Annotated in this window: 52 protein-coding genes (1 of these 52 cut by a window edge); 22 read left to right on the forward strand and 30 right to left on the reverse strand. The window is 66.8% G+C overall.

Annotation, left to right across the window (positions count from 1 at the left end; translation table 11 throughout):
• The 3 genes from tcuB to KHY18_RS05100 all read right to left on the reverse strand — a co-directional run.
• Window positions 1–1,018, reverse strand: a 1,018-nt coding sequence (tcuB, locus tag KHY18_RS05090) for a tricarballylate utilization 4Fe-4S protein TcuB (RefSeq protein ID WP_213295041.1), incomplete at its 3' end; no start/stop codon positions are given.
• A 9-nt stretch (window positions 1,019–1,027) separates the two neighbouring features.
• A complete protein-coding gene (gene tcuA / locus KHY18_RS05095; RefSeq protein ID WP_213295044.1) occupies window positions 1,028–2,446 on the reverse strand; it encodes an FAD-dependent tricarballylate dehydrogenase TcuA in 1,419 nt (472 codons plus the stop codon).
• Between the two features lie 88 nt (window positions 2,447–2,534).
• Entirely contained in the window at window positions 2,535–3,509 is a 975-nt protein-coding gene (locus KHY18_RS05100) for a LysR family transcriptional regulator (protein ID WP_213295047.1), read from the reverse strand.
• A gap of 64 nt (window positions 3,510–3,573) precedes the next feature.
• On the opposite strand from KHY18_RS05100, the gene mnmA reads away from it, so the two are divergent.
• Entirely contained in the window at window positions 3,574–4,701 is a 1,128-nt protein-coding gene (gene mnmA / locus KHY18_RS05105; protein WP_213295050.1) for a tRNA 2-thiouridine(34) synthase MnmA, read from the forward strand.
• Here the strand turns inward: mnmA and KHY18_RS05110 are convergent.
• Window positions 4,698–5,975 (reverse strand): T3SS effector SopD family protein, encoded by a 1,278-nt coding sequence (locus KHY18_RS05110; protein WP_213295053.1) that lies wholly within the window; start codon window positions 5,973–5,975, stop codon window positions 4,698–4,700. The genes mnmA and KHY18_RS05110 overlap by 4 nt on opposite strands.
• Before the next feature lie 231 nt (window positions 5,976–6,206).
• Here KHY18_RS05110 and KHY18_RS05115 point away from each other — a divergent pair, with 231 nt between their 5' ends.
• From KHY18_RS05115 to KHY18_RS05130, 4 genes are all read left to right on the forward strand, one after another.
• Window positions 6,207–7,832 (forward strand): ABC transporter substrate-binding protein, encoded by a 1,626-nt coding sequence (locus KHY18_RS05115; protein WP_213295056.1) that lies wholly within the window; start codon window positions 6,207–6,209, stop codon window positions 7,830–7,832.
• A gap of 71 nt (window positions 7,833–7,903) precedes the next feature.
• Window positions 7,904–8,869, forward strand: a complete 966-nt coding sequence (locus KHY18_RS05120) for an ABC transporter permease (protein WP_213295059.1) — start codon at window positions 7,904–7,906, stop codon at window positions 8,867–8,869.
• A gap of 17 nt (window positions 8,870–8,886) precedes the next feature.
• The gene (locus KHY18_RS05125; RefSeq protein WP_213295061.1) at window positions 8,887–9,831 is read left to right on the forward strand and encodes an ABC transporter permease; all 945 of its coding nucleotides are present in this window, start codon (window positions 8,887–8,889) and stop codon (window positions 9,829–9,831) included.
• The gene (locus KHY18_RS05130) at window positions 9,828–11,591 is read left to right on the forward strand and encodes a dipeptide ABC transporter ATP-binding protein (protein ID WP_213295063.1); all 1,764 of its coding nucleotides are present in this window, start codon (window positions 9,828–9,830) and stop codon (window positions 11,589–11,591) included. The genes KHY18_RS05125 and KHY18_RS05130 overlap by 4 nt, the downstream gene beginning before the upstream one ends.
• A gap of 15 nt (window positions 11,592–11,606) precedes the next feature.
• Here KHY18_RS05130 and KHY18_RS05135 read toward each other — a convergent pair whose 3' ends face one another.
• The gene (locus KHY18_RS05135) at window positions 11,607–12,491 is read right to left on the reverse strand and encodes a LysR family transcriptional regulator (protein ID WP_213295064.1); all 885 of its coding nucleotides are present in this window, start codon (window positions 12,489–12,491) and stop codon (window positions 11,607–11,609) included.
• A gap of 214 nt (window positions 12,492–12,705) precedes the next feature.
• Here KHY18_RS05135 and KHY18_RS05140 point away from each other — a divergent pair, with 214 nt between their 5' ends.
• From KHY18_RS05140 to KHY18_RS05155, 4 genes are all read left to right on the forward strand, one after another.
• Window positions 12,706–13,626: an ornithine cyclodeaminase family protein gene (locus KHY18_RS05140; protein WP_213295066.1), complete on the forward strand. Its 921-nt coding sequence runs from the start codon at window positions 12,706–12,708 to the stop codon at window positions 13,624–13,626.
• A 264-nt stretch (window positions 13,627–13,890) separates the two neighbouring features.
• Entirely contained in the window at window positions 13,891–14,856 is a 966-nt protein-coding gene (locus KHY18_RS05145) for a Bug family tripartite tricarboxylate transporter substrate binding protein (RefSeq protein ID WP_213295067.1), read from the forward strand.
• A gap of 8 nt (window positions 14,857–14,864) precedes the next feature.
• Complete coding sequence (locus KHY18_RS05150) at window positions 14,865–16,151, forward strand: D-amino acid dehydrogenase (RefSeq protein WP_249728927.1); 1,287 nt, start codon at window positions 14,865–14,867, stop codon at window positions 16,149–16,151.
• A 16-nt stretch (window positions 16,152–16,167) separates the two neighbouring features.
• Window positions 16,168–17,628, forward strand: a complete 1,461-nt coding sequence (locus KHY18_RS05155; protein ID WP_213295068.1) for an N-acyl-D-amino-acid deacylase family protein — start codon at window positions 16,168–16,170, stop codon at window positions 17,626–17,628.
• 30 nt (window positions 17,629–17,658) lie between these two features.
• On the opposite strand, the gene KHY18_RS05160 is transcribed toward KHY18_RS05155, so the two are convergent.
• The 5 genes from KHY18_RS05160 to KHY18_RS05180 form a co-directional block, all read right to left on the reverse strand.
• Complete coding sequence (locus KHY18_RS05160; protein WP_213295069.1) at window positions 17,659–18,741, reverse strand: porin; 1,083 nt, start codon at window positions 18,739–18,741, stop codon at window positions 17,659–17,661.
• A gap of 148 nt (window positions 18,742–18,889) precedes the next feature.
• Window positions 18,890–20,485, reverse strand: coding sequence for an ABC transporter substrate-binding protein (locus KHY18_RS05165; RefSeq protein ID WP_213295071.1), 1,596 nt, complete (start codon window positions 20,483–20,485; stop codon window positions 18,890–18,892).
• Window positions 20,486–20,519: 34 nt separating this feature from the next.
• Entirely contained in the window at window positions 20,520–21,983 is a 1,464-nt protein-coding gene (locus KHY18_RS05170; RefSeq protein WP_213295073.1) for an amidase, read from the reverse strand.
• 4 nt (window positions 21,984–21,987) lie between these two features.
• A complete protein-coding gene (locus KHY18_RS05175; protein WP_213295076.1) occupies window positions 21,988–22,806 on the reverse strand; it encodes an ABC transporter permease in 819 nt (272 codons plus the stop codon).
• A 3-nt stretch (window positions 22,807–22,809) separates the two neighbouring features.
• On the reverse strand, window positions 22,810–23,799 hold the full coding sequence (locus KHY18_RS05180) for an ABC transporter permease (RefSeq protein ID WP_213295078.1): 990 nt from the start codon (window positions 23,797–23,799) through the stop codon (window positions 22,810–22,812).
• Window positions 23,800–24,026: 227 nt separating this feature from the next.
• Between KHY18_RS05180 and KHY18_RS05185 the strand changes: the two genes are divergently transcribed.
• From KHY18_RS05185 to KHY18_RS05200, 4 genes are all read left to right on the forward strand, one after another.
• Complete coding sequence (locus KHY18_RS05185) at window positions 24,027–25,010, forward strand: LysR family transcriptional regulator (RefSeq protein ID WP_213295080.1); 984 nt, start codon at window positions 24,027–24,029, stop codon at window positions 25,008–25,010.
• Window positions 25,011–25,118: 108 nt separating this feature from the next.
• On the forward strand, window positions 25,119–25,550 hold the full coding sequence (locus tag KHY18_RS05190) for a RidA family protein (RefSeq protein WP_213295081.1): 432 nt from the start codon (window positions 25,119–25,121) through the stop codon (window positions 25,548–25,550).
• A gap of 43 nt (window positions 25,551–25,593) precedes the next feature.
• Window positions 25,594–26,583 (forward strand): Bug family tripartite tricarboxylate transporter substrate binding protein, encoded by a 990-nt coding sequence (locus KHY18_RS05195; protein ID WP_213295083.1) that lies wholly within the window; start codon window positions 25,594–25,596, stop codon window positions 26,581–26,583.
• 34 nt (window positions 26,584–26,617) lie between these two features.
• Window positions 26,618–27,496 carry an alpha/beta fold hydrolase gene (locus tag KHY18_RS05200; protein ID WP_213295086.1) on the forward strand — a complete coding sequence of 293 codons (879 nt, stop codon included), beginning with the start codon at window positions 26,618–26,620 and terminating at the stop codon, window positions 27,494–27,496.
• A gap of 48 nt (window positions 27,497–27,544) precedes the next feature.
• On the opposite strand, the gene KHY18_RS05205 is transcribed toward KHY18_RS05200, so the two are convergent.
• A complete protein-coding gene (locus KHY18_RS05205) occupies window positions 27,545–27,898 on the reverse strand; it encodes a DUF1428 domain-containing protein (RefSeq protein WP_213295088.1) in 354 nt (117 codons plus the stop codon).
• A gap of 91 nt (window positions 27,899–27,989) precedes the next feature.
• On the reverse strand, window positions 27,990–28,400 hold the full coding sequence (locus tag KHY18_RS05210; RefSeq protein WP_213295090.1) for a MarR family winged helix-turn-helix transcriptional regulator: 411 nt from the start codon (window positions 28,398–28,400) through the stop codon (window positions 27,990–27,992).
• A 155-nt stretch (window positions 28,401–28,555) separates the two neighbouring features.
• Here KHY18_RS05210 and KHY18_RS05215 point away from each other — a divergent pair, with 155 nt between their 5' ends.
• The 5 genes from KHY18_RS05215 to KHY18_RS05235 all read left to right on the forward strand — a co-directional run bounded on the left by KHY18_RS05215 (window position 28,556) and on the right by KHY18_RS05235 (window position 34,870).
• Window positions 28,556–29,026: a tripartite tricarboxylate transporter TctB family protein gene (locus KHY18_RS05215; RefSeq protein WP_213295093.1), complete on the forward strand. Its 471-nt coding sequence runs from the start codon at window positions 28,556–28,558 to the stop codon at window positions 29,024–29,026.
• Between the two features lie 11 nt (window positions 29,027–29,037).
• Window positions 29,038–30,540 carry a tripartite tricarboxylate transporter permease gene (locus KHY18_RS05220; RefSeq protein ID WP_213295096.1) on the forward strand — a complete coding sequence of 501 codons (1,503 nt, stop codon included), beginning with the start codon at window positions 29,038–29,040 and terminating at the stop codon, window positions 30,538–30,540.
• Between the two features lie 216 nt (window positions 30,541–30,756).
• Complete coding sequence (locus KHY18_RS05225) at window positions 30,757–31,281, forward strand: sigma-70 family RNA polymerase sigma factor (protein WP_213295098.1); 525 nt, start codon at window positions 30,757–30,759, stop codon at window positions 31,279–31,281.
• Between the two features lie 2 nt (window positions 31,282–31,283).
• Window positions 31,284–32,300, forward strand: coding sequence for a FecR domain-containing protein (locus KHY18_RS05230; protein WP_213295101.1), 1,017 nt, complete (start codon window positions 31,284–31,286; stop codon window positions 32,298–32,300).
• Window positions 32,301–32,506: 206 nt separating this feature from the next.
• Entirely contained in the window at window positions 32,507–34,870 is a 2,364-nt protein-coding gene (locus KHY18_RS05235) for a TonB-dependent siderophore receptor (protein ID WP_213295104.1), read from the forward strand.
• Between the two features lie 119 nt (window positions 34,871–34,989).
• Here KHY18_RS05235 and KHY18_RS05240 read toward each other — a convergent pair whose 3' ends face one another.
• From KHY18_RS05240 to KHY18_RS05255, 4 genes are all read right to left on the reverse strand, one after another.
• Window positions 34,990–37,455: a TonB-dependent siderophore receptor gene (locus tag KHY18_RS05240; protein WP_213295106.1), complete on the reverse strand. Its 2,466-nt coding sequence runs from the start codon at window positions 37,453–37,455 to the stop codon at window positions 34,990–34,992.
• A gap of 91 nt (window positions 37,456–37,546) precedes the next feature.
• Entirely contained in the window at window positions 37,547–38,512 is a 966-nt protein-coding gene (locus KHY18_RS05245) for a FecR domain-containing protein (RefSeq protein ID WP_213295108.1), read from the reverse strand.
• Complete coding sequence (locus KHY18_RS05250; RefSeq protein WP_213295110.1) at window positions 38,509–39,036, reverse strand: sigma-70 family RNA polymerase sigma factor; 528 nt, start codon at window positions 39,034–39,036, stop codon at window positions 38,509–38,511. The genes KHY18_RS05245 and KHY18_RS05250 overlap by 4 nt, the downstream gene beginning before the upstream one ends.
• 154 nt (window positions 39,037–39,190) lie before the next feature.
• The gene (locus KHY18_RS05255) at window positions 39,191–40,096 is read right to left on the reverse strand and encodes a TRAP transporter substrate-binding protein (protein ID WP_249728931.1); all 906 of its coding nucleotides are present in this window, start codon (window positions 40,094–40,096) and stop codon (window positions 39,191–39,193) included.
• Between KHY18_RS05255 and KHY18_RS26985 the strand changes: the two genes are divergently transcribed.
• Window positions 39,993–40,211 carry a hypothetical protein gene (locus tag KHY18_RS26985; RefSeq protein WP_249728938.1) on the forward strand — a complete coding sequence of 73 codons (219 nt, stop codon included), beginning with the start codon at window positions 39,993–39,995 and terminating at the stop codon, window positions 40,209–40,211. The genes KHY18_RS05255 and KHY18_RS26985 overlap by 104 nt on opposite strands.
• Window positions 40,212–40,635: 424 nt before the next feature.
• Here KHY18_RS26985 and KHY18_RS05260 read toward each other — a convergent pair whose 3' ends face one another.
• From KHY18_RS05260 to KHY18_RS05275, 4 genes are all read right to left on the reverse strand, one after another.
• Window positions 40,636–40,878 carry a hypothetical protein gene (locus KHY18_RS05260; RefSeq protein WP_213295114.1) on the reverse strand — a complete coding sequence of 81 codons (243 nt, stop codon included), beginning with the start codon at window positions 40,876–40,878 and terminating at the stop codon, window positions 40,636–40,638.
• 22 nt (window positions 40,879–40,900) lie between these two features.
• The gene (locus KHY18_RS05265; RefSeq protein ID WP_213295115.1) at window positions 40,901–41,368 is read right to left on the reverse strand and encodes a type III secretion system chaperone; all 468 of its coding nucleotides are present in this window, start codon (window positions 41,366–41,368) and stop codon (window positions 40,901–40,903) included.
• A 150-nt stretch (window positions 41,369–41,518) separates the two neighbouring features.
• On the reverse strand, window positions 41,519–42,106 hold the full coding sequence (gene ssb, locus KHY18_RS05270; RefSeq protein ID WP_213295118.1) for a single-stranded DNA-binding protein: 588 nt from the start codon (window positions 42,104–42,106) through the stop codon (window positions 41,519–41,521).
• Between the two features lie 156 nt (window positions 42,107–42,262).
• On the reverse strand, window positions 42,263–43,444 hold the full coding sequence (locus tag KHY18_RS05275) for an MFS transporter (protein ID WP_213295121.1): 1,182 nt from the start codon (window positions 43,442–43,444) through the stop codon (window positions 42,263–42,265).
• A 198-nt stretch (window positions 43,445–43,642) separates the two neighbouring features.
• Here KHY18_RS05275 and uvrA point away from each other — a divergent pair, with 198 nt between their 5' ends.
• Window positions 43,643–46,720, forward strand: a complete 3,078-nt coding sequence (uvrA, locus tag KHY18_RS05280; protein ID WP_213295124.1) for an excinuclease ABC subunit UvrA — start codon at window positions 43,643–43,645, stop codon at window positions 46,718–46,720.
• 302 nt (window positions 46,721–47,022) lie between these two features.
• On the opposite strand, the gene KHY18_RS05285 is transcribed toward uvrA, so the two are convergent.
• From KHY18_RS05285 to def, 10 genes are all read right to left on the reverse strand, one after another.
• Window positions 47,023–47,991, reverse strand: coding sequence for a M14 family metallopeptidase (locus KHY18_RS05285; protein WP_213295127.1), 969 nt, complete (start codon window positions 47,989–47,991; stop codon window positions 47,023–47,025).
• 3 nt (window positions 47,992–47,994) lie between these two features.
• Window positions 47,995–48,972, reverse strand: coding sequence for a Bug family tripartite tricarboxylate transporter substrate binding protein (locus KHY18_RS05290; RefSeq protein ID WP_213295129.1), 978 nt, complete (start codon window positions 48,970–48,972; stop codon window positions 47,995–47,997).
• Between the two features lie 104 nt (window positions 48,973–49,076).
• On the reverse strand, window positions 49,077–49,970 hold the full coding sequence (locus KHY18_RS05295; RefSeq protein WP_213295131.1) for a LysR family transcriptional regulator: 894 nt from the start codon (window positions 49,968–49,970) through the stop codon (window positions 49,077–49,079).
• 14 nt (window positions 49,971–49,984) lie between these two features.
• The gene (pyrF, locus tag KHY18_RS05300) at window positions 49,985–50,821 is read right to left on the reverse strand and encodes an orotidine-5'-phosphate decarboxylase (RefSeq protein WP_213295134.1); all 837 of its coding nucleotides are present in this window, start codon (window positions 50,819–50,821) and stop codon (window positions 49,985–49,987) included.
• A 74-nt stretch (window positions 50,822–50,895) separates the two neighbouring features.
• On the reverse strand, window positions 50,896–52,089 hold the full coding sequence (locus tag KHY18_RS05305; RefSeq protein WP_213295138.1) for a phosphoglycerate kinase: 1,194 nt from the start codon (window positions 52,087–52,089) through the stop codon (window positions 50,896–50,898).
• 204 nt (window positions 52,090–52,293) lie between these two features.
• A complete protein-coding gene (locus tag KHY18_RS05310) occupies window positions 52,294–52,629 on the reverse strand; it encodes an AzlD domain-containing protein (protein ID WP_213295141.1) in 336 nt (111 codons plus the stop codon).
• Window positions 52,626–53,471 carry an AzlC family ABC transporter permease gene (locus KHY18_RS05315; protein WP_213295144.1) on the reverse strand — a complete coding sequence of 282 codons (846 nt, stop codon included), beginning with the start codon at window positions 53,469–53,471 and terminating at the stop codon, window positions 52,626–52,628. The genes KHY18_RS05310 and KHY18_RS05315 overlap by 4 nt, the downstream gene beginning before the upstream one ends.
• Window positions 53,468–54,430, reverse strand: coding sequence for a methionyl-tRNA formyltransferase (gene fmt / locus KHY18_RS05320; protein WP_213295148.1), 963 nt, complete (start codon window positions 54,428–54,430; stop codon window positions 53,468–53,470). Before fmt ends, KHY18_RS05315 begins: the two co-directional genes overlap by 4 nt.
• Before the next feature lie 30 nt (window positions 54,431–54,460).
• Window positions 54,461–54,970: a hypothetical protein gene (locus KHY18_RS05325; protein ID WP_213295151.1), complete on the reverse strand. Its 510-nt coding sequence runs from the start codon at window positions 54,968–54,970 to the stop codon at window positions 54,461–54,463.
• Window positions 54,967–55,476, reverse strand: coding sequence for a peptide deformylase (gene def / locus KHY18_RS05330; protein ID WP_213295154.1), 510 nt, complete (start codon window positions 55,474–55,476; stop codon window positions 54,967–54,969). Before def ends, KHY18_RS05325 begins: the two co-directional genes overlap by 4 nt.
• Here def and KHY18_RS05335 point away from each other — a divergent pair.
• Window positions 55,475–55,681, forward strand: coding sequence for a hypothetical protein (locus KHY18_RS05335; protein WP_213295158.1), 207 nt, complete (start codon window positions 55,475–55,477; stop codon window positions 55,679–55,681). The genes def and KHY18_RS05335 overlap by 2 nt on opposite strands.
• Window positions 55,678–55,738: the 5' portion of a LysM peptidoglycan-binding domain-containing protein gene (locus KHY18_RS05340; protein ID WP_213295160.1), read on the forward strand. The gene runs 1,136 nt beyond the window's last position; only the first 61 of its 1,197 coding nucleotides appear in the window; its start codon is at window positions 55,678–55,680; its stop codon lies off the right edge, out of view. The genes KHY18_RS05335 and KHY18_RS05340 overlap by 4 nt, the downstream gene beginning before the upstream one ends.

Consider the following 55,738-nt stretch of genomic DNA (forward strand, 5'->3'; position numbering starts at 1 on the left):
CGCTGACCACGAACAGCAGCGCGATGAAGCCCAGGTCCATGGGTTTTTGCCTGGCGTCGCCATGCTGGGGATGGCGCTTGAAGTTCAGCCGCCACAGGCCGGCCGTGCCCAGCATCAGGCTCACGCCGCCGACCGCGCCCAGGATCTTGGGCAGGCTGGGAAGGTCGTAGGGCGCGACCCAGCCGAACACATAGTGGTAGACCGTGGCCAGGCCGGTCGCGGCAAAGCACAGCATGAAGCCGTAGAAGGTCAGGTGGTGGCAGCGGCGGCGCTGCTGGGTATAGGCGTCGTCCTCGTTGTTGCAGCCCTGGCCGTGGCCGCCGTCGAGGTATTTGAGGCGCAGCACGTCCGAGGTCGCCTCGGCGGCCGCGGCGCTGCCGACATCGGCGCCGCTGGTCGCGGGCTTGACCTCTTTCCAGAAGCGGCGCACGCCCATGAACAGCGCGAACACCACGAACAGGAACACCGGCGCGAACATGCCCACCAGCAGGTTGTGTGGGAACAGGCGGTAGAAATTGCCGCCCAGGTCGGCGCCCCAGAGCGCGGCCAGGCCATTGCCCTGCAGCACCACGGCCAGCACCAGGAACAGCGTCAGCGCCGCGACCAGGGCCAGCGACAGCGTCAATCCGTTGCGCTGGTACAAGCTGCCCAGCGCGGGCGGCCAGGCGTAGTCGGCATAGGTCTTGCCGCGCACTTCGGCCATGGCCTTGGGGATGTTGACCGCGAACTCGTGCGGCGGCGCGTACTGGCAGGCGTGCAGGCAGGCGCCGCAGTTGTGGCACAGGTTGGCGAGGTAGTGCACGTCGGCCGTGCCGAACTCGAGCCGGCGCGTCATCGCCGGAAATACCGCGCAGAAACCTTCGCAGTAGCGGCAGGCATTGCAGATCTGCAGCGCGCGCGCGACTTCGGCTTCGGCGGAGATCAACTGGATGGGAATGACCTTGGCGGGCGACTTGGCGGCGGCCAGGCCGTTGGCCAGCGCCTTGGCGTCTTCGGTCAGGGATTGCAGGGTTTGCATGGCGGTTTCCTAGTCGGTGACGGCGCCAGCGACGGCTGGCAGGCCTTGTGCGGCCAGGGCCGCGTTGCGTCCGGCGATGCGGCCGAAGGCCGTGCCTATGGACATGCCCACGCCGGCCGTGTAGCCCTTGCCCAGCACGTTGCCGGCCATCATTTCCCCGGCGACGAACAGGTTGCTGCTCGGCTGACCCGCGAAGCGCACGGCCGCGGTGTCGTCGACCTTGAGGCCCAGGTAGGTGAAGGTCACGCCCGGGCGCAGCGCGTAGCCGTAGAACGGCGCGGTGTCTATGGGCCTGGCCCAGTGGGTCTTGGCGGGCGCCACGCCTTCGGTGTGGCAGTCGTCGAGCGCCGTGTGGTCGAACCGGCCCACGCGGCAGGCCGCGTTGTAGGTGTCCAGCGTGCGGATGAACGTCGCGGCGTCCAGGCCCAGCTTCTCGGCGAGTTCGGGCAGGCTGTTGGCGGTGATGCCCGGGAACACCGGCGGCATGAAGCGGCCAATGGCCTTGGCGTCGATGATCGAATAGGCGACCTGGCCCGGCTGCTGGGCCACGAGCCGGCCCCAGATCGCATAGCGCTTGGGCCAGAAGTCTTCGCCTTCGTCGTAGAAGCGTTCGGCGTCGCGGTTGACGACCACGCCCAGCGAGACGCAGTCGATGCGCGTGCAGATGCCTCCGTCATAGAGCGGCGCGCGCGCGTCTATCGCCACCATGTGGGCCTGCGTGGGGTCGCCTATGCGGTCGGCCTGCTGCTCGTCGAGCAGGTGGCGCAGCAGCACGCCCTTGTTGTAGGCCGTGCCGCGAATCAGGAAGTTGTCCGAAGGCCATTCGCCGCGCGCGTTCTGGCCCCAGGCCTCGCGCAGCCATTCGCGGTTGGACTCGAAGCCGCCGGCCGCGAGCACGCAGCTTTTGGCGGTGATGCGCTGGCCGTTGCACCAGGCGGCGACGAAGCGGCCGTTGTCGATTTCCAGCCTGTCCACGGGCGCTTCGTAGCGGATCTCCACGCCCAGCGCCTCGGCGCTGCGGAAGTAGGCGTTGACCAGGGCCTTGCCGCCGCCCATGAAGAAGGCGTTGGTGCGCGCGACATGCAGCGCGCCTGACAGCGGGGGCTGGAAATGCACGCCATGGCGGCGCATCCAGTCGCGGCAGGTCGACGAGGCGCGTATCACCAGGCGCGCGAGGTGTTCGTCGGTGATGCCGCCCGTGACCTTGAGCAGGTCCTGCCAGAACTCTTCTTCGGGGTAGGCTTCGACGAGCACGTCCTGCGGCGCGTCGTGCATGCAGCGCAGATTGCGCGTGTGGGCGGAGTTGCCGCCGCGCCATTCGCGGGGTGCGGACTCCAGCAGCAGCACGCGCGCACCCGCTTCGCGCGCCATCAGGGCGGCGCAAAGGGCGGCGTTGCCACCACCGATGACCAGAACATCGGTGTCCATGGGAATTCTCCTTGCAGTCTCTCTCGTGGGGAGCTCAACTGTAGGAATCAACCCGCCCCCGGTGCAGGGGCCTCAGTGCATGGGGGTATCAGTTATCGTGATGGATAGGCGAGATGCCGCTCCAGGCGCCCGACTGCACCAGTTCGCGCACGCAGTCGACCAGCACCACGCGCGCGGCCAGCGCGGCCGGCGACAGTTCGTCTTCGGACAGGCTGCACAGCAGGTTGGTGCGCTGCGCGTCCTTGTCGGTGATCAGCGCCGATTCGAAGCGCTGGGCTGCGTCCTCGAAGCGGCCCATCGCTGCCCAGGGCTGCAGCGACGAGCCCAGGCCAGCGTCCACGGCCGCCATCACCATCGACAGCGAATCGACTTCGAGCACCACATGCGGCGTGAAACGCGCCTGGGCGAACGCGGTGTCGAGCGTGCTGCGCAGGCCGTGCTGGCCCGTGGGCAGAATCAATGGCTCGTGCGCGAGATCGGCCAGCGCCATGGACGCGGACAGCGCGCTGGCGTGCGGGTGGCGGCGCGAGCGGATCAGGAACAGCCGTTCCTCGATCAGCGGGTGCACCTGCCAGCGCCGCCCGCCGGGCCGGGCCTGGCCGGCCTCGCTGCCGTGCAGGCGCGTGTCGAACAGCACCGCCATGTCGAGCGCGCGCGCATTGAGCATTTCGGCCAGATGGCCCGACATGCTTTCGACCATGTGCAGGCGCACGTCGGGGTAGCGCGTGCGCATGGCCTGCATCAGCGGCAGCGCCAGAATGGTGGCGGTGGTCGGCGCCAGGCCCAGACTCACCGAGCCCGACAGCCGCGACTGCTGGGCGCTGCGCACGGCCTGGTCGGCGTGGCGCAGCGCGAGCTGGGCTTCGCGAAAGAACGCGACGCCGGCCTCGGTGGGCACGACGCCGCGCGGCGTGCGCTGCAGCAGGCGCACGGCGAGCTCGCTCTCGAGCCGCGTGATCTGCTGGCTCAGCGCCGACTGCACGACATCGAGTTCGCGCGCCGCGCGGTTCATCGACCCCATTTCCACGATGCGCACAAAGTAGCGCAGCTGCCGCAATTCCATCGCTTGTCCTGTATTTGTCCCCACCACACCGTTGTGGGTGACGGGCTGGGATAATCGCACACCTATGACAAAGCATCGGGTGGTGGTGGGCCTTTCAGGCGGCGTGGATTCGGCGGTGACCGCCTATTTGCTCAAGCAGCAAGGCCATGACGTGGTCGGCATCTTCATGAAAAATTGGGAAGATGACGACGACAGCGAATTCTGTTCGTCGAACGTCGACTTCGTCGACGCCGCGGCCGTGGCCGACGTGATCGGCATCGAGATCGAGCATGTGAACTTCGCGGCCGAGTACAAGGACCGGGTGTTCGCCGAGTTCCTGCGCGAGTACCAGGCCGGGCGCACGCCCAACCCCGACGTGCTGTGCAACGCCGAAATCAAGTTCAAGGCCTTTCTCGACCATGCGATGCGCCTGGGCGCCGAGAAGATCGCCACCGGCCACTACGCGCGCGTGCGCCAGAACCTGCAGACGCAGCGCTTCGAGCTGCTCAAGGGCCTGGACCCGGCCAAGGACCAGAGCTATTTCCTGCACCGCCTCAACCAGGCCCAGCTGTCGAAGACGCTGTTCCCCGTGGGCGAGCTGCACAAGACCGAAGTGCGGCGCATCGCCGAGGAAATCGGCCTGCCCAACGCGAAGAAGAAAGACTCGACCGGCATCTGCTTCATCGGCGAGCGGCCGTTTCGCGATTTTCTGAACCGCTACATCAACAAGGAACCGGGCTGGATCCTCGATGATCGCGACCGCAAGCTGGGCCGCCATCAAGGCCTGTCGTTCTACACGCTGGGCCAGCGCCAGGGTCTGGGCATTGGCGGCATCAAGGAAAAAGGCGCGCAGCGCGGCGGCGGTGAACACCACCCCTGGTTCGTCGCGCGCAAGGAGCTGGACCGCAACGTGCTGCGCGTGGTGCAAGGCCATGACCATCCGTGGCTGCTGTCGCCGCAGCTCGACGCCGACAACGCCAGCTGGGTCGCGGGCGAGCCGCCGGCCGCGGGCACCTATGGCTCCAAGACGCGCTATCGCCAGCCCGATTCGCCGGCGGTCCTCAGTCAGGCCGTGGGCGAGACTTTCCGCCTCGACTTTCCCGAACCGCAATGGGCGGTCACGCCGGGCCAGTCGGCCGTGCTGTATGACGGCGATGTGTGCCTGGGCGGCGGCATGATTTCGGCCGTGGCCGGTTACGCGCAAGCCGCCTAGGCAAAGCGAATCCCCTCGGTCTGGGCTTGCAGCTGGGCAAAGCTCAGCTGCAAGGCCTGCGAGGCCTTGTGAAAAGCTGCGTCCACCAGGGCCTCGTCGGTACCCGCATGCTGCAGATCTGACTTGAGATGCGCGCCTATGCGCGACAGCACCGGGTCCAGCGCAATGCCCTTGTCGTTGAACTGCGCGCAGAGCTTGTGGATCGGATAGTGCTTCCTGTCGACTTCCGAGCCTGCGGGTGCCAGGTAGTTGCGGCCTATGGTTTCGAGCAGCGTGGCGCCCTGCTTGCCGAACAGGTAGTCGATGTCCTCGAACTTCCTGGCCTCGAAATCTTCGCCCATGGCCAGGCGGCCGAAATCGATGGCCTTGAGGTGCACGCTGCCGCTGTCCTTGATCTCATGTACGACCAGGTTGTGCATGTGCAGGTCGCGGTGGGCGACCTGGTTCTTGTAGAGCACGCGCGCCATGTCGACGATCTGCGGCAGCAGGCTTTTGGCCTGGTCGCGTGACAGCTTGTCGATGCAGTTGTCCATCTCCGTGCTGGCCACATGTTCAGGGTCATAGATGTCGACCACGGCATAGGCGTGCGCGCGGCTGAGTTCGGGGTGCAGGGTGGCGGGATCGGTGACTTTCTTCTGCGTGGAGATGTAGCTGGCCAGCTCGGGCTTGTCCTTGGCATATTGCGCCAGCGCGAGTTCGCGCTCGAAGTCCTCTTCGCCGGTCTGGGTGTCGGCGCGCAGCAGGCCGCTCCTGGCGTCGAATTTCTTGTTGACGCCGCCGCCCGAGAAGTCGGCGTCACGCACCTGGGCAACGCGCTCCTGGGTGTCGAGCCGGTGCTGGTCGATGGTGGTGACCTGCTCCTGAAGCATGTCCGTGTCCTGGGGCTTGCCCATATGCAGGCAGATCAAATCCTTTTCATGCGTGTCGATGGTGTCGGTCTTGATGGGCTGTCCGTTGATGTAGTACTCCACCGTGTATTGGTCCGGGACATTGGGGTGGGCCGTGATGTCCAGCGTGAAAAGCGACTGGCTGTCGGGCGAGGCGAGCTGCGACAGCAAGTCGAAGCGGGCGAAATTGCTGGTGCCGCCGTCGTGCAGCATGGCGTGCAGGTTCTGCAGTGCCAGCGCCTTGCTGTGGGGCCGGAAGAGATCGACGATGCTATCGAAAAAGTTGAGCTGGGTCGCTTGTTTGACGTCGCTGTCCATGAGCTTGGCGATGCGCGCGCTGCTCAGCGACAGCTGGGAGTTGGCCGTCAAGGGAATGGTGGTGCTCACGAAGGCCTCCTGTGGTTGGGCGAAGCAAAGGATTGGTAACCAGGGTGCATTGCGGGTTCCCTGGTCGGCGTGGTGGCGCCTGGCGGCGGCGCGGCGGTTTTCCGGGCGGAAAAGCGCATTTGGTTATGCGGATTCCTGCGTTGTGCGCGGGCGCGGGGCTGCCGAGAATCGGCTGCTCACCGCGTGCCCCGCACGCCCGTCTTTCGCACCGCTTCCAGCTGCTCCCGTCCCATGAACCAACGACTCCTTTCCCTCCGTTTTGCTGCCCCGTTTCGCGCCAGCGCCGTCGCCGGCGTTCTGCTCGCGGCCTTGATGGGCGGCGTCGCGGCACAGGCCGAAACGCTGCGCTGGGCGCGCTCCGCGGACGCTTCCACGCTGGACCCGCACGCGCTGAACAACGGCCCGAACCACAATCTGCTGCACCAGGTCTACGAGCCGTTGATCATCCGCACCGCCGACGGCAAGCTGCAGCCCACGCTGGCCACGTCGTGGACGCTGACCAGCGACCCGTCGGTATGGGAATTCAAGCTGCGCAAGGGCGTGAAGTTCCACGACGGCAGCCTGTTCACGGCCGATGATGTGCTGTTCTCTCTGGAGCGCGCGCGCTCGCCTTCGTCCGACATGCGCTCGCTGCTGGTGGCGATCACCGACGTGGTGAAGATCGATCCGTTCACCGTGCACATCAAGACTTCGGGCACCACGCCGCTGCTGCCCGACAACCTGATCAACATCCAGATCCTGAGCGCCGCCTGGGCCAAGAAGCATGGCGTGGAAGCGCCGCAAAAGCCTTCGGCCAAGGAGGAGACCTACGCCACGCGCAACGTCAACGGCACGGGCCCCTACACGCTGGTGTCGCGCGAGCCCGATGTGCGCACGGTGCTGAAGAAATTCCCCGGCTACTGGGGTGTGGGCCTGTTCCCGCTGCCCATCGACGAGCTGGTCTATCTGCCGATCAAGGCGCCCGCGACGCGCGTCGCCGCGCTGCTGTCGGGTGAAGTCGACTTCGTGCAGGATCTGCCCATCCAGGACATCGCGCGCCTGCGCGCCGACGCCAAGCTGCGCGTCAACCAGGCCGCGGAAAACCGCACCATCTTCCTGGGCCTGAACGTGGGCGCGGCGCCGCTGACCTACTCCGACGTCAAGGACAAGAACCCGCTGGCCGATGTGCGCGTGCGCCAGGCCTTCCAGCTGGCCATAGACCGCGTGGCGATCCAGAAGGCCGTGATGCGCGGCCTGTCGGTGCCGACCAACATCATCGCGCCGCCGTTCGTGCATGGCTACGACAAGGCGTTCGGCGCGGTCGGCAAGGCCGATGTGGCCCAGGCCAGGAAGCTGCTGGCCGATGCCGGCTACCCGAACGGCTTCGGCATCACGCTGCATTGCACCAACGACCGCTATCTCAACGACGAGGCGATCTGCCAGGCCGTGGCCGGCTTCCTGGGCCGCGCGGGCGTGAAGACCACCGTGGTGTCGCGTCCGCTGGCGATACAGACCGCGGCGATCAACGGCCAGGACACCGACTTCTATCTCTATGGCTGGGGTGTGCCGACCTATGACTCGGCCTACATCTTCGACTACCTGGTGCACACGCGCGGCAAGAATTCGCGCGGCGCGACCAATGCCACGCGCTACAGCAACGACGCCGTCGATCGCCAGATCGTGTCGCTGGCCTCGGAAGGCGACAGCAAGAAGCGCGACGCGACGATCAAGAGCATCTGGACCACGGTGCAGAAGGAACTGATCTATCTGCCGCTGCACGACCAGATCCAGACCTATGCGATGAAGCGCCGCTTCGACATTCCGGTGAATCCGTCGAACACGCCGTACTTCAAGCTGTTCAAGCTGGCCGAGAAGTAAGGCCTGTGATCAGGTGACCAGGCCGGCGAGCGCGCGGCCCGGTCCTTTTCCACACTCCACGAGAAGACTGCATGCCCTTGCTGTTTGCGCGTCGCCTGGGCCAGTCGTTGCTGGTGCTGCTGGCGGTTTCCTTCATTGCCTTCCTGGTGTTTCGCCACATCGGCGACCCGACCATCAGCCTGCTGGGCGAGGATGCTTCGCTGGCCGACCGCGAGGCGGTGATTGCCGAGCTGGGCTTCGATCAGCCCGTGGCCGTTCAGTATTTGCGCTACATGGGCAATGTGCTGCAAGGCGAGTTCGGCATCTCGTATCGGCTCAAGCGACCCGTGGTCGAAGTGATTGCCGAGCGCCTGCCCGCGACGCTGGAACTGGCGCTGATCGCCGGGCTGCTGGCCGTCGCCGGCGGGCTGGTGCTGGGCGTCTACACCGCCATCCACCGCGAGGCCTGGCTCAGCCGGGCGCTGATGACGCTGTCGCTGGTCGGGGTCTCGCTGCCCACGTTCCTGATCGGCATAGGCCTGATCTACCTGTTTGCCGTCGAGCTGCAATGGCTGCCGTCGTTCGGCCGCGGCGACACGGTGCAGCTCGGCGGCTGGACCACGGGCTTTCTCACGGCCTCGGGCTGGGCCTCGCTGGTGCTGCCGGTGTGCACGCTGGCGATGTTCAAGCTGACGCTGATCATGCGCCTGGTGCGCGCCGAGATGCTCGAAGCGCTGCGCACCGACTATGTGCGCTTTGCGCGTGCGCGCGGCCTGCCCGAAAAGCGCATCCATTACGGCCATGCGCTGCGCAACACGCTGATTCCCGTGGTGACCATCACCGGCCTGCAGATCGGCTCGCTGATCGCGTTCGCCATCGTCACCGAAACCGTCTTCCAGTGGCCGGGCGTGGGCCTGCTGTTCATCAACTCGATACAGGGCGTCGATGTGCCGGTGATCGCGGCCTATCTGATGCTGATCGCGGCGCTGTACGTGGTCATCAACTTCCTCGTCGACGGCGCCTATCTGCTGGTCGATCCGCGGCTGCGCCGCGGCTGAGACATACCTCCAAGAACATGGCTGAAACTTCTCCTTCTCTTGTGCCGGCGCGCTGGTGGCAGCTGCGCCGCTCCGATTCGGCCGTGCTGCGCGCGCTCGGTCGCTCGCTCACGGTGCAGGCCGCCGTGGTCGTGCTGTTGCTGCTGTGCGGCTGCGCGCTGTTCACGCCCTGGCTGGCGCTGCAGAACCCGTTCGATCCCGCGGGCCTCGAATTGCTCGATGCGTTCACCGCGCCGGGCCAGGCCGGGCTCTCGGGCATCGGCTATCCGCTGGGCGCCGACGAGCAGGGCCGCGATGTCTATTCGGCGATTCTTTACGGCCTGCGCATGTCGCTGTTCGTCGGCGGTGCCTCGGTGGCGTTGTCGCTCGCCATCGGCGTGCCGCTGGGCCTGATCGCGGGCTATACCGGCGGCTGGTTCGACACGCTGGTGATGCGCATTGCCGATGTGCAGCTGACGTTCCCGGTGCTGCTGGTCGCGCTGCTGGTGTTCGGCATCGCGCGCGGCATCCTGCCCGAGAGCTACCGCGACGACATGGCGCTGTACGTGATCATCCTGGCGATCGGGCTGTCGGAATGGGTGCAGTACGCGCGCACCGTGCGCGGCGCCGTGATGGTCGAGAAGCACAAGGACTATGTGCTGGCCGCGCAGGTCATAGGCCGCTCGCGCAGCGGCATTCTGGTGCGCCACATCCTGCCGAATCTGCTCGCTCCCGTGCTGGTGATCGCCACCATCAGCTTTGCGCTGGCCATCGTCGCCGAGTCGACGCTGTCGTATCTGGGCGTGGGCCTGCCGCCGACCCAGCCTTCGCTGGGCACGCTGATCCGCGTGGGCCAGGGCTTTCTGTTTTCCGGTGAATGGTGGATTCTGCTGTTCCCCGGGCTGGTGCTGCTGGCGCTGGCACTTTCCGTCAACCTGGTCGGCGACTGGCTGCGCGACGCTTTGAACCCGAAACTGCAATGACCGCCCGCGACGCTTTCCTCAAGACCTCGGCCGAGAGTTTGTTGGTCGACGCCCCCATTCTGCGCGTGCAGAACCTGGGCGTGACTTTCGATACCCACCGCGGCCCGGTCACGGTGCTCAACGACGTGTCGTTCGAGATACGCCCCGGCGAAATACTGGGCGTGGTCGGTGAATCGGGCGCGGGCAAGTCGATGACCGGCAATGCCGTGATCGGCCTGATCGCGCCGCCCGGGCGCATGAGCAGCGGCCAGATTTTCCTGCGCGACGAACGCATAGACACGCTGTACGGCGAAGACTTCCGCCGGCTGCGCGGCAAGCATATCGGCATGGTGTTCCAGGACCCGCTGACCAGCCTCAACCCGGTGCTGACCATAGGCCAGCACCTGATCGAAACCATACGCCAGCACCTGCCGCTGAACGAGCGCCAGGCACGTCAGCGCGCGATCGATCTGCTGACCGAAGTCGAGATCGCCGAGCCCGCGGCCCGGCTCAACCAGTTTCCGCACCAGTTCTCGGGCGGCATGCGCCAGCGCGTGGCGATTGCGCTGGCGCTCAGCGCCGAGCCCGCGCTGCTGATCGCCGACGAGCCCACGACCGCGCTCGACGTTTCGGTCCAGGCCCAGGTGATTCGCGTGCTGCGCCGCGTCTGCAAGGAGCACGGCACGGCCGCGATGCTGATCACGCACGACATGGGCGTGATCGCCGAAGCCGCCGACCGCGTGATGGTCATGTACCAGGGCCGGGTGCTCGAGACCGGGCCGGTGCGCCAGGTGCTCGATGCGCCGGCCGCGCCCTATACGCGCGCGCTGATGGCGGCGATTCCTTCGCTGACCGCCCCCACGCACCGGCTGCCCGTGCCGGAGATTGGTGCGGCCGGCTCAGGCGCGGCGGTTGGCCCAGGCGCTGCGCCCGCCGCGCCCGCGGTCCGCGCCGTGGTCGACGGGCCGGCGCTGGTGCAGATCAGCGGGCTGTCGCGCGACTTCGATCTGTCGGGCGGCTGGCTCGCGCGCACCATTGCGCGCCAAACGAAACGCGTGCTGCATGCGGTGCAGGATGTGAGCTTCTCGATCGCGCGCGGCAGCAGCTTCGGCCTGGTCGGCGAGTCGGGCTCGGGCAAGTCGACGGTGGCGCGAATGATCGCCGGACTCACGCGGCCCACCGCGGGACGCATCGTGATCGACGGCCAGGACCGCTGGGCCGATCCCGCATCGGCCGTCGCGCTGCGCCGGCGTTTTCAGATGATCTTCCAGGACCCGTATGCAAGCCTCAACCCGCGCTGGAAGGTGGGCCAGATCATCGCCGAGCCGCTGGAGGTGCTGGGCCTGAGCAGCGGGCCCGAAGAGACCGCCGAGCGCGTGCAGGAAGCGCTGCGCCGCGTGCGCCTGTCGCCCGACGATGTGCGCCGCTACCCGCACCAGTTCTCGGGCGGTCAGCGCCAGCGCATCGCGATCGCGCGCGCGCTGGTGAGCCGGCCCGAGTTCATTGTGTGCGACGAACCCACGTCGTCGCTCGACGTGTCGGTGCAGGCCCAGGTGCTGAACCTGATGAAGGACTTGCAGGAAGAGTTCGGCCTGACCTATCTGCTGATCAGCCACAACCTGGCCGTGGTGCGCCATATGTGCGACACGGTGGGCGTGATGCAGCAGGGGCAGCTGGTCGAAGTGGGCCAGGCGCAGCGCGTGCTGACCGCGCCCGAACATGCCTACACCCAGGCGCTGATCGCCGCGGTGCCCGACATGCACCGCGTGCGCCCCGACTGATGCGCGGGCCCCGCGTCAAAACCGGGTCTTGAGGCAATCGACAAAGGCGTTGAAGGCCAGCGAGCGCACGTCCGAAGCAATGTGGAAGGCGACCGCGGGAATGCTCAGCGCGGGCTCTATGGGCCTGACGTCCATGTCGGACGCAATCGCCTGGGCGGTGAACTTGTCGACGATCGCAAAGCCCGTGCCTTCGCGCGCGAAAGCCGCTGCGACGTAGTAGCTGCGCGTCTCCAGCATGGGGTTGGTCGGGCTCTCCTCGAGGCCGGGCCAGGCATCGCGAATGCATTGCGCCAGCGGGTCGCTGCCGCCTATGCCTATCCATTGCGCGGGCTCGAGTTCGGCCAGGCGGATGCCGCCGGCCGTTCCTGCCGCTGGCGCCGTGCCTGCGGCGCGCGCCAGATGGACGATGGGAATGTCGCCCAGGGGCAGCTTCTCCAGCGCGGGATGCGCGGGCATGTCGAAGCCTATGGAGATATCGATTTCGCGGCGCACCAGGTTCTCCACCAGCTCGTCGCCATTGCCGGTCACGACCTCCAGCGAGACGCCCGGATATCTCGCGCGGAACTCGCCGACGATTCCCGGCAGCAGGCCCAGACTCAGGCTGGGCAGGCAGCCTATGCGCAGATGGTCCTGTGGATTTCTCTTGAGCTTGCGCGTCAGGCGCTCTACGTTTTCGACTTGCGAGAACAGTTCGGTGGTCTGCACGAAAAGCTGTTCGGCCTCGCGCGTGTGCACCAGCCGGCCGCCGGCGCGCTTGAACAGCACCAGCCCGAACGCATGTTCGGCCTGGGCCAGGGCCTTGCTGGCCGCGGACTGGGTCAGGTTCAGCAGTTCGGCGGCGCCGCTGACCGAGCCGGTCCGCATGACCGAATGGAAGATTTCCAGGTGGCGTAGTCGCATGGCTTGGAGGGGCTGGGTTTGTGGGGCGGGGTGGGCGGAGCTCTAAGCATGGGCCATGCCAGAGCGCCTGATTTTGCCCCGTTAACTGTCCAGTCAAAAACGACTGGCCTCCCCGCTTTTTTTCACTGGCGCTGGGCCCAGGCCTTCCCTAATACTGCAGGCCTTTCGCAGCACCGTCGCGGTGCTGTCGCATCTCCTCACAGGACCTGACAGCATGAGTGAAATTTTTATCGACGACCAGCAGGTCGCCAAGGCCGTCTCCATGCGCGAGGCCATAGAAGCCATGCGCCTGGCCTTCCTGGACATGGGCCGTGGCGGCTCCAGCATCCAGGACCGGGTGCGCATCCATGCGGGCGGCAATTCGCTGTCCATGATGGGCGGCATTCACGGCGCCGACAAGGTGATGGGCGCCAAGGTCTACCCCACCGTCGGCGGTCAGTTCGATTTCGTCATCAATCTGTTCTCGGCCGAGACCGGCAAGCTGCTGCGCGTGGTCCAGGGCAACGAGCTGACCCGGCTGCGCACCGCGGCCGTGACGCGCGTGGTCGCCGATGCCTGCGTGCGCAAGTCGCATGTGGCGCTGGCCATTTTCGGCAGCGGCATCCAGGCCCAGGCCCATGCCGAAGCGTTCTGCGCCGACGGCTTCGCCACCGAAGTGCTGGTCTGTGCGCGCGACGACGCCGAGGCCTTTGCCCGCAGCGTCCAGCAGCTGTACGGCGTGCCCGCGCGCGTGGTCGATGCGGCCACCGCGGCATCGCAGGCCGATATCGTCATCACCGCGACGCGCTCGTCCACTGCGCTGTTCGATGGCGCCGCATTGCGTCCCGGCACGTTCGTCGCGGCGATAGGCTCGTCGAAGCCGAGCGCGCGCGAGATCGATGACGTGGTGCTGGCGCGCGCCGGCGTGGTGGTCGTGGAGTCGCGCGCCCAGGCGCTGCGCGAAGGCGGCGATCTGGTGATGGCCGCCGATCAGCAGGCGCTGGGCAGTAAGGTGATTGAACTCGGCCCGCTGCTGGTCGATCCAGGACTGCTCCAAGGCGCGGCAGGCGATATCACGGTCTACAAATCGGTGGGCGTGGGCATTGAAGATGTGGCGCTGGCGCAGCTGGTGCACCGGAATCTGCCGCGCGCCTGATCGGCTTGTCCCCATGCGGTCCCGGGATGCTTGCCATGTTCCGGTGCAGGCGCCCGATCGGCTCGCCTGCCTAGGCACCACGCCGGGGAAAAAAGCGGGCCGTGCGGGCCTGGATTGCACCGGCAACGGGCGTGCCGGGAGGGTATTCAAAAATGACTACCCCACCCTGTTTTTTTCGTTGGCGGCCAGTGCCTGCGCTGCAGATACTGAGACCCATATCTCCTTCGACCTTGATTGATCCAACCCTTGCCTGGAAGCACCACCATGAACCTCCGTCCCGTTCGCCTCACTTTCGTTGCCGTGGCCGCGACCCTGGCATTCGCTGCCCAGGCCGCCTGGCCTGATCGCCCGATCAAGATCGTCGTGCCCTCCGCCGCGGGCGGATCGCCCGACATCCTGACGCGGATCTTCAGCAACGAATTGGGCAAGCGCCTGGGCCAGAGCGTGGTGGTGGAGAACCGCCCCGGCGCGGGCGGCGGCATAGGCATGCAGGCCGTGATGACGGCCAGCCCCGACGGCTACACGATCGGCTACGGCAACAACGCCACGCTGGCGACCAACGAGTTCCTGTTCTCCAAGCTGCCCTACGACCCCGCGAAACTCGTTCCCGTGATCGCGCTGACCAGCACCGGCAGCCTGCTGGTGGTGAACAAGGACCTGCCTATCCAGAACGTGCAGGAGCTCGTGCGCTACGTCAAGCAGAACCCCGCGAACTCCTTCTTCGGTTCGGGCGGCACGGGCACCACCAGCCATCTCGGCGCCGAGATGTTCAAGACCATGACGGGCATAGGCAGCATGCACATTCCCTACAAGGGCGCGCCCCAGGCCATCACCGACCTGATGGGCGGCAGCGTGCAGTTCCTGTTCGACAACATCGCCTCCGTGGGCCCGGCCGTGACGGGCGGCAAGCTGCGCGCGATCGCGGTCACGTCCAAGGAGCGTTCGCCGCAGTTTCCCGCGGTGCCCACGCTCAATGAATCGGGCGTGCCGGGCTTTGAAATGCGCGCCTGGGGGGCGCTGGTCGCGCCGCCGGGAACGCCCGCGGAGATCGTCAATCGCCTCAACATCGAAGTCAACGCGATTCTCAAGGACGAGAAAGTGCGCGCCCAGTTCGAGCAGCTGGCCTTCACGCCCATCGGCGGAACGCCGCAGGACCTGCGCCGCCTGGTCGAATCCGAGCGCGTGAAGTGGGGCGAAGTCGTGCGCAAGAGCGGCGCCAAAGTGGATTGAGGGCCTTGATGTCTGCAGTTTTCCACTCCGACAGCGCACAGAGCTACTGGAGCATGCATCCGCGCGCGCGCGGCCCGCGCCACGCGCATGTCACGGTCATAGGCGCGGGCATCGTGGGCCTGACCACGGCCGCGGCGCTGAGCCGCTCGGGCCATGAAGTCACGGTGATCGATGCCGCCGCGCATGTGGGCCGCGGCACCAGCTTCGGCAATGGCTGCCAGCTGTCCTATGGCTATGTGGCGCCGCTGGCCCAGCCGAGTCTGCTGCCCGAGTTGCCCAGCCTGCTGCTGGCGAAGAACGCGCCGCTGAAGATCGTTCCGCGGCTCGATCCCGCGCAGTGGCGCTGGATGATGGAGTTTCTGCTGGCCTGCCGCGGCTCGACGGCGCGGCAAAGCTCGCTGGAACTGCTGGCGCTGGGAAGCCTGAGCCGCCACGAGACAGATCTGTGGCTGCGCGACGCCGACCCCGCGCAATTGAAGTACTCCGAGACCGGCAAGCTGGTGCTGCTGCCCAGCGCCCAGGCGCTGGCCAAGGCCGAGGCCCAGGTGCGCTTGCAGGCCGCGCACGGGCCGCTGCAGCGCTGCATCGGTGAAGACGAAGCCCTGCGCATAGAACCCGCGTTGGCGCGTTTCAAGGGCCGCATCGCGGGCGCGATTCACACGCCCAGCGAATGCGCGATCGACAGCCATGCGCTGTGCCTGGCGCTGGAGCGCCAGCTCAGGGCGCGCGGCGTCGAGTTCAAGCTGGGGCAGAGGGTCACGGGCTTTGCCCGCGCGGGCCGGCGCGTCGCGCAGCTGATCGCCAATGGGCAGGCGCTGGATGTCGACGGCCTGGTGCTGGCCACGGGCCCGGCCACGGCCGCCGTGGCCCGCATGCTGGGCTTCTCGCTGCCGGTCTATCCGCTCAAGGGCTACAGCATCACGGCGCGCATTGTCGATGCGGCCGGAGTGCCGCGCGTCAGCATCACCGATGCGGCGCGCAAAGTCGTCTACGCCCGCATAGGCGACCATCTGCGCGTCGCGGGCGTGGCCGAGATTCGCGGCTACGACCGCAGCATCCAGGCGGACAGAATTGCCGAACTGGTGGGCCATACGCGCGAAGCCTTCGGCGCCGCGGTCGACCTCGACTCCGTTTCCGAATGGTCGGGGCTCAGGCCCGCGACGCCCACGTCCGTGCCCATCATCGGCGCTTCGCCGCTGGACAATGTATTCCTCAACGTCGGCCACGGCGCGCTGGGCCTGACGCTGGCCTTCGGCTCGGCGGCCACGATCGCCCACAAGATGAGCGCGCTCTGATCACAAGGCAGCAACCATGCACAACGAAACTTCCTTCGACATCCTCATTCGCGGCGGCGCCATCATCGACGGCACCAAGAGGCCCAGGTACACGGCCGATGTCGCCATCCGCGGCGAGCGCATCGTCGGCATAGGCGACTTCAGCCAACACACCGCGGCCACGGAAATCGATGCCACGGGGCTGGTCGTCGCGCCGGGCTTCATCGACTCGCACACGCACGACGACCAGGCGCTGCTGTCGCAGCCCGACCTGCCGTTCAAGGTCTCGCAGGGCGTGACTACGGTGGTGACGGGCAACTGCGGCATCAGCATCGCGCCGCTGCGCGCCGGCACGGCCCTGCCTTCGCCGCTGAACCTGCTGGATGCGGGCAACGAGCGCTTCACGACGTTCGGCGCCTACCTCGACGCGCTGCGCGCCAGCCCTTCGGCTGTCAACGTGGTGCCCATGGTCGGGCATACCAACTTCCGCACCATCGTCATGGACGACCTGGAGCGCGCGGCCACGCCCGACGAAGTCGAGGCCATGAAGGCCTTGCTGGAGGAGGCGCTGGCGGCGGGCGCGGTCGGCATGTCGACGGGCACCTACTATCCGCCGGCCGCGGCCGCGACGGAGCAGGAAGTCACCGAAGTCTCGCGCCCGCTCGCGGCGCGCCGCGCGCTCTACGTTTCCCATATCCGCAACGAAGCCGACAGATGCCTTGAATCGCTGGAGGAAACCTTTCGCATAGGCCATGAGGTTTCGACGCCCATTCTGCTGTCGCACCACAAGCTGATGCGCAAGGCCAACTTCGGCAAGTCGACGGTCACGCTGCGCCGCATCGAGGAGGAAATGCAGCGCCAGTGCGTGAATCTCGACTGCTATCCGTACACCGCGAGTTCCACCATGCTGCACCTGGACGAGGAGCGCCTGCAGGGGCGCGTGACGCTCGCGTCGTGCGAGCCCTATCCGCATTTCGCGGGGCGTGATCTGCAGGACATCGCCGACGAATGGGGCGTGTCGCGCGTCGAGGCATCGAAGCGCCTGCAGCCGGCGAGCGCCATCTACTACAGCATGGACGAGGAAGACGTGCAGCGCATCCTGGCGTTCGAGCGCACCATGATCGGCTCCGATGGCGTGCCCGCGGGCGAGCGCCCGCATCCGCGGCTGTGGGGCACGTTTGCGCGCGTGCTGGGCCGCTACAGCCGCGACGTTCAGCTGTTTCCGCTCGAGACCGCGGTCTGGAAGATGACCGGCCTGACGGCCGAAGTGTTCGGGCTGGAACAGCGCGGACAGGTGGCCCGCGACTTCCATGCGGACATCACCATCTTCGACCCGGCCACCGTGCAGGACCTGGCCGATTACGACCATCCGACCAGGCCCGCGCAAGGCATAGAGGCGGTGATCGTCAATGGCGCTGTGGCCTACCGTTCGGGCGTGCACCGGCATACGCGCACGGGCAAGGTGCTGGCGCGCAAGCCCGCGGACGCCGCCGCCTGAACTTCGGTGAGCCGGGCCGGCCGGCGCGCGTCAGAAGACGTGCGAGACCCCCAGTCCGGTGAACGAGGCGTCGGCGCCCGGGGCCTGCGAGGCCAGGCCGTTGAGCGTGACGCGCGACAGGCCTTCGTTGTTCACGCGCGCGAAGCGCGCATAAAGGCGCGTGCGCTTGGACAGTACATAGTCGTAGCCCAGCTGCACGCCGCGTGCGCGCGCATCGACGCCGCTGACCCGGCGCTGCGCCAGCTGCGCGATCAGCACATGCGGGCCGCCCACGTTCCAGCGCACCGAGGCCATGGCGTTGGTGCTGTCGGGAATGGTCGCGGCATCGGCCGTGTTGCGGTTGAACGTGCCGTACAGCGTGACGTCGCCCAGCTTGTAGGTCGCGCCCACGAAGTGCGAGACGCTGGCCTCGGGGTGGGCCACGGGCGCGGCGGCCGTGCCGCTGTTGTTGCGCTGGTAGCCGTAGCCCAGGTAGACCGGGCCGCTCGCATATTGCAGGTTCAGGCCCAGGCCGCGGCCCGACGCCGCGCTGCCCGCGGCTTCGCCTGCCGAGTACATCAGCTCGCCCCAGACGCCGCCTATGCGCGGCGAGGTGTAGCGCAGCGAGTTGTCGGTGAAGCCGGGCGTGAAGGCCGTGGTCGTGTTGCTGGTCTGGGCGAGGAACATGTTCCAGCCCAGCGAAGTGCGGTTGCGCGCCAGCGGGTCGGAAGTCAGGCCGACCACGAAGGTCGGCGACCACATGCGGCCCAGGTCGATTGCGCCCCAGGAGCCCGAAAGACCCACCTGGTTCCAGCGGCTGAAGAACTTGGTCGCGTTGTTCTGCGTGCCGTCATCGGCGTTGAGGCCGGCCTCGAGCCGGAAGTTGGCGCGCAGGCCGCCGCCCAGGTCTTCGCTGCCGCGAAAGCCCAGGCGCGAGACGGTGTTCAGGCCCGAGCTGAGCCGGTTCACGCTGTTGCTGCCGTTCTTCGCGAACTCGAAGCCCATGTCGACCGCGCCGTACACCGTCACCTGCGATCCGGCCTTGCTTTCCTGGGCTGCGGCCTGGGTCGCGGCGGCCATGGTGGCCATGGCCGCGATCAGCGCCAGCGCCGTGCTTGCATGCTTGCTGTTCATCGTCTTCGTCCCCTCGTCTGTTGAATGGTGTCTTGCGGCGTGTTCGCCGGGGATTCAGCAGCCCCTGGAACGACGTTGAAAACAAGTCTAGGGACGCGCAGCGATCTCGAATAATCGAAACTCGCCATCACGCGATGCAGCTTTCGGATCACCTTGCGGCCGGTGCGAGCCAGGCCTCGCCGAAGCTGCCCGCCGAGCCTTCGACGCCCTGCAGCAGGCCTTGCACGCGCTGGTTCCAGACGTTGCCGCGCGGCACGGCGACCAGCGGCAGCAGCGGCAGCTCGTGCATCACGATCTTCTGGAACTGTCGGAATTGCGCGACACGCTTGGCTTCGTCGGGCTCGACGGCCGCCTGCGCCAGCAATGCATCGACTTCGGCGTTGCGGTAGCCCGCGGCGTTGACGAAGGGAATGCCCTTGCCCGCGTCGCGCGACGCGTAGAGGCGCTGCACGCCCACCGTGGGGTCGAACAGCGCGCCCACGCCGTTGATCTCGAAATCGAAGTCGCGGCGCGTGTAGACGCGCTGCACGAAGCCGCCCAGGTCCTGGCTGCGCACCGTCACGTGTATGCCCACGCGCGACAGCGCGGCCTTCACGTATTCGGCCACCTGCTTGAGTGTGGGCGTGGGAAAGTAGTCGAGCGTGACCGCGAAACGCCTGCCGTCGCTGCCGCGCTTGAAGCCGGCCTGGTCGAGCAGCGCATTGGCGGCCGCGATGTCGTGCGCATAGCCCTTGAGCGCCGGGTCATGGAAAGGCGCGAGCGTGGCGGGAATGGGCGAGGCCAGCGGCTGCGCGTACTGGTGGTAGGCCACCTTGTTGAGCAACTCGATGTTGATCGCATGCGCGACCGCGCGGCGCACCGGCGCCTGCGCGAAGAATTCGTTGCCGAGATTGAACTCGACGGCGGCGATGTTGTTGAGGTAGTTGCTGGGCAGGGCCTGGGCCTGCAGTTTGGGGTTCTTCTTGAGGCGCGCGATGTCGGCCAGCGAGACTGCGGTGCTGAAGTCGGCGGCGCCGGTTTCCAGCGCCGCGGCAATCGCCGCGGGGTCGGCCGAGAAGCGGTAGATGATGCGGTCGAGGTAGGGCTTGCCGCTGTCCCAGTAGTCCGGATTGCGTTCGAACTCCGCGTACGAGCCGCGCACCCATTGCTTGAAGCGGAACGGGCCCGTGCCTATGGGAGCGCTCGCGTTCTGCGCGACCGCCGTCTCGCCGCGCTCGTAGACATGCTTGGGCACGATGGGCGACTCGGACGCGGACAGCGTGCGCAGCAGATAGGGCGCGGGCGCCGACAGCACGATCACCGCAGTGTGGGCATCGGGCGTCTCGACACGCTCCACGTTGGCGAAAGTCGAGCGCGCGCGCGGATTCAGGCGCTTGAGTTCCTGTATCGAATAGGCGACGTCGGCCGCGCCGAACGGCTGGCCGTCATGCCATTTGACGCCCTGGCGCAGCGTGAAGGTATAGCGCTTGCCGTCGGCCGACACCGTCCAGCGCGTGGCCAGCAGCGGCCGGGCGACGAAGTCGTCGTCGAAGCGCAGCAGGCCTTCGGTGACCTTGGCGCTGATGTCGCGCGCGCCCACCGTGATGTTGGTCAGCGAGATCAGCGCCGGCGGCTCGGCGCCTATCAGCGTGAGCGTGCCGCCGCGCTGCGGCAGGGCCGCGGCGGCCGTGCCGGCCAGAACGGCGGCGGCGCCCAGCACGGCAAGTTGCCGGGAGAGAAAACGGAAAGTGGCGCCAGTCGGCATGCGTGCTCCATCAGATGCGTGAAAGAAAAGGGAATCAGGCGGGCAGGGCGTTCAGCACCGGCGGGCGGCGCTGCGCCCAGGGCGCGAGCGCCTCGAGCGCGGCCGCGGCGCGCAGGATCAGCGCCTCGCCGTACCAGGGGCCTATGAACTGGATGCCCACGGGCAGGCCGGCGCGCGTCCAGCCTGCCGGCACGGTGATAGCCGGGTGGCCGCTCACGTTGAACGGGTGGCAGTGGTGTATCCAGGCGGTGCGCAGCGGCCCCCAGGCCCGGCCGTCGATGACCAGCGGCGCCGTGGGATCGGCCTGGGCCAGCACGGCCGGCGCCGACAGCGTGGGCGTGACCAGCACATCGGACGTCTCGAACAGCGCCTGCAACGTGCGGAAGTACTGCGTGCGATCGACCAGGCCCTGCTGCAATTGCTGGCGCGTCATGCGGCCCGCGGCCTCGAGCCGCGCGCGAAAGCCCGGCGGAAAGCCTTCGGGCGCGCGTTCCAGCTGTTCGGCGAACTTGTGGTGGTTGTAAGGCCCGGCGATCGCCGCGAGGATGGGGCTGGACGCACTGAGATCGGCGTGGCGCGTCGCGACTTCGGCGCCCAGGCCCGCAAGGCGCTGCAGCGCCTGCTCGCACAGCGCGCGCACTTCGGCGTCCAGCCCTTCGGCGCCGTCGCCCTTGCCCATGAAGGGCAGCCAGCCCAGGCGCAGTCCCTGCAGGCCGGCACCCTCGCGCAGGCTCGCGCCCAGCTGCTGGGGCGGCACGCTGGCCGACCAGGGATCGTCGGCATGCCGGCCCGCGATCACGTCCAGCGTCGCGGCGATATCGGCCACGCTGCGCGCCAGCGGGCCTATCTGCACCAGCGACGAGAAGCCGTCGGCGAGTTCGGTATGCGGCACCAGGCCATGCGTGGCCTTGAAGCCCACGACGCCGCAGCAGGCCGCGGGCGCGCGCACCGAGCCGCCGGCGTCCGTGCCTATGGAGATCGCTCCCGCGCCCACAGCCACGGCCGCGGCGCTGCCGCCGCTCGACCCCCCGGGCGTGTGCGCCGGGTTCCAGGGATTGCGGCCCGTGCCGTACAGCGCGTTCTCATTGGTCGGGCGCTGGCCGAACTCGGGCATGTTGGTCATGCCCAGGAACACCGCGCCGGCCTGGCGCAGGCGCGCGACCACGGGGTTGTCGGCGGCCGGCACATGGTCGCGAAACAGCGCCGAGCCGAAGGTCTGGGGCACGCCGCCCACGGCCAGCGTGTCCTTGACCGAGAAGGTCACGCCGCCCAGCGCGCCTGCCGTGCCGTTGCGCCATGCGGCTTCCGCCGTGCGCGCCTGGGCCAGCGCCGCGGCGCGATCGGTCCAGGTGAACATGCGCAGCGCGCCGTCGAGCGCGTCTATGCGATCGAAAGTCTTCTCGACGACTTCGACCGGCGACAGCGTGCGCGCGGCGTAGGCGGCGAGCAAGGCTTGGGCGGACCAGAGCGTGATGTCCTTGTCGTGGTGCTGTGTCATGGCTTCAGCGCTGGCGCAGCCGCGGGTTGAAGTGGTCGTTGAGGCCGTCGCCCAGCAGGTTGAGCGCGAGCACCACCAGCGAGATCGCGGCGCCGGGCAGGGCGCTCAGGTACCAGGCGGTACGCAGCATCTCGCGGCCGTTGCCGATCATGGTTCCCCAGCTCATCTTGTCGGGGTCGCTCATGCCCAGGAACGACAGCGCCGATTCGAGCAGGATGGCGCTGGCCACCATCACCGACGTGGTGACGACGATGGGCGGCAGCGCGTTGGGCAGGATCTCGCCGAAGATGATGCGCAGATCGCCATAGCCCACGCTGCGCGCCGCGGTCACGAAGTCGGCTTCGCGCAGCGCGCGGAACTGCGCGCGCACCAGCCGCGCAATCGTCGGCCACGAGGCCAGGCCTATGGCCAGCGCCACGGTTTCCGTCGACGGGCTGGCGATGGCGATGATCACGATGGCCAGCAGCATGGTCGGAATGGTCTGGAACAGTTCGGTGAGCCGCGTCAGCACCTCGTCGAGCCAGCCGCCGAAGTAGCCGCCGGCCGCGCCCACCAGCGTGCCTATGGCCACGCCGACGAAGGCCGCGTAGAAGCCCACGGCGAGCGAGGCGCGCGCGCCGTGCGCCAGGCCGGCAGCGAGATCGCGCCCCATGGGGTCGGTGCCCAGCGGAAACGCCATGTCTTCGCCCGGCCACAGCAGCGGCGCGGCCACCATGTCGAGCGGATCGCCCGGATAGAGCCAGCCCGCGGCCAGCGCGATCGCCGCGAACAAAAGCAGCAGGGCGGCGCCGGTCAGCGCCAGGAAGTTGCGCAGCAGTGGCATGGCTCAGGCCCCTTGGATGCGCGGATCTATCCACGCGTGCAGCAGGTCGATGAGCGCGTTGGCCGCGATCACCACGAAGGAGCCCAGCAGCAGCACGCCCAGCAGGACGGGATAGTCGCGCGCGAGCATGGCTTCTAGCGCCAGGCTGCCCATGCCGGGCCAGCCGAACACGGTCTCTATGACCACCGAGCCGCCCAGCAGGTTGCCCAGGTGCAGGCCCATGACCGTGGTGACCGGAATGAGCGCGTTGCGCAGCACATGGCGCAGCTGTATCGCCAGCGGCGACAGCCCCTTGGCCGTGGCGGTGCGCACGAAGTCCTGGCGATTGACTTCGAGCATCGCGGCGCGCGTGAGCCGCGCGTAGATCGAGACGAAGAACGTCGACAGCGACAGCGCGGGCAGCGTGAGGTGCAGCGCGCGGTCGCGCCACCAGGCCAGGCCCTGCAGATCGGCGCCCAGCGTGGCGTTGCCGCCGCTGGGAAACCAGCCCAGGTGCACCGAGAAGATCACGACGATCATCAGCGCGACCCAGAAGCCCGGCATGGCGTGCAGCAGCATCGCAGCCACCGACAGCAGCTGGTCGGGCCAGCGCCCGGCCCAGACCGACATCAGCACGCCGGTCGCCACGCCCACCAGCACCGCGATGGCCAGCGCCACCACCATCAGCAGCAGCGTGCCGGGCAGGCGCGAGAGGATCAGCTCGGCCACGGGCGCGTGGTAGCGCGACGACTGGCCCAGGTCGAAGTGCGCGAGCCGCCAGAGGTATTGGCCCAGCTGCGCGAAGAACGACTGGTCCAGCCCCAGGCTTGCGCGCAGCTGGGCCATGGTCTCGGCCGTGGCGCTGCCGGCCTCGGCGGCGAGCACGTCGACGGCGTCGCCGGGAACGAGTTGCAGCAGGCAGAAATTGAGGATGACGATGCCGATGGCGGTGGGCAATGCCTGGGCCGCGATGCGGCGAAGTCGGGACGAAGCTCTGGAAGAAGCTTGGGACATGGGCGCTTTGAAACGATGGCGGAACGCGCCGGATCGGGGGACAAAAGGGGGCGAATTCATTCTAGGAGCGGGGGCCCCAAACGCCGTGATCGAAGGAACGGATCACGCGATGCGACTTTGTGATCGCCTGGCCATATTTGCGCGCCGCATGAGCAAATGCGTATTGCTTTCTTGGCGCCGGAGCGCGCGCGCCCTAGAGTCAAGGGCCCGCGCATCGAAGGTTTCCGTTGGCTTCCCTTTCTCCCCCCTCCATTGCCACGCTGCCGTTCCGGCTCAAGTTCCGCCAGCTGGTGCTGCTCGACGCGCTGGGCGAATCGCAGTCGCTGCGCAAGGCCGCGGCCCAGACCCACCTCACGCAGCCCGCGGCCACGCGCGCGATGGCCGAGCTGGAGTCGGCCTTCGGCGTGCAGCTGTTCGACCGTTCGCATGCGGGCATGACGCCCACCGTCTACGGCCACGCGCTGATCAAACACGCGCGCCGCGTGCTGTTCGACGTGCAGCAGGCCCATGCCGACATCCAGGCGCTGCGCTCGGGCGCGCAGGGCCAGGTGCGCATAGGCTCGCTGCTGCCGCCCGCGGCCGGCCTGCTGCCGCTGGCGATCGCCGAAGTCAAACGCCAGTTTCCGCTGCTGCGCATTTCGCTCGAACAGCTGCCGCAAAAGCCGCTGGTCGAGCGCGTGCGCGAAGGCAGCCTCGACATCGCGCTGTGCCGCCAGATCACGCCCAAGGCCGACGCCAACGGGCTGGACCAGACAGTGCTGTTCGACGAAGACTATGTGCTGGTCGCCGGCCCCGACCACCGGTTCGCGGGCGCGCGCACGCTCAAGCTGGGCGATCTGATCGACGAGCCCTGGGTGATGCCGCATGCGAGCGGGCTGCTGCACGCGCATGTGCATGCGCTGTTCCTGATCCACGCGGGGCGGCTGCCGGCCAACACCATAGAGTCGTCGACGCCGCTGGTCGCCAATCTGATGTTGGTCGAGCGCCACGGCTTTCTCAACTTTATGCAGAAGACCATCGCCCAGGACTACGCGGCGCGCGGCCAGCTGTGCGTGCTGCCCATTGCGCTGAGCAATCCGCTGGGCCCGCATGTGATCGCGGTGCGCGACGACGGTGCGCTGCCGCCGGCGACGGCCATCGTGCTGCGCGCCCTGCGCGAGGTGGCCGAACGCATGGGCCTGCCCGCCGAAGAGGAACTCGCGCTCGGCTGATGCCGCGCGGGTGATGCAAAAAGCGGAGCACCTGAACAACTCTTTCGATTGGATCGATGCGCGGTTTCTGCCTATTCTGAAGACAAGCACCACCCTTGCTTCGGAACCATGCCAGCCACTCCCACCTCTGCCGTCGACGATCTGCCCTTCGCCACCCACAACCCGCCCGCGCTGGGCGCGCCACTGGGTGCGTATGCGCAGGTGCTGGAAATTCCCGCGGGCGCGTCGCTGGTCTTTCTCTCGGGCCAGACCCCCATTCTCGAAGACGGCAGCGTGCCCGAAGGCTTCGAGGCCCAGGCCGAACGCGTGTGGGAACGCATAGCGATTGCGCTGGCCGCGGTGGGCCTCGACTGCCGCCATATCTGCCGCGTCGTGACCTATCTCGTCGACCCCGCCGATGCGCCTGCCCATGCCCGGGTGCGCGCGCGCTATCTGGGCGCGGCGCGCCCCGCATCGACGGGCCTGGTGGTGCGCGCGCTGTTTCATCCGGCCTATCGGCTCGAAGTCGAAGTCACGGCCGCGCGCCCGCCCGCAGCTTGAGCCCGCCCCGGCCAGCGAACAGAACACACTCAAAGGAAATCAGATGGCAGATGCAGTGAATCGGCGCGCCACCCTCGTACGCCTGGCGGCCCTGGGCGCAGCGCCTTTCGCCTTCTCGGCATCGGCGCACGCGCTCGCTCCCTACCCATCGCGCACCATCAAGCTGGTCGTGCCCACGGCGCCCGGCGGTTCGGTCGATTCGGCCGGGCGGCGCCTGGCCGATGCGCTGACCAAGCCGCTGGGCACCAGCATCGTGATCGACAACAAGGCCGGCGCGGGTGGCGCGATCGGCATCGACGCCGTGGTCAAGAGTCCGGCCGACGGCTATACGCTGGTGCTGGGCATCGCGGCCACGCTGTCGGTGCAGCCCGCGGTGCGCGCCAATCTGCCCTATAACGCGTTGCGCGATCTGGTGCCCATCGCGGTCTTCGCGCAAGGCGGCCTGGTGATCGCCGTGCCCGCCGACAGCCCCGCGCGCACCATCAAGGATTTGCGTGCGCTTGCCGCGCGCAAGGGCGATCTGAGCTTCGGCAGCGGCGGCCAGGCGACGTTCGGCCATCTCACGGGCGAAGTCGTGGGCTCGGCGCTGGGCATTCCCCTGCGCCATATTCCCTACCGCGGCGCGGCGCCCGCAGTGGCTGATCTCGCGGGCGGCCTGCTGGACTTCGCCGTCGTCGATGCGTTCTCGGCCGCGCCGCATGTGCAGTCGGGCAAGCTGCGCATCCTCGCCACCGCCAGCCCCACGCGCCATGTGACTTTCCCCGACGTGCCCACGCTGGGCGAAGCGGGCATTCCCTTCGAGCGCGGCACCTGGGTCGGGCTGTTCGCGCCCGGCGCCACGCCGCCGGCCATCGTCGCCCAGTTGAGCGCGGCCGTGCAGGCCCAGGCCGCCGATCCCGCGTTCCGCGCCGACATCGCCAAGCTCGGCTTCACGCCGGTTTTCATGCCTTCGCAGGACGTCGCCAAGCTGCTCGCGCAGGAGATCGAGGCCTGGAAGGCCGATGCCCAGCGCGCCAAGATCCAGCTCGACTGAGCCGGTCCACCACCACTCCTGAAACCCCAGAACAATGACCCAAGCATCGATACTCGACCACCATGCAGACGGCTTCGTGCAAGCCAATGGCCTGCGCCTGCACTACGAACAATGGGGCGACGGCCCGCGCGTCGTGATCGCGCTGCACGGCACTTCGCTGCACGGCAAGGTCTGGTACTGGCTCGCCGAAGCGCTGGGCCCCGAGTACCGGCTGATCGGCCTGGACCAGCGCTCGCACGGCGACTCGCAGCGCGTGGGCACGGGCCAGTACGGCGTCGAGCACTATTGCGACGACCTCGCGGCCTTCATAGACCGCATGGGCTACGAGCGCGTGAGCCTGGTCGGCTCGTCGCTGGGCTCGCGCGTGGCGCTGCTGTACGCGGCGCGCCATCCCGAACGCGTCGACACCATGGCCTTGCTCGACCTGAGCTTCGAGATGCCGACCGCGGCTTCCGAGCACATGGTGCAGGCCCACATCACGCGGCCGCGCGAGTTCGCCGACATCGAGGAGGCCGTGGCCTTTTCCAAGACGCTGCCCCAGCGCCTGCGCTTCACCGACGAAGTGCACCGCCGCACCCTGGCCGGCGACCTGCGCGCCACGCCTTCGGGCCGGCTCGAGTGGCGCTACGAACGCGACGCCGCGATCGAGACGCTGCGCTGCGCGGCGCGCGACATGTGGGACGCGGTGCGCGCAGTGCGCGCGCCCACGGTGATCCTGCGCGGCGCCGACAGCGACGTGTTGATTGCCTCGACCGTCGAACGCCTCCAGCAGGAATTCCAGGGCGTGCGCATCGTCGACGTGCCCAACGCCGGCCATTCGATCTGGGGCGACAACCCGGCCTTCACCGCCAAGGCCGTCGTTGACGCGCTGGACCGGCACAGCACGGCCTCGGCCATAGCGCCTGCGGCTTGATCGGGCCGTCTGCCATTGGCGGCTAAATGGCGCGGAAACGCGCGCCGTTCAGGCGTCCAGTATGGGCATGAAACCGCCAAAGATCATGCGCTTGCCGTCGAACGGCATCTGCTTTTCCATGCCGGCCAGGCGCGGGTCCTTCATGGCTTCCTGGTTGACCCGGTCGCGCACTTCGCGCGACGGGTATTCGATCCACGAGAACACCACGATCTCGCCCTCCACGGCCTTGACCGCGCCGCGAAAGTCGGTCAGCTTGCCGTCGGGCACATCGTCGCCCCAGCATTCGACCACGCGCGTCGCGCCATAGTCCTTGAAGACCTGGGCGGCGCGCGTGGCCATGTCGAGATACTGCTGTTTGTTGGCGGCGGGCACCGCCACCACGAATCCATCCACGTATTTCATGGTGAGCCTCCTGGTGAACAAGAGGTCCATGCTCGCAGAGACGCCCGAACGATGTTGTAAAAAACCGCATCTGGCCGGGCGCAGGCCGCGGCTACTTCTCGCGTGCAGTCGGACTGGCCTGCACCAGGATTCGCGCCAGGTTGCTCAGCTCCGATTCGTGGCGCAGAGCCACTTGCTGCAGGCATTGGCTGCCCAGCGGCGTCAGGTGCACTTCCACGATGCGCCCATCGGTGGCATTGCCCTTGCGGGTGACGAGGCCGGCGGCCTCGCAACGGGTCACCAAGGCCACCACGCCATGCGGCTTGGCCTGCAGCCTTTCGGCCAGTTCGCCGATGCTGGCCCAGTTTCTGCCCTCGATGCCCTGCGTATGCAGCAGCAATTGGTATTGCAGCAGCGTCAGTCCGGCTTCCAGCGCCGCGTCTTCGCTGAAGCGCAGAAAACGCCGTAACTGATATCGGAATTGCGAGAGGCGCTCCAGCTGCGGTTTGTCGAGTTTCTTCATGTTGTTATGCCCGTCCCGGGAACTTGGAAAACCCGAGAACTGTACACGCCAGCAGGGCAATCTCCCTTTAGCCTGATATGTCATAACGTGATGCAAATACATCACATGATGATATAAATCGCCGCGTTATCTACTTCAATTCAAAGGAGACAAACGTGAAATCAAGATTACGAATTCGTAATGAAAAGGATTTTGGCGCTGGCTGCATCTATCTGCTGGCCGGCGCCGGCTTCAGCCTGGGCGCGCTGGGCTACCGCGTGGGAGATGCCTCGCGCATGGGGCCTGGCTGGTTTCCGCTGTGTGTGGGCCTGCTGCTGGTGCTGATCGGCATCCTGGTCGTGGCCCAGTCGGTCCGGCCCCATGCCGCACCCGAGACCGTGAAGCGGCCCGATCTGCGCAGCCTGGCCTGGGTGCTGGGCGCGGTGGTGCTGTTCGGATTGCTGCTCCAGCCCGCGGGGCTGGTGATCGCCCTGGTCGTGCTGGTGGTGGTTTCCAGCCGCGCCAGCCATGAATTCACCTGGCGCGCGGCCTTGATCAATTCCGTCTTGCTGACGCTTTTCAGCATCGGGGTGTTCGTCGAGGGCATCCACCTGAGCATCGGCCTGTGGCCGGAATTCCTGGGCTGAAGGAGAACCACATGGAACTGCTATCCAATCTGGCGCTGGGATTCGAGACCGCGCTCAGCTTTCAGAATCTGATGTACTCGCTGATCGGCTGCCTGCTGGGCACCCTGATCGGCGTGCTGCCCGGGCTGGGTCCGTCGACGACCATCGCAATGCTGCTGCCCATCACCTACACGCTGCCGCCGGTCTCGGCGCTGATCATGCTGGCCGGCATCTACTACGGCGCGCAGTATGGCGGCTCGACCACGGCCATCCTGGTGAATCTGCCGGGTGAGTCCTCGTCGGTAGTGACCGCGATCGATGGCTACCAGATGGCGCGCAAGGGCCGGGCCGGGGCGGCGCTGGCCACGGCCGGCATCAGCTCCTTCATCGCGGGCTGTATTGCCACGCTGGTGCTGGCGGCGTTTGCCGTGCCCATGTCTGAGCTGGCCTTCAAGTTCGGCCCGGCGGAGTACTTCTCGCTGATGGTGCTGGGCCTGGTCGGCGCCGTGGTGCTGGCCTCGGGCTCGCTGCTCAAGGCCATAGGCATGATCCTGCTGGGCCTGATCCTGGGTCTGGTCGGCACCGACGTCAACTCGGGCACCGCCCGCTACGCCTTCGATGTGCCCGAGCTGACCGACGGCATCAACTTCGTGGCCCTGGCAATGGGCATCTTCGGTTTCGCGGAAATCATCGCCAACGTGGAGCAGCGCGAACACCGCGAAACGTTCACCAACAACGTGACCCATCTGTTTCCCACCAAGGAGGACTTCCGCCGCTTCATTCCCGCTGCGCTGCGCGGCACGACGCTGGGCGCGGTGCTGGGCATGCTGCCTGGCGGCGGCGCAACGCTGTCGGCGTTTGCTTCCTATACGCTGGAGAAGAAGCTTTCGCGCCGCAGCGAGGAGTTCGGTCATGGCGCCATCGAAGGCGTTGCCGGCCCCGAAGCCGCCAACAATGCGGGCGCACAGACTTCGTTCGTTCCGCTGCTGACCTTGGGCATTCCGTCGAATGTGGTCATGGCCCTGATGGTGGGCGCCATGACCATCCACAACATCCAGCCCGGGCCGCAGGTGATGACCAGCAACCCCGAATTGTTCTGGGGCCTGATCGCCTCGATGTGGATAGGCAACGCCGTGCTGATCGTGCTGAACCTGCCGCTGGTGGGACTGTGGGTGAAGCTGCTCAAGGTGCCTTACCGTCTGCTCTATCCCGCTATCCTGGTCTTCTGCTGCATCGGTGTCTATTCCATCAACAACAACACCTTCGACGTCTTCATGACGGCCGCGCTGGGCGTGGCGGGGTATCTGTTTGCGCGCTTCGGCATGGAACCCGCGCCCCTGCTGCTGGGCTTCGTGCTGGGGCCGATGATGGAGGAGAACCTGCGGCGCGCACTGCTGCTCTCGCGCGGCAGCTTCGGCACCTTCGTCGAACGCCCGATTTCGCTGGGCCTGCTGATCGCCACCGTGGGCTTGCTGGCCCTGGTCGCGCTGCCGGCGGTGAAGAAGAGCCGCGAGGAGGCTTTCCAGGAAGAGTGATGAAAGAGGAAGGCGCCGGGGCCTTTCACCTCGCGTCTTCAGTTTGGCAAAAAGCGCCCCAGGTGACTCGCATCTGGGGCGCTTTTTCAATGTCTGGCCAACGGCAAGAATGGCGCGGCCGGGTCTGAATGGCATGCTGGCATAATTGGCAATGATTCTCATTTGAAACATCCGGCAACCTGAACAAGTGTTTCTGTTCCCGGCCATGCCTTGCCCATGAGCGCTTCTGATTCCGCCATTTCTCCCGCCCTGCAAACCCTCTACTGCGACCACCACGGCTGGCTCCAGGGCTGGCTGCAACGCCGGCTGGGCAATGCCGCCGATGCCGCCGATCTGGCGCAGGATGCGTTCGTGCGGCTGCTGGGCCGATCGGCTTTTCCGCGCTTCGACAGCGTGGCCGAGGCGCGCGGCTATCTGCGCTCCATAGGCAACGGGCTGTGCATCGATCTGTGGCGCCACCGCGAAGTCGAGAAAGCCTGGCTCGAGGCGCTGGCCGCCCAGCCCCAGGCCTTCGTGCCGTCGCTGGAGCACCAGGCCATCGTCATCGAGAGCCTGCTCGAAGTCGGGCGCATGCTCGGCCGGCTGCCGCACAAGGCCGCGACGGCCTTCGTCATGGCCCAGGTCGAAGGCCTTCCCTACCGTGAGATCGCCGGCCACCTGAATGTGTCCGAGCGCATGGTCAAGAAGTACATCGCCCAGGCCATGCTGCAGTGCGCGCTGATCGACGCGGGCCTGGCCTGAACATGCGCGCCGATGATCTGGTGGCGCCGCAGCCCGGCGCCGCGCGCAAGGCCAGCGTGCAAAGCCTGGAGCAGGCCGCGCAGTGGTATGCGACCCTGCTCGATGACGCGGTCTGCGCGAAGGACCGCAGCGCCTGGCGCGCCTGGCTCGACGCCTCGGCGGAAAACGCCCAGGCCTGGCAGCACATCGATGCCGTGAGCCGCCGCTTCGATCCGCTGCGTGCCGGCCAGGCGGGCGGCGCGCTCGCGGCCGCGGCCGGCGTCGATGCGGCGCGGCGCGCAACGCAGGGCCGCCGTCGCCTGATCAAGGGCCTGGCCAGCGTGCTGGGTCTGGGCGTCGCGGGCTGGCTGGGCTGGCGCCACACGCCCGCGCCGCAACTCGTTGCCGCGCTGCGCTCGGACCACCACACGGGCACAGGCGAGCGGCGCGAAGTGGTGCTGAACGATGGCTCGCGCATCTGGCTCAACACCGCGACCGCGCTGCAGGTCGACTACCAGGAAGGGCTGCGCCGCCTGGTGCTGCTGGACGGCGAGATCCTGGTGCAGACCGCCGCGGACGGCCAGGAACGGCCTTTCTATGTACACACGTCCTTTGGCCGGCTGCAGGCCCTGGGCACGCGCTTCACGGTGCAGCAGGCCGAGCAGCAGACGCGGCTCGATGTGTTCGACGGCGTGGTCGAGATACGCACCGCCGCCGGCCAGATGCTGCGCATCGCCGCGGGCCAGTCCGCGCGCTTCGACAGCGATGGCGTGACGCCGCCGGGCGCCGCCGACCGCGTGCGCGAAGCCTGGCACAAGGGGCGTCTGCCGGCCGACGACATGGCGCTGGGCGATCTGCTCGCGGAACTCGCGCGCTACCGGCACGGCCACATCAGCGTCGCGGCGGACGTCGCGCAGATCAAGGTCATGGGCGTCTATCCCACCGACGACACGGAGCGCGCGCTGGCGATGCTCGAGCAGAACCTGCCCATACGCGTGCGCCGCACGCTGCCGTGGTGGACCACGGTCGAGGCGCGCTAGAAAAAATTCGGGCCCGCGGTTCCCCTTTTGCGTTCTCGCCCGGTTCAGTGGGTAAGAGGCGACCAGACCGGTCTGGTCGCCTTGCCACTTTCAATCATCTGGGAACCACCATGTCGCGTCGCCATCCGTCCCCCCGTCCCATCTCCCGGGGCCATTCCGCCAGCTCTCACGCTCCAGCCAGCGCCGTGCGCCCCATTGCGCTTGCCGTGCACCTGACTTTCTCCGCGGCCGTGCTCGGCGCGGCGCTGTGGACTCCCATGGCCCAGGCCCAGCAGGCCGAGCAGGCCCGGCAATACAACATTCCCGCGGGCTCGCTCAATGCCGTGCTCAACCGCTTTGCCGAAGAGGCCGGCGTGCTGCTGGGCGCATCGGGCAGCCTGACCAGCGGCAAGAGCAGCGCGGGCCTGAACGGCAACTATGGCGTGACGGCAGGTTTTGCCGCGGTGCTCGCCAGGACCGGGCTCGAAGCTTTCCGGCAGAACGACGGCAGCTACGGCCTGCGCACCGCCTATGAAGTGACGGCCGAGCCCGCCAGCGCGGTGTCGCTGCAGACCGTCACGGTGTCGGGCAAGGCGCCGGGATCGACCACCGAAGGCACGGGCTCGTACACCACCTTCTCGACCAGCAGCTCGACACGGCTGAACCTGACGCCGCAGGAGACGCCCCAGCCCATCACCGTGATCACGCGCCAGCGCATGGACGACCAGGGACTGGTCAGCCTCAATGACGTGCTTGAAGCCACATCTGGCGTGACCATCAAGCCGTTCAATGTCGGCGCCGACGGTCCGCAGATCTGGGCGCGCGGCGCGAGCATCACCAACTTCCAGGTTGATGGCATTCCGAGCGCGAGCTTGATGAGCAATTACCTGCAAAGCACCGTGATTTACGACCGCGTCGAAGTCGTCAAGGGGGCGACCGGCATGATGAGCGGCCTGGGCACGCCTGCGGCGACGATCAACATGATTCGCAAGCGTCCGACCATGGAGCCGCAAGCGACGGTCAGCGCCGAAGCCGGCAACTGGTCGCGCCATGGCGCAGGGCTGGATATGTCGCGTGCGCTGAACGAAGACGGTTCGGTGCGCGGCCGCCTGGTCGCAGACTACAAACGCCAGGGCGCGTGGACCGACAACTACGCCCAGGACTATGCGGTGCTGTACGGCATCGGCGAGATCGATCTCGGCCCGCGCACGCTGCTGACTGCAGGCCTGAGCCATATCCAGCGCAATACCAATGCGCAGATACGGACCTTTCCCGTCGTCTATACCAATGGTCAGTCGACCGGCGCGCGGCTGTCGGATGGCGCGCCACCCGATTGGGCCTATTACGACCATCAGATGGACAGCGCCTTCGGCGCGATCGAACACCGCTTCGACTCGGGGTGGAACGCCAAGGCCGAACTGACCCACGGACGCTACCGGTACGACAGCGTGATGGCCACGCTGGGCGGCGTGGTGAACCAGGCCACGGGCAGCGGCGCCTATGCGCTGATGCCCAGGTACAACGCGGCCACCGAGCAGACCAGCCTCGATGCCTATGTCACCGGACCGTTCTCGCTGTTCGGACGCCAGCATGAGCTGATCGCCGGCCTCACGCTGTCGCGCCTGACGCAGGACAGCCCGAGCTACCCCACGGTGCGGCAGAACATCACCAATATCTTCAACTGGGCCCATGAAGTTCCGCAGCCCAGCTTCACGCAGAGCGGCAGCACGGCGCTCAAGGAATACCAGTACGGTGCCTATCTGAGTTCCCGGCTGCAATTGAGCGACAACGTGAACCTGCTGCTTGGCGGCCGCGTCACGGATTGGCAGCGTGACCGCCGTGCCGTGACCCACGCAACCAATACCACCACGGATACGCATGACAAGGAAAACAGCGTGCTGATTCCGTACGCCGGTCTGGTCTACGCACTCAACGACAACTACTCCCTGTATGCGAGCTACACCAAGATCTTCCGCCCGCAGGACTCGGGCACGCTGATGTACACGACGGGCGGACAGATGGACCCCGAGGAAGGTTCGAGCTACGAAGCGGGCCTCAAGGCCAGCTTCCAGGATGGCGCGCTGACTTCCAGCCTGTCGCTGTTCCGTACCCAGCAGAAGAATCTGGCGGTCTGGAACGCCGCGCTCTTCAGCTATGTCGCCGAGACCCATGCCGCGACCGAAGGCATAGAGCTCGAAGTCAACGGCCGGCTGGCGCCCGGCTGGCAGTTGAGCGCAGGCTACAACTACAGCGAAACCCGTGACCAGAATGACAGTCGCATCCTGCCGCGCATTCCGCGCAACACCTTCAAGCTGTTCACCAGCTATCGGTTGCCGGGCGATTGGAACAAACTCACGCTGGGCGCAGGCGTGCACTGGGAAAGCAAGACTGGCGACCCGCTGACGACCTATACCCAGAGCAGCCATGCGCAGGCCAACCTCATGGCGCGCTACGAAGTGAGCCCGCAACTCGCGATCACCGCGCATCTCAACAACGCCTTCGACAAGCGCTATGCGATGGCCATCGCGAGCAATATCGCGATCTACGGCCCGCCGCGCAACTTCATGGTGTCGGCGAAATACCGTTTCTAGGTGATAGGACAGCCGCCAGCTTGGCCGCAGCGGCGTGAATCACACGCCTGCCTGGCCAAGCTCTGGCGGCAATGCCCAGGACCGTCGCTGTTGATACGCGCGCCGCGCATCCCGCTTCCTCAGAACTTGTAGTTCAGCGTCAGCATCGCATTGCGCGGTGTGACGTAGTAGATCTGGCTGCCCGCGAAGTCGTAGTAGGTCTTGTCGAACAGGTTGTTGATGTTCAGCTGGGCCGTCAGCTGCGGCGTGAACGCGTAGCTGGCCATCAGGCTGGCGACCAGCACCGAACCCTGGTCGCGGCGCGCGGCCACGCCGGTGGAGGTGGTGGCCGTGGCGTAGGAGCCGCTTTGCCACTGCGCGCCGCCGCCCAGGGTCAGCTGGCTCCACGCGCCCGGCAGGCGATAGGAGGTAAACGACTGCAGCTGATTGTTGGGGCGCCGGGTTTGCAGCCGGCGGCCGCTCGCATCGGTTGCAATGGTGTGCGAGAAGCCGGCCGAGACGCTCCAGCCCGTGGCGATCTCGCCTGCGATCTGGGCTTCAAAGCCCTTGCTGCTCACGCCCTTGGCGCCGCGGTAGGCGCTGGTCGTACCGCCGGGCACGAGGTTGTCGCCATCGCGCACCGCGACGTTGTCCTGCGCGATGCGGAATACTGCCAGCGACGCGTCGAGCTTGCCGTCCGCGAAACTGCCCTTGATGCCCGCCTCGTAGCTCTTGCCCTTGACCGGGTCCAGCAGCCCCCCGCCCACGTCGCGGTAGTTCTGCGGCTGGAAGATGTCGGTGTAGCTGGCGTAGGCCGAGTAGCGCGGGCTCAGCGTGTAGACCAGGCCCGCATAGGGCGTGAACTGGTCATGCTTGCGTTCGGCCCCGGTCATGTCGGTGGTGCGCCAATGGTTCTGGCGTCCGCCGACGATGAGCTTCATGTCGTCAGACAGGTGGAAACGGGCTGCGGCGTACAGTCCCTGCTGGGTGGTCCTGTCGTCGCCTAGATGGCGCAACGCGCCCCAGGTGGGCTCGGCATAGGAGCCGTTCCATTCGAAGAGATTGCCGATGGGGGCCACGTTGGAGTAGGCGTAGTTGCCGTAGACGTAGCGCGAGCGGTTGCTGGTCAGCCCGACGACGGCTTCATGGGTGCGCCCCAGCAATTCGAACGGCCCGGTGGCCTGCAGGCTGGCGCTGTTCTGTTCGAACGTCTGCTCCGAGCGGTTCGGGTAGGCGCCCACGCCCAGGCCCGTGTTGCGGTCGGGGAACTGCAGCAAATAAAGCAGCTTGGACTGGTAATCGCTCTCGTTGCGGCTCAGGTTGGCTTTGAGCGCCCAGCCGTTGTCGAATTGATGCTCCAGCGCCGCATAGGCCGTATTGCTGGTGGTGTTCCAGTAGGCCCAGTCGGTGCCAATGCTGAACGAGCGATTCCAGTGGCTTGCCGAACCGTCGGTAAACACCATGGGCAGGCCGCCCCAGGTCGTGCCTGTGGGGCGCTTGGCCTGGTGCTCTATGCCCAGGCGCAGGTTGGTGCGAGGCGTGAGGTCGGCCTCGACCGTTGCCAGCAGCGCTTCATTCTTCGTGTGATAGCGGTCCAGATGGGAATCGCGCTCCTCGCGCATGCCGACCACGCGGGCGCGAATGCGGCCGTCATCGGTGAGCGGCGCCGACAGGTCGACCGTGGCGCGCCGGCGGTCCCAGGAGCCCAGGCCTGCGGAGATGGTGCCGGAGAACTCCTTGCTGCTGGCCCGCTTGCGCACCAGGTTCAACGACGCCCCGGGGTTGCCTGCGCCCGTCATCAGGCCGGTGGCGCCGCGCACGACTTCGATGCGGTCGTAGAGCACCGGGTCGAACATCGAGGCGCCGAAGAAGTCGGTGGTGTTGGCCGTGGGCACGCCGTCGTATTGGTAGTTGTCGATGTAGAAGCCGCGCGAATACAGATCGGTGCGGTCGCTGTCCGAGCTGCTGGCGCGTATGCCCGTGATGTTCTTGACCGCTTCGCCCAGGGTGGTGAGGTTCTGGTCTTCAATCTGGCGGCGCGTCAGCACGCTGACCGACTGCGGCGTCTCGCGCGGCGCGAGCGCCAGGCCGGTCGCCGCGGCCGTGCTGCGCGTGGTGTAGCTGTTGCTGCCTTCGGTCGTGCCGTTGCGCTCGGCTTCGGCCGTGACCCTGACTTCGGCCAGCGAGGCCGCGCCCGCGGCGCCCGACGTGACCACCGGCGTGGCCCGCAGCGCATACACGCCGCCATTGCCGCCGATCACTTCCAGTCCCGAGCCGGCAAGCAGGCGCGCAAAACCTTCGCTCACGCTGTAGGCGCCCTGCAGGCCCCTGGTGATCTTGCCCTGCACCAGCGCGGGCGGCATGGTGATGCTCACCCCGGCGCGCGCCGCGAAGTCCGCGAGCGCGTCGTCCAGCGGGCCTACCGCGATGCGGTAGTCCTGGCGGGCATCCGCCTGGGCCAGCACCGTGCTGTTCGGCGCCGACTGCGCATGGGCGCCAGCGGCGCCGCCGTAGGCCATGGCCAGCAGTGCGCCGTGCACGGCCAGGGTCAGGGCAGGGCGCGACGGGCGGCGCAGCGGGTGGGTGGATGAATGCAACGAAGCCATGGAATGCCTTCCCTCTCAAGGTGTGTGAATGTCGGTCTCTACAGGCTTCACACGCCAAAAAGAAAAAAGGGACAGGGACAGCGAAAAATAGTCATCCGCCCGGCGCGACCAGCGTCACCCAGTAGCGCGTGCGGTACAGCACGTCCACCGGCAGCGCCTTGGGCAGACTGTCGAGCACGGGCGTGGTGTCGCCCAGTTGGAAGGCGCCCGAAATGCGCAGGTCGGCCACGGCGGGATCGCAGCGCAGGATGCCCGGGCGGTAGCGCCCCAGTTCGGCGGCAAAGTCCTGCAGGCGCATGTCGCGCACGCGCAGGATGCCGCGCGTCCAGCTGTCGGCGTCGGGGTTGGCCGCCTGCGCGGGACTGGCCTGCGTGGCGTTCATGCGCGCCTGCTGGCCGGCCTGCAGCAGGGTCACCTGTGCCGTGGATTGCGCCGGCCGCAGTTCGACGGCGTGCTCCTGCACCGCCACCAGCGTGTGGTCGGAATCCTGGCGCACCGAGAAGCGCGTTCCCAGCGCCTGCACGCGGCCGTGCGCGGTGGCGACGACGAACGGCCGGGCCGCTGCCTGCCGGTCGGGTGCGGTCTGGATATGAATGGCGCCGGAGCGCAGGCGTATCAGGCGCATGGCGCCATCGAAATCGATATCCACGGCGCTTGCCGTGTCGAGGTGCAGTCGGCTGCCGTCGGCCAGCATTACTTCGCGGCGCTCGCCCGTGGCCGTGCGGAAATCGGCCTGGCCCGGGCGGTGCTGCCACGCCATCCAGCCCGCGGGAGCGCTCATCAGCAGCACGGCCATGGCCTTGGCGGCCGCGCGGCGGCGCACGGTCGCCGGGCGCGCCAGGACCGGCAAGGCCAGCGCGGGCGGCAGGCCGCCGAAAGTCTGGCCCACGCGCTGGGCACGCTGCCAGGCCGTGGCATGCGCGGGCTGGGCCGCGCACCACTGCGCCCAGCGCTGGCGGTCCTGCGCCGTGGCTTCGCCCGACTGCAGCAGAAAGAACCATTCGGCCGCCTGCAGGGCCACGGCCTCGTTCACCACGGCAGATGGCTCGGCACTCATGGCGTGAGCAGGATGCAGCGCGCCATGGCCTGGGCCATGTAGCGTTTGATGCTGCGCTCGCTGAGCCCCATGCGCCGGGCGATCTCGGCGTAGCCCAGGCCTTCGAGCTGGGCCAGTAGAAATGCCGTGCGCACGGGCTGGGGCAGGCCGTCGAGCATGGCGTCCACTTCGTGCAAGGTTTCCAGGATGATCGCCTGCTGCTCGGGCGATGGCGCCAGCGTTTCTGGCACCAGGCTCAAGGCTTCCAGATAGGCTTGCTCCAGCGATCGGCGCCGGTACAGATTGGCCATCAGCCGCTTGGCGATCAGCGTGAGATAGGCGCGCGGCTCACGCAACTGCCAGTCGTCCTTCTTCTCGGGCGTGGAGTCGGGCGCATCGAGCAGGCGCATGAAGGTGTCCTGCGCCAGGTCGGCCGCGTCGAAGGTATTGCCCAGCTTGCCGCGCAGCCAGCCATGCAGCCAGCGATGGTGGTCTGTGTAGAGGGCAGTGATTCCGGGGTGCGATGCGCTCGGGGCGGAAGACATGATGGACGGATACCGGCGTGACGGAAAGACAGCTTGCTTGATACGAAACAAGAATGATTATCATTTGATTGTATCGTTCGCGCGCTCTCTTTGGCTTGCGTCGTTCAGGGCGCCGGCCCGCGGGATCACAGCCCCAGGGCCCCAGCGGCGCTCTTTACGCTCGCTGCCGCAGATAGTCCGAGAGCAGCAGCGTCACGTCCAGTCCGGCTTTTGTCGTCCATTCGACACTCATTTTCTCGCCCAGCTTCGCCAGGTCGCGTCTGAGCTCGAAACTGGGCTGCTCGAATGCCACGTTGTGGCTTGCCAGTTCCTTGCGCGATTGAATGTCTGCGGCCTCGGCCAATTTCCAGCCATCGTTTTCGGCCTTGATTGCCAGGGCTGCAAGCGATTTCTTCGCCTTGGGGCTCAGCCGGGCGAAAGTCTTGCTTCCCATGCACAGCATGTTCTTGGGAATCCAGCTGTTGAGATCGTAAAGAAAACGCATATTGCTCCACGACTTCGAGTCCACGGCGGTGACCGTTGAAGTGAACATGCAGTCGAATTGCTTGTCGCGCACGGCATCTGTCAATGCGGTGGCCGATATGGACAGGGGCTTGGCACGGCTCAGTTCCGCAAACCTGGCGCTGGTCCTGTTATTGGCGCGCAAACGCAGGCCAGAAAAATCGGCGAGACGGTTGATTCGGTTGGCAGACAACAGCAGCTGTGCGGGCCAGGGCACGGCGTACAGAACGCGCAATCCCTGTTCCTCCATGGCTTTTTCTATGCCCGGGCGCGAGATTTTCCACATCAGGCGTGCGTCCGCATAATTTCTCACCAGAAATGGCAAGGCGTCGAAATTGAGCAGCGGATATTTCTCGGCATAGGCCGACATGAACACTTCGCCCATTTCGATTTCGCCGGCCTGCAGCGCGGGAAGAATCCTGTCCATGGGCTGCAGCGATGAATTGGAGTAGACCTTGACCGAGAACTCGGCATTCGTTTCGGCTTCCCAGGCCTTGACGAACGCGTGCAGATTGCGGGTATGGAATACATCGTCCGAGAATGCGGTGGCACAACGCATCAGTTGCGCCCCCACGGCTGGCAAGCTGGCCATGCCCGCCGAAGCGCAGGCCATTTCCATGAAATTGCGGCGGCTGAGCGGGTTTCTGGGATGCATGTCAGCCTCTGGCATTTAAAGCGGGCCCGCATGCAGCCAATGAGACACGACGTTTTTGCCGAAGAAAGAGTGCATGCATGATGGCCTTAGGAAACCAGTGGGCGAAGTACGCGAAATGGCCGCATTGATATGAAGAGGCTTGTGCGCATTCAAGCGCAACGTTGGCCTGACCCCTTCTGATGCGGTGGAGTGCCTATTGATCACCGTGCCCACCCCTGCGCTGTCAGCAGATCACTGCACCATTGCGCGCGGCAGGCGTTTCAGCATGAAGACTGATTGTTCAACAATCAATAGGTAATCACCCGGCATTCGAGACTTCCAGAAACGCAAGTTATGTGCCACGTTTTCCGCCCAAGCGTGGTGCGCTGGATTCCGCGCATGCGGTATCTGACGGCCTGCAGGACCCCGCCGACGACGGGAGCCCCAGCAAACTCTGGTCCCTGTCAAAAATCGCGCGGTCGATAAGGCGCCTGTTGCGCATCGTGGTCGCCCAATCCGCTGTTGAAATGGGCCACGGTCAAACCCCAGAGACCGCTGAAAAAATTTCTCGCCAGGATGTCCCGATTGACATAGCCTCCGGTCATTTTGTTGACCAGCGAATTCACGGCGTTGATTGCCAGCAGCGGCTGAAACGGAATTGACAGCAGGCCAGCGCCGACCTTGAGCAGATTGGTGATGACGGACATGAAGCGCTTCTCCCTGCGGTTTTTAGACGCGTTGAACGGACAATTCGCCGGCATGGGTCTCCATGGCCTGCAGCGTATCGGGATTGATGGCGGCTTGCACCAGCTGGACCCGCCAGTGCTCGAGTTGGTTGACGAAGGATTCCACGGCCTTTATGCCCTGCGCTGGCTCGAGATCGGCGAGCGCAATGCTGCGAAAGAAGATGATGCGCTCGAGTTGGTGATCAAAGCCGAAGTAGTTGCCATCGGTCAACAGACCGAACAAATGCACTTGCAGCGCGCGCGCGAGCATGCGCGCGCGTGATTCGGCCGGCCATTCACCGACGGACATGATCGGCGCAAAGAGCACGACTTTCTGATGGCTCTCCTCATGTTCGAAAGTGACTTCCAGAGTCTCGCTGAACACGATGGTGCAGCCACCGTCCTGGGCTGCGGCGCTGATATCCAGATGGGTCGCGGCGCCTATGGTTTTCAGGAAAGTTAAAAAGTCCATGAGTACTCTTTTCATGAGGATGGAGTTGGTGGACTGTTGGTAACGATGCCCGGGCCTAGGTTCCACGCACAAGCCGCTGCCGGGCGCGCAGAAAAGAAAACCCCCGCCAGTTTTCACTGGCGGGGGTTGCAGCAGTCCGAAATGATCGTTTTAGAACGGGATGTCGTCGTCCATGTCGTCAAAGCCCGAAGCCGCGCGCTGGGGTGCGGGCGCCATGGGGGCCTGGGCGGGAGGGGCCATGCGCTGGACAGGTGCCGGCGCGCGCGGTGCGGGTGCCGGTGCCGGGCGACGCGGCGCGGCTTCGTAGCCACCGCCGTTGTTGCCGGCATTGCCGCCATTGCTGTCACCGTAACCGCTGTCGTCGCCGTAGCCGCCGCCTTGCTGGCCGCCACCCATGCCCTGGCGGCTGCCCAGCATCTGCATTGTGTCGGCGCGGATTTCGGTCGCGTAGCGTTCCTGGCCCGTGGCCTGGTCGGTCCACTTGCGCGTGCGCAGCGAACCTTCGACATAGACCTGCGAGCCCTTGCGCAGGTACTGGCCGACGATTTCGGCGAGGCGGCCGTTGAACACCACGCGGTGCCATTCGGTCGCTTCCTTGTTTTCGCCGGTGTTCTTGTCGCGCCAGCGGTCGGTGGTGGCGATGGTCACGTTGGCCACCTGGTCACCGCTGGGGAAGGCGCGCATTTCGGGATCGCGGCCCAGATTGCCGACGATGATGACTTTGTTGACGGATGCCATGAATAACCTCGAGAAATGGATAGCGCGGGCCAGTAGATGGGGGGCCCGTGCCAGATGCTTGGATTGCGGAGTCGCCCCCGGAGACGCCGCAGACCGAGAGCATATCCGTTTGCCCAAGACTGCGGGCAAATCCGTGATCTCGGCAAGGGTGGGGGCTCAGTGGCCGCCGGTTTTACCCACGGGGCGCAGCGGCCAGGTCACCAGCAGCCAGATGGCGGTCAGCACGGCCGTGACGGCAAACAGGCCCGGCATGCCGGCCCATTTGGCGATCGCGCCGCCGAGTGCGCCGCCGGCGAACAGGCCCAGCGACTGCAGCGTGTTGTACGTGCCCAGCGCCGCGCCGCGCAGCGGCGTGGGCGCCATGCGCGAGACCAGGCTGGGCTGGCTGGCTTCGAGAATGTTGAAGCCGCAGAAGAACACCAGCATCAGCAGGCCCATGAGCCACATCGAAGGCGTGCTGCCGCTCGCGGCCACGGCGCCCAGGCCCACTTGCACGATCAGCACCAGCGCAATAGCGGTCAGCAGGGCCATGCGCAGCTTGCCCTTGCGTTCCAGCGAGAACATGCCGCCCATGGCGATGAACGACAGCAGCACGGCCGGCAGGTAGATCTGCCAGTGCGCGCCCTTGGGCAAGCCGGCCTGCAGCAGCAGCGCGGGCACGGCGACCCACATCGCCATCTGCACGGTGTGCAGCACGAACACGCCCAGGTTCAGGCGCAGCAGGTCGGGCTGGTGCAGCAGCTCGACCAGGCGGCCGCGCGGCGCGTCCTTGTGCTTGAGCGGCTCGGGCGGCACGACCCAGATCACCACGGCGACGCCGGCCAGCGCCAGCGCGAACGTCAAGGCGAACACGCCCGACAGCCCGGCCCAGGCGGCCAGCATGGGACCGGCAACCAGCGCCAGCGCGAACATCAGGCCGATGGAGCCGCCTATCATCGCCATCGCCTTGGTGCGCACGGCGTCGCGCGTCTGGTCGGCGAGCAGCGCGGTGACGGCCGCCGAGACCGCGCCCGCGCCTTGCAGGCCGCGGCCTATCATCAGGCCCGTCAGCGAATCGGCCAGCGCCGCGAGCAAACTGCCGGCGGCGAACACCAGCAGGCCGAACACGATCACGCGCTTGCGACCGAAGCGGTCCGAGGCCAGGCCCAGCGGCAGCTGGAACAGCGCCTGGGTCAGGCCGTACAGGCCCATGGCCAGTCCGACCATCGCCGGGTCGTCGCCGCCCGGGTATTTGCGCGCTTCGAGCGCGAAGACCGGCAGGACCAGAAACAGCCCGAGCATGCGCAGGGCGAAGATCAGCGCCAGGCTGCCGCTCGCCCGGCGCTCCAGCGGCGTCATGGTGGAGGCGTCCGGGGCGGGGGCGGGTGGGGCAGCCGAAAGGGTGGAGGTCGTTTGTGGCACGCGCAAAAATTGCAAGTGATTGAAAGAAGGCTGGCGCGACATGCAAGCAAAATTTCGCCTGCCTGCAGCGCAATAACAACCCCGATTGTCCGTGATCTGCAAGTCCGGCACTGTTCAGGGGCCAGGCTCACTATCATGCTAGGTTTCCCGCATGGAGCGCCCGCGCCCGTGAACGACCCCACTCATCCCTCTTCCGAGCAGGCTAGCGCCGCAGATTCCGGCCGCTATCTGGGCCACGCCCTGGCACAGTCGCGCATCAGCATTCGCGGAGCGCGCACGCACAACCTGAAGAATATCGACCTCGATATTCCGCGCAACCAGCTGGTGGTGATCACGGGCCTGTCGGGCTCGGGCAAGTCCAGCCTGGCGTTCGACACGCTCTATGCAGAAGGCCAGCGGCGCTATGTCGAAAGCCTGTCGGCCTATGCGCGCCAGTTCCTGGGCCGGCTCGACAAGCCCGATGTCGACCTGATCGAAGGCCTGTCGCCCGCGATCAGCATCGAGCAGAAGGCCACCAGCCACAACCCGCGCTCCACGGTGGGCACGGTCACCGAGATCAACGACTACCTGCGCCTGCTTTATGCACGCGCCGGCACGCCCTATTGCCCCGACCACCAGCTGCCGCTGCAGTCGCAGACCATCAGCCAGATGGTCGATGCGGCGCTGGCGCTGCCCGAAGACACCAAGCTGATGGTGCTGGGCCCGCTGGCGCGCGACAAGAAAGGCGAGTTCACCGAGCTGTTCGCGCAGCTGCAGGCCCAGGGCTATGTGCGCTTTCGCATCGACGGCAAGATTTACGAAGTCGAATCGCTGCCGCAGTTGCAGAAGAACGAGAAGCACTCCATCGATGTCGTCATCGACCGCCTCAAGGTGCGCCCCGACGCGATGCAGCGCCTGGCCGAAAGCTTCGAAGCCGCGCTGCGCGCGGGCGGCGGCGAGGCCGGCGGGCGCGTGGTCGCGCTCGAAATGGACACCGGCGTCGAGCACTGGTTCAGCGCCAAGTTCGCCTGCCCCATCTGCAGCTATTCGCTGCCCGAGCTAGAGCCACGGCTGTTCTCGTTCAATTCGCCCCAGGGCGCCTGCCCCACCTGCGACGGCCTGGGCCAGAGCGAGACCTTCGATCCCGAGCGCGTGGTCGCGTTTCCCACGCTGAGCCTGGCCAGCGGCGCCGTGAAGGGTTGGGACCGGCGCAATGCCTATTACTTCACCATGCTCGAAAGCGTGGCCGCGCATTACGGCGCCGACATCGAGGCGCCGTTCGAGGAGCTGCCCGAGCATGTGCGCCAGGCCGTGCTCTGGGGTTCGGGCGAGGAAGCCATTGGCTTTGCCTACTTCACCGACAGCGGCAAGAACAAGTCCCAGCCGCTGATCAAGCACCATCCGTTCGAAGGCATCATTCCCAACATCACGCGGCGCTACCGCGAGACCGATTCGAGCGTGGTGCGCGACGACCTCGCGCGGCTGCGCAGCACGCGCTGCTGCCCCGACTGCGAAGGCACGCGGCTGCGGCGCGAAGCGCGCTGGGTGCGCATTGGCGACGGCGAGCAGCAGCGCGCCATCTATGAAGTCAGCCGCGCGACGCTGTCCGAGGCCCATGCCTGGTTCGCCCAGCTCAAGCTGCAGGGCGCCAAGGCCGACATCGCCGACAAGGTGGTGCGCGAAATCACTTCGCGGCTGATGTTCCTCAACGACGTGGGCCTGAGCTACCTGAGCCTGGACCGCAGCGCCGAGACGCTGTCGGGCGGCGAAGCCCAGCGCATCCGCCTGGCGAGCCAGATCGGCAGCGGACTCACGGGCGTGATGTATGTGCTCGACGAACCCAGCATAGGCCTGCACCAGCGCGACAACGACCGGCTGATCGCCACGCTGCAGCACCTGCGCAACATCGGCAACAGCGTGATCGTCGTCGAGCACGACGAAGACATGATGCGCGCCGCCGACCAGATCATCGACATGGGCCCGGGCGCGGGCCTGCATGGCGGGCGCGTCATGGCGCAAGGCACGTTCGACCAGGTGCGCGCCAACCCCGACTCGCCCACGGGGCGCTATCTCGCGGGCACGCAGTCGATCGCCGTGCCCGCGCGGCGCACGCCCTGGCTGCCCGTGGTGAAGTCGGCCGAACCCGCTTCCGCGCCCGCCAAGTCGCGCTTTCCCGTCTCGGCCGCGGCGCTGCGCCGCGCCGAGCGCCAGGCCGAGCATGTCGCGCGCCAGGGTGCGCTGCAGGCGATCAGCGTGGTCGGCGCGCGCGGCCACAATCTGAAGAACGTCACGGTCGAATTTCCCGTGGGCCTGTTCACCTGCGTGACCGGCGTCTCGGGCTCGGGCAAGAGCACGCTGGTCAACGACACGCTGTACGCCGAAGTCGCGCGCCAGCTCTACCGCGCGAGCGAGGAGCCCGCGCCGCACGACGAAGTCGTGGGCATGGAGTATTTCGACAAGGTCATCAACGTCGACCAGTCGCCCATCGGCCGCACGCCGCGCAGCAATCCCGCGACCTATACGGGCCTGTTCACGCCGATTCGCGACCTGATGGCCGAGACCGCGACCGCCAAGGAGCGCGGCTACGGCCCGGGGCGCTTCAGCTTCAACGTCGCCGGCGGCCGCTGCGAGGCCTGCCAGGGCGACGGCGTGGTCAAGGTCGAAATGCACTTTCTGCCCGACGTCTACGTGCCCTGCGACATCTGCCACGGCGAGCGCTACAACCGCGAAACGCTCGAAGTGCTGTGGAAAGGCAAGAACGTCGCGCAGATCCTGCAGATGACGGTCGAGGACGCGCATGCGTTCTTCCAGGACGTTCCCAGCATCGCGCGCAAGCTGCAGACGCTGCTGGCCGTGGGCCTGTCGTACATCCGCCTGGGCCAGAGCGCGACCACGCTGTCGGGCGGCGAGGCGCAGCGCGTCAAGCTCGCCCAGGAGCTGAGCAAGCGCGACACCGGCCGCACGCTCTACATCCTCGACGAACCGACCACGGGCCTGCATTTCGCCGACATCGACCTGCTGCTCAAGGTGCTGCACCAGCTGCGCGATGCGGGCAACACCATCGTGGTGATCGAGCACAACCTCGATGTGATCAAGACCGCTGATTGGCTGATCGACATGGGCCCCGAAGGCGGCGCGGGCGGCGGCAACGTGGTCGCCACGGGCACGCCCGAACAGTTGGCCGCGCACGAAGGCAGCCATACGGGGCACTATCTGCGGCGGTATTTGGGGTAAGGGCAGCAATCCTTCGATCGGCGGTTGCAGGGAGGCCTGCCCCGCCTGTCACCCACCCGGCAGAGTTGACGTTCCGTGGACTTGTCCACATTTTTATCCACAGATTTCAACAAGGTCTCGCGAGGCCGGATGCAAAAAGGCCTCCCGCTTTTGGCTGGGAGACCTCTTCAACTATCAACCATGGCGCCGGAGCGAGGCTTGACAGCCTGCTACGTGCACGTTGGGATGAAAGTTATCCACATTTATATCCACAGATTCTTGCCAGCGCAAGCCGTGGCAAAAGGTGGATCAGAAACGGTGGATCACAGCAGCGCCGAGCGCGCAAAGCGCACGACCGTCACGCCCGCGCGCGCCTGACGTACAGAAGGCATGACCAGCACGCAGTCGTCGTAAGGCGTGACCACGGCTTCGCCGTCGTTGTCGCCGATCACGGTGCCGGCCTGCGCGAAGCGCTCCAGACCCGTGAACGGTGCGTTGAAGCGAAAGCCCTGGCTCTTGGCGACCACGGGGCCGGTCACGGTCAGCGCGAACTGTTCCGCCGCAGCCGGCAGGCGCCAGCCGGGCAGCAGGCGCTGGGCTTCAGCGTCATCGATGACTTCGGATGCGAGCAGAAAGCGCAGGCACTGGTCCTGGGCCACGGCACGGCTGGCCGGGTCGCCGTGGAAGCCGCATTCGACCAGCAGCGAGCGCGAGTCGCCGGCTTCTTCGTCCGACAGGCCGAAGCGGCCGTAGTCGCGCAGGCGCGTGCCGTCCTTGTGGCCCGCATCGACGACGATGTGCGCGGGTGCGCCCATCTGTTTGGCGAGCACCAGATTGCGTGGCTGCACGCCCGTGAGCAGCAGCGGCGCCGAAGGCTCGTGCATCGAGTGCAGGTCGAGCAGCCAGTCGGTCTGGCGCACGAACGGACGCAGCGCCGCGGCGCGACGGCGTTCGTTGGTGTCGCCGGCATCGATGCGCGCATCGCTCCACTGGCGGTTCAGGTCTTCATCGGTGAAGCGCGATGCATCGTGCGCGCTGGCATCGAAGCGATCGAACGCGTCGAGGTTGGCGAACACCAGCGTCAGCGTGCCTTGCAGCGGGCGCAGGCCGGCTTCGAGCAGTCCCTTGAGCGCCCAGGCGCCGCACAGCTCGTTGCCATGGACCAGAGCCGAGATCATCACCTGCCGGCCCGGCAGGCCGGAGTCGAAATGCCACACGCCTTCGGTGCCGGTGTTGCCCGCGCGCCAGGCGCTGATATCGGGCGCCGGCAGTTCAAATTGCAGTGCGCTCATCGCTCACTCTTCGATCTTGGCGAATTCGACAATCTTGGCGTACTTGGCGATTTCGGCGTCGATGAACTTGCGTGGATCAACCTTCTGGTCCATGACCGTCGAGCCCGAAGCTGCGAGCTTCTTGCGGAAGTCTGCGGAAGCCAGCGTGTCGGCCAAGGCCTTCTTGAGCTTGTCCTGGACGGGCTTGGGCAGGTTGGCAGGAGCCATCATCGCGAACCACGAACCGATGTCGACGTTCTTGAACGCCGCGTTTTCGGACAGGGCCGGGATATCGGGCGTGACTGCCGAGCGCTTGGCTTCGGTCGTACCCAGGGCAATCACCTTGCCCGACTGGATCTGGGGCAGGCCGCTGGACAGCACGAACACACCGTACTCGATGTTGTTGCCGACCAGATCGGTGGTCAGAGGTGCCACACCGCGGTAGGGGATGTGGGTGATCTTCAGGTTGCCCTGTTCCTGCACCATTTCACCAGCCAGGTGCAGCGCCGTGCCCACGCCCGAGCTGCCGTAGCTGAACTTGCCGGGGTTCTTGGAGACCGCGGCGATGAACTCGGCGGTGTTCTTCACGCCGGCCTTTTGCGAAGCGACCAGCACCATGGGCTGCGAAGCCACCAGGCCGATGGGGGTGAAGTCCTGGATCGAGTACTTCACGCTCTTGTTGATCAGGCGCGCGATCGCGATTTCGTTGTTCGCGCCGACCATGATGGTGTAGCCATCGGGAGCAGCCTTGGCAACTTTTTGCGCGCCGATGGCACCACCGGCACCACCCAGGTTCTCGATCACGACGGGCTGGCCCAGGCGCGCGGCGAGCTCGGTACCCACCAGACGGCCGATCAGGTCGGTGCTGCCGCCCGGTGGATAGCCGATGACCATGGTGATCGGCTTGCTGGGGTACGAAGCGTCGGCGAAGGCGGAACCGGCGGCCAGAAGGGCGATACCGCAGGCCAGGGCAGTGCGGCGCAGGATAGAAGTATTTTGCATGAGCTGATTCCTTATTGGGATAACCCTGATTGTCAAAAGACACAGGGTCTGATTTGGTGCCATAACGGCACGAGGCTGTGCCGTTGTGGCACGGCTTGTAACAATTATCGCTGAGTGACGCGGCGCCAGAATTCCTCGGCGGCAAAGGTCAGGCGGCGCTTGGGTCGGTACATGCGCACGTCGAAGCGCACTTCCATGTTGCGGCTGCCGGCCAGCGCCAGGCGCCTGGCCTTGCAATCCGCGTGCGCCATCGACCAGGGCAGCCAGGCCACGCCCAGGCCCTTGTGCACGTATTCGTACTGCGCGTCGGCCGAATCGCATTCGAGGATGCGTTGCAGCCGCGGCGCATCGGGGTTCTGCGACAGATGGTCTTCGACCAGCCGCCCCAGCGCCATGCGATGGGGATAGGCAAGGTAGGGCACGCTGCCAGGCGCGGCAAAGCTGTGCAGCGCCTGGCCCGCGGCGTTGGCGCGCGAGACCGGCACCAGCCGGTCGCTGGCGATGTGCACATGGATGAACTGGCGTGCGTCGAGCCGCACGGCGATCGCCGGGTGGTGGTAGATCAGCGAAAAATGGATTTCGTCCTGTTCCAGCATCGTCACGGTTTCGTGCAGCGTGCGCGTGTAGACCGTGAGCGGGCTGGTCTGCAGCAGCGGGCCCAGGCGCAGCAGCCAGTCGGCGACGATGGTGCGCGCCAGCGTGCGGCCCGTGGCCAGCGTGATGGACTGTGCCTGCAGGCCCGCAATCGTCTGCAGTTCTTCGTGCGACTGCGCGAGCGTGCGCGTCATCAGCCCGCAGGTTTCTAGAAAGGCCTCACCGGCTGGCGTGAGGCGCACCGGGCTGCTGCCCGGCGTGACCAGCGGCGTGCCGGTCCAGGCTTCAAGCGCGCGTATGCGCCGCCCGAACGCCGGGTGGGTCACGTGGCGCAGTTCGGCCGCGCGCGTGAAGCTGCGCTCCTGCGCCAGCATGATGAAGTCTTCCAGCCATTTGATTTGCATGGCCGGCCCCCCGGTCAGCCGCGCGCTTCGCGAGCGGCTTGCTGCAGGGTTTCGCGCGTGGCTTGTGCCTGGGCGCGCGCGGCCTGGGCGAAGTCGGCACCCGACGACGCGTACAGAATGGCGCGTGAAGAGTTGACGATGATGCTGCCGTGTTCGCGCAGTCCGGCCTTGACGGTGGCGACGGCGTCGCCGCCCTGGGCGCCCACGCCGGGAATCAGCAGCGGCAGCGTCGGCGCGATTTCGCGCACGCGCTCGATTTCATGCGGGCGCGTCGCGCCGACCACCAGGCCCAGCTGTCCGTTGAGGTTCCACGGGCCTTGCGCCAGCGCGGCCACATGCTCGAACACCTTGGGGTTGCCCGGCACATCGGCCAGCGTGCGCGCCTGCAGGTCGTCGCCGCCCGGGTTGGACGTGCGGCACAGCAGGAAGGCGCCCTTGCCTTCATATTTCAGATAGGGTGCGACCGAGTCGAAGCCCATGAACGGCGACAGGGTCACGGCGTCGGCGCCATAGCGCTCGAAGGCTTCCTTGGCGTACTGCTCGGCCGTGGAGCCGATGTCGCCGCGCTTGGCGTCGAGAATCACGGGCACATGGGGAGCGACGGCGCGCATGTGGGCCATCAGGCGTTCGAGCTGGTCTTCGGCGCGGTGGGCGGCGAAATAGGCGATCTGCGGCTTGAACGAGTTCACCAGGTCGGCGGTGGCATCGACGATGGCGGCGCAGAAGTCGAAGATCTTCGAGGCATCGCCTTGCATCGCGGCAGGAAAGCGGTTGGGTTCGGGATCGAGCCCCACGCACAGCATGGATTGGTTTTGCGAGCCGGCGTTGCGCAGCATGTCGAGGAAAGTCATGGGGCGGGATTTTAAGGCACGGCAAGAAAAAAGCCCCGGCGGGCCGGGGCTTAGGGCAGGGCGTTACATGGCAATCAGCCGTTCGCGCGTTTTTCCAGAATTTCGAATGCGGGCAAGGTCTTGCCTTCGAGCACTTCGAGGAAGGCGCCGCCGCCCGTCGAAATGTAGCCGACCTGGTCTTCGATGCCGTACTTGGCAATCGCGGCCAGCGTGTCGCCGCCGCCCGCAATGCTGAACGCCGACGACTCGGCGATCGCCTGGGCGATGGTGCGCGTGCCGTTTTCGAAGGCCGCGAATTCGAACACGCCCACGGGGCCGTTCCAGACGATGGTGCCCGCGGCCTTGAGCTGGGCCGCGAGACGGGCCGCGGTATCGGGGCCGATGTCGAGGATCAGGTCGTCATCGGCGACATCGGTCGCGGCCTTGATGGTCGCTGGCGCGTCGGCGGCGAAGGTCTTGGCGACCACCACGTCGGTGGGAATCGGCACCTGCGCGCCGCGCGCGGCCATGGCGTCGATCACCGCCTTGGCCTGGGCCACGAGGTCGGGTTCGGCCAGCGACTTGCCGATCTTCAGGCCCGCGGCCAGCATGAACGTGTTGGCGATGCCGCCGCCGACGATCAGCTGGTCGACCTTGTGCGCCAGCGCTTCGAGAATGGTCAGCTTGGTCGAGACCTTGGAGCCGGCGACGATGGCCACCAGCGGCTGGGCGGGCGCGGCCAGCGCTTTTTGCAGCGCGTCGATTTCCGCCGACAGCAGCGGGCCGGCGCAGGCCACGGGCGCGAACTGGGCGATGCCGTAGGTCGTGCCTTCGGCGCGGTGGGCCGTGCCGAACGCGTCGTTGACGAAAATATCGCACAGCGCGGCCAGCTTCTTCGCCAGCGCTTCCTGGTTCTTCTTCTCGCCGACGTTGACGCGGCAGTTTTCCAGCAGCACGACCTGGCCGGGCTGCACCTGCACGCCATCGACCCAGTCGGCGACCAGCGGCACGTCACGGCCCAGCAGCTCGGCCAGGCGCTTGGCCACGGGAGCGAGCGAGTCGGCGGGCTGGAACTGGCCTTCGGTGGGACGGCCCAGGTGGCTGGTGACCATCACTGCCGCACCGGCCTTGAGCGCCATTTCAATGCATGGCACCGAAGCACGCACGCGCGTGTCTTCGGTGATTTCACCGGCGTCGTTGAGCGGAACGTTCAGGTCGGCACGAATGAAAACGCGTTGGCCCTGGGCTTTGCCCTGGGCGCACAGGTCGGAGAAGCGAAGAATGTTCATGGCAGCGTATCGGCCTTGGAAGGAGGCGGTTTGGCGTTGGATTGATAAAGCGCCGCCATTGTAGGCGCCCCTTGCCGATAGGGCAGGCCGTTCATGCTTCGACAGGCTCAGCACGAACGGGAGAATCCGTTCGCCCTGAACCTGAGCTTGTCGAAGGATCGAAGGGCGTTTCAGGGCGCAGCGTGCGGTCTCGCACGGCCCGAATTACCAACCGAGTCCAATATGCAACGGCAAGTAAACCGCCATGCCCACGACGATGGTTCCCAGAATTCCGCGCCGCCAGAAATAGTAGGCCGTCGCCAGCACCACGGCCGGCAGGCGGGCGTCGAGCAGCGTCTGGATCAGCGCGCCCTGGGTGATGACCAGCTCGGGGGCGATCACCGCCGCGAGCGCGGCCAGCGGCGCGTACTTGAGGCCGCGCTTGAGCCAGTGCGGCATGGGCACTTCGCGCTCGGGGTACATGAAGAAGGCGCGCGTGAACAGCGTGATCGCGCCCAGGCCCAGGCAGTTCACGGCAAAAAGCCACCAGGAATCCATCATGGGCGTTCTTCCTCATCGAGCGGCAGCACGGGGTGGCGCTCGCCGCGCTGCGGGTCGGGCGCGCGCAGCGCGGCCGGGCCGGCGCGCCATTCGCGCAGCCGGCGTTCGGTGTTTTCCATCATCAGGCCCACGGCCACGGCGGCGGCGATCGCGGCCAGGATGTTGAGCTTGAGCGGCAGCGCAAAAGCGGCCACGGCCACGGCGGCGGCCACGCCGGTCGCGGCCCAGGTCGTGCGGTCGGTGAGCATGGAGTACAGCACGCCTATCAGCGCCAGCACGCCCGCGAAGCCCAGGCCCCAGGACAGCGGCACCAGGTCGGCGAAGAAGATGCCGGCCACCGAGAAGCTTTGCCAGACCATCCAGTTGGTCGACGCCGCGCCCCAGAAATACGCCACCTGTTCAGGGCTGCGCTGGCCGTCGGGATAGCGTTTGAGAAACGCGACAAAGATCACGTCGCCGCTGAAATAGCTGATCGCCAGCCGGTGGCGGCGCGCGAGGTGGGCGAAATAGCCGCGCCACATGCTGCTCAGGATCACGAAGCGCAGGTTCACGCAGATCGCGGTGAACCACACCACCCACAGCGGCGCGCCTGCGATCATCAGCGGCAGCACGGCCAGTTGGGCGCTGCCCGCGTAGACCACGAACGACATGAACAAGGCCATGGACACGGTCATGCCGCTCTTGACCATGGCCACGCCCGTGACCAGCGCCCAGGCGGCAATGCCCAGCGAGACGCCGCTCATGTCCTGCATGCCCTGGCGAAAGCCCGGCTCGCGCACGATGCCCAGCGCGCGGCGGGTCACGGCGTCGAGTTCGGAGCCGGATTCTGGAAGCTGGCTCATGGCGCGGCTTCGAGCAGCGCGCCCACGGGCAGCGCAAAGCCGTGCAGGAAGTCGCCCGCGGGCAGGCGTTTGCCGCCCGCGCGCTGCAGTTGGGTGAAGCGCAGCGCACCCTCGCCGCAGGCGATGACCACGCCCGCGGCATCGGCGGCGAGCACCGTGCCGGGAGCGGCGTCGGCGCTGCGCGGCTCGGGTCGGCCTTCCCAGAACTTGATGGTTTCGCCCTGCCACAGGCCCGCGGCGCCGGGAAACGGCGTGAACGCGCGCACGCGCCGGTCTATGGTCTCGGCCGGCAGGCGCCAGTCGATCCAGCTTTCGGCTTTCTCGATCTTGTGCGCATAGGTCACGCCTTCGGCGGGCTGGGGCGTGCGCGGCAGGCCGCCGCAGGCGCTCATTTCCAGCGCTTCGACGATCAGCCGGCCGCCCAGCACGGCCAGTTGGTCGTGCAGGCTGGCCGTGGTGTCGGTGGCGGTGATGGGCAGGCGTTCGATCAGGCACATGTCGCCGGTGTCCAGCCCCGCATCCATCTGCATGATGGTCACGCCGGTCTCGCTGTCGCCGGCTTCGATCGCGCGGTGGATGGGCGCGGCGCCGCGCCAGCGCGGCAGCAGGCTGGCATGGATGTTGAGACAGCCCTTGGCCGGGGTGTCGAGCACCCACTGCGGCAGGATCAGGCCGTAGGCGGCCACGACCATCACATCGGCCTGGGCGGCTTCGATGGCGGCGCGCGCCTGCGCGGCGTCCTCGGGGTATTTGCCGTCGAGCCGCAGGCTGCGCGGCTGGCTCACAGGAATGCCGTGCGCCAGCGCGCACTGCTTCACAGGCGAGGCCTGGAGCTTCATGCCGCGGCCCGCGGGCCGGTCGGGCTGGGTCAGCACCAGGGGAACGTTGAAGCCTGCGTCGAGCAGACGCTGCAAAGCCACGCTGGCGAATTCCGGCGTACCGGCAAAGATGACGTTCATGCAATCACAAGGGGGAAGGGTGCGGCCCGCTCAATCGAGGGGGTCGCGGTCGTTGAATACTTCGTCGGTGAACATCACGCGGCGCACCACATCCGTGGGGTCGATGTGCACATGGGCCTGGCGTGCAGCCCCATTGTCCAGCAAACGGTAGGTCCAGATGTCGCCTTTGAAGCTGGCTACATGCTCGACCAGCGCTGGCGGGCCGAATTGCTGCAGCACGCTGGCGCGCGTGTCGGCGTCGACGCGCAGCGCGAAGAACTGTTCCATGGTCAGCACTTGCTGCACGCGCACCAGGCGCTGCCCGGCGTCGAAGTCGAGGTGATAGACCTGCTGGCCCGCAGGCTGGCGGCTGTAGACCAGGCGTTCGCCGCCATCGGGCAGCGAACGCGTGAGCGTGGGCCGGCCCATGTCTTCGAGCACTTCGGCGCGGCCGCTGCCGATCTTTTGCCATTCGGGCACCGCGCACCCGGCGAGCCAGAGGCTGGCCGCCCCCCAGACTACCCAGCGTGCCCCTCGGAACAGCACTGGGCGGGCATTCATTGCCGGTCCAGTTTTTGCTGCTTGAGCAGCTTGGTCTTGATGCGGTTGCGCTTGAGCGGCGAAAGGTATTCGACGAAGACCTTGCCCATCAGGTGGTCCATCTCGTGCTGGATGCAGATGGCCAGCATGCCTTCGGCGTCGATCTCGCGCGACTGGCCCCTGTCGTCGAGCGCGCGCACCTTGACGGCGATCGAGCGCTCGACGCCGTCATAAATGCCAGGCACCGACAGGCAGCCTTCGTCGCCCAACTGCTTCTCGTCGCTGGCCCAGAGAATCTCGGGGTTGATCAGCGTCATAGGCTGGTCACGCTCTTCCGATACATCGATCACTACCACGCGCTCGTGCGCGTCGATCTGCGTCGCCGCCAGGCCTATGCCCTGGGCGTCGTACATGGTCGCGAGCATGTCGGCAACCAGGGTCTGGATGCGCTCATCCACCACGGTGACCGGCTGGGCCACCTTGTGCAGGCGTGGATCGGGGTAGCAGAGGATGGGAAGAATTGCCATGGCAGCCAACAAAATGATGTCGCTATTTTCGCCACTTTTGCGCTTTTTCGCTGGGCGCCGGTTCAATAATCATTGCCTGATCAAGGCCTTGCGTCGAGAATCTGCGAAGCTTTGTTACGTATTACCACGGCGCGGCCTGCAGGGCTGGCGCAGCCGCAGCGACAAGCCAGGCGTGCGGCCTGACCAAATAGAGGGATTGAGATGACGGCATTTTCCAATGCGCGTGCCTGCGGAATCGGGGCTGTGCTGCTTGCCGCGCTGT

It is taken from the genome of Acidovorax sp. CCYZU-2555 (assembly GCF_018413525.1).
Lineage (GTDB): Bacteria > Pseudomonadota > Gammaproteobacteria > Burkholderiales > Burkholderiaceae_C > Comamonas.

What these genes read in the sequence shown, in the direction of transcription:
- tcuA (WP_213295044.1), bottom strand. Translation starts at nt 2,446, where the DNA reads ATGGACACCGATGTTCTGGTCATCGGTGGTGGCAACGCCGCCCTTTGC.
- KHY18_RS05100 (WP_213295047.1), bottom strand. Translation starts at nt 3,509, where the DNA reads ATGGAATTGCGGCAGCTGCGCTACTTTGTGCGCATCGTGGAAATGGGG.
- mnmA (WP_213295050.1), top strand. Translation starts at nt 3,574, where the DNA reads ATGACAAAGCATCGGGTGGTGGTGGGCCTTTCAGGCGGCGTGGATTCG.
- KHY18_RS05115 (WP_213295056.1), top strand. Translation starts at nt 6,207, where the DNA reads ATGAACCAACGACTCCTTTCCCTCCGTTTTGCTGCCCCGTTTCGCGCC.
- KHY18_RS05120 (WP_213295059.1), top strand. Translation starts at nt 7,904, where the DNA reads ATGCCCTTGCTGTTTGCGCGTCGCCTGGGCCAGTCGTTGCTGGTGCTG.
- KHY18_RS05125 (WP_213295061.1), top strand. Translation starts at nt 8,887, where the DNA reads ATGGCTGAAACTTCTCCTTCTCTTGTGCCGGCGCGCTGGTGGCAGCTG.
- KHY18_RS05130 (WP_213295063.1), top strand. Translation starts at nt 9,828, where the DNA reads ATGACCGCCCGCGACGCTTTCCTCAAGACCTCGGCCGAGAGTTTGTTG.
- KHY18_RS05135 (WP_213295064.1), bottom strand. Translation starts at nt 12,491, where the DNA reads ATGCGACTACGCCACCTGGAAATCTTCCATTCGGTCATGCGGACCGGC.
- KHY18_RS05140 (WP_213295066.1), top strand. Translation starts at nt 12,706, where the DNA reads ATGAGTGAAATTTTTATCGACGACCAGCAGGTCGCCAAGGCCGTCTCC.
- KHY18_RS05145 (WP_213295067.1), top strand. Translation starts at nt 13,891, where the DNA reads ATGAACCTCCGTCCCGTTCGCCTCACTTTCGTTGCCGTGGCCGCGACC.
- KHY18_RS05150 (WP_249728927.1), top strand. Translation starts at nt 14,865, where the DNA reads ATGTCTGCAGTTTTCCACTCCGACAGCGCACAGAGCTACTGGAGCATG.
- KHY18_RS05155 (WP_213295068.1), top strand. Translation starts at nt 16,168, where the DNA reads ATGCACAACGAAACTTCCTTCGACATCCTCATTCGCGGCGGCGCCATC.
- KHY18_RS05160 (WP_213295069.1), bottom strand. Translation starts at nt 18,741, where the DNA reads ATGAACAGCAAGCATGCAAGCACGGCGCTGGCGCTGATCGCGGCCATG.
- KHY18_RS05165 (WP_213295071.1), bottom strand. Translation starts at nt 20,485, where the DNA reads ATGCCGACTGGCGCCACTTTCCGTTTTCTCTCCCGGCAACTTGCCGTG.
- KHY18_RS05170 (WP_213295073.1), bottom strand. Translation starts at nt 21,983, where the DNA reads ATGACACAGCACCACGACAAGGACATCACGCTCTGGTCCGCCCAAGCC.
- KHY18_RS05175 (WP_213295076.1), bottom strand. Translation starts at nt 22,806, where the DNA reads ATGCCACTGCTGCGCAACTTCCTGGCGCTGACCGGCGCCGCCCTGCTG.
- KHY18_RS05180 (WP_213295078.1), bottom strand. Translation starts at nt 23,799, where the DNA reads ATGTCCCAAGCTTCTTCCAGAGCTTCGTCCCGACTTCGCCGCATCGCG.
- KHY18_RS05190 (WP_213295081.1), top strand. Translation starts at nt 25,119, where the DNA reads ATGCCAGCCACTCCCACCTCTGCCGTCGACGATCTGCCCTTCGCCACC.
- KHY18_RS05195 (WP_213295083.1), top strand. Translation starts at nt 25,594, where the DNA reads ATGGCAGATGCAGTGAATCGGCGCGCCACCCTCGTACGCCTGGCGGCC.
- KHY18_RS05200 (WP_213295086.1), top strand. Translation starts at nt 26,618, where the DNA reads ATGACCCAAGCATCGATACTCGACCACCATGCAGACGGCTTCGTGCAA.
- KHY18_RS05205 (WP_213295088.1), bottom strand. Translation starts at nt 27,898, where the DNA reads ATGAAATACGTGGATGGATTCGTGGTGGCGGTGCCCGCCGCCAACAAA.
- KHY18_RS05210 (WP_213295090.1), bottom strand. Translation starts at nt 28,400, where the DNA reads ATGAAGAAACTCGACAAACCGCAGCTGGAGCGCCTCTCGCAATTCCGA.
- KHY18_RS05220 (WP_213295096.1), top strand. Translation starts at nt 29,038, where the DNA reads ATGGAACTGCTATCCAATCTGGCGCTGGGATTCGAGACCGCGCTCAGC.
- KHY18_RS05225 (WP_213295098.1), top strand. Translation starts at nt 30,757, where the DNA reads ATGAGCGCTTCTGATTCCGCCATTTCTCCCGCCCTGCAAACCCTCTAC.
- KHY18_RS05230 (WP_213295101.1), top strand. Translation starts at nt 31,284, where the DNA reads ATGCGCGCCGATGATCTGGTGGCGCCGCAGCCCGGCGCCGCGCGCAAG.
- KHY18_RS05240 (WP_213295106.1), bottom strand. Translation starts at nt 37,455, where the DNA reads ATGGCTTCGTTGCATTCATCCACCCACCCGCTGCGCCGCCCGTCGCGC.
- KHY18_RS05245 (WP_213295108.1), bottom strand. Translation starts at nt 38,512, where the DNA reads ATGAGTGCCGAGCCATCTGCCGTGGTGAACGAGGCCGTGGCCCTGCAG.
- KHY18_RS05250 (WP_213295110.1), bottom strand. Translation starts at nt 39,036, where the DNA reads ATGTCTTCCGCCCCGAGCGCATCGCACCCCGGAATCACTGCCCTCTAC.
- KHY18_RS05255 (WP_249728931.1), bottom strand. Translation starts at nt 40,096, where the DNA reads ATGCGTTGTGCCACCGCATTCTCGGACGATGTATTCCATACCCGCAAT.
- KHY18_RS05260 (WP_213295114.1), bottom strand. Translation starts at nt 40,878, where the DNA reads ATGTCCGTCATCACCAATCTGCTCAAGGTCGGCGCTGGCCTGCTGTCA.
- KHY18_RS05265 (WP_213295115.1), bottom strand. Translation starts at nt 41,368, where the DNA reads ATGGACTTTTTAACTTTCCTGAAAACCATAGGCGCCGCGACCCATCTG.
- ssb (WP_213295118.1), bottom strand. Translation starts at nt 42,106, where the DNA reads ATGGCATCCGTCAACAAAGTCATCATCGTCGGCAATCTGGGCCGCGAT.
- KHY18_RS05275 (WP_213295121.1), bottom strand. Translation starts at nt 43,444, where the DNA reads ATGACGCCGCTGGAGCGCCGGGCGAGCGGCAGCCTGGCGCTGATCTTC.
- uvrA (WP_213295124.1), top strand. Translation starts at nt 43,643, where the DNA reads ATGCTAGGTTTCCCGCATGGAGCGCCCGCGCCCGTGAACGACCCCACT.
- KHY18_RS05285 (WP_213295127.1), bottom strand. Translation starts at nt 47,991, where the DNA reads ATGAGCGCACTGCAATTTGAACTGCCGGCGCCCGATATCAGCGCCTGG.
- KHY18_RS05290 (WP_213295129.1), bottom strand. Translation starts at nt 48,972, where the DNA reads ATGCAAAATACTTCTATCCTGCGCCGCACTGCCCTGGCCTGCGGTATC.
- KHY18_RS05295 (WP_213295131.1), bottom strand. Translation starts at nt 49,970, where the DNA reads ATGCAAATCAAATGGCTGGAAGACTTCATCATGCTGGCGCAGGAGCGC.
- pyrF (WP_213295134.1), bottom strand. Translation starts at nt 50,821, where the DNA reads ATGACTTTCCTCGACATGCTGCGCAACGCCGGCTCGCAAAACCAATCC.
- KHY18_RS05305 (WP_213295138.1), bottom strand. Translation starts at nt 52,089, where the DNA reads ATGAACATTCTTCGCTTCTCCGACCTGTGCGCCCAGGGCAAAGCCCAG.
- KHY18_RS05310 (WP_213295141.1), bottom strand. Translation starts at nt 52,629, where the DNA reads ATGATGGATTCCTGGTGGCTTTTTGCCGTGAACTGCCTGGGCCTGGGC.
- KHY18_RS05315 (WP_213295144.1), bottom strand. Translation starts at nt 53,471, where the DNA reads ATGAGCCAGCTTCCAGAATCCGGCTCCGAACTCGACGCCGTGACCCGC.
- fmt (WP_213295148.1), bottom strand. Translation starts at nt 54,430, where the DNA reads ATGAACGTCATCTTTGCCGGTACGCCGGAATTCGCCAGCGTGGCTTTG.
- KHY18_RS05325 (WP_213295151.1), bottom strand. Translation starts at nt 54,970, where the DNA reads ATGAATGCCCGCCCAGTGCTGTTCCGAGGGGCACGCTGGGTAGTCTGG.
- KHY18_RS05335 (WP_213295158.1), top strand. Translation starts at nt 55,475, where the DNA reads ATGGCAGCCAACAAAATGATGTCGCTATTTTCGCCACTTTTGCGCTTT.
- def (WP_213295154.1), bottom strand. Translation starts at nt 55,476, where the DNA reads ATGGCAATTCTTCCCATCCTCTGCTACCCCGATCCACGCCTGCACAAG.